We start from the raw sequence: 47,230 nt of genomic DNA on the forward strand, positions 1-47,230 counted from the left end.
ACAAAGCTAATTATGGGCTGAAAGAGTGTCAGGGAAGCACTCGTTCAAGCTTGACAAAGGGAGTCATACCAACTTTTAAATGAGGGGCGCAGGCTCGTAGGGCATAACGGCGAAGCCGCCCTGCGTGTATGCGTCCCAGCGAACGTAGTGAGCGACTTAATTTTTTTGTTATATGCCGTGTTTCTGAAGTCATATCTCACTGCTAAAGAAAGCCTATTCGAATGGATTATTACCATATTTTTTTCGATCATGGATAAAAGGAATAAGCATACATAAAGTAACTAACACTAAAATGCTTATGAATACAAATAGTCCACGCAACAATCCATGTTCGTAGCCAATTAGTCCAGCAAGAGGAATAATTATTAGACTCATTTTGCACAGATGCGATTTATAGATATTAAAAAAACGCTTTAAATTATTCATCTACTTTAGGTATATAACAATTTAATATAGCGCGATTTGCGCGTTTTTCTGCCAACGCATCGCTCGCTTTTATACTTTCACTATTAATACCAAACTAGCTATCATATTGCTATATAAAGGAAAGCAGGCAACCTAGATAAAGTGCGAAAGAGAAAAAACGAGCGATTGGGTCGTTTTCCTGAATATGGGAGCGACGCAGCGTATTTAGATAAATAAATAATTAGCCTCGCTTACTAATACGCTCATGTCGTTGCTCACTCGTTATACCATTTAGATGGAAAGAGCCCACGACCGGCATACGTACGGAGATGCCTTACAGCGACCACTGACAGGCACCACTGAATAAGGAGCGGAGCGGACGGTCAACGATCTGATTTCCTACTTCTCGACAAATAAAAAGTCATTGGTTTTGCGTATATTTTTACCAAACTACATAATTATTTGCGATTTTTTGACATGTTAGGGCGTCCATGACAGCTTAGGTTAACTCAACTATCGATGAAACCCGTGCTTGTTCGGGAAAAGGAATTCCAAATGTATCAGAAACTTGCCTGTATTTTTATCGGCGCATTACTCAGCCTTAGCCATCACGCAACCGCTAAAGTACGCGGCGAAGCCATAGTTACGACTGTAACATCGGAAATATTGAGTGAGTCGCGGGAATTGCTTATTCACTTACCCAATAATTACTCAAGCTACAAAGACACAACTTACCCTGTTTTATATTTGCTAGACGGCCAGCGCAACTTTGCGCATACCGTTGGCACGCTAGACCTTCTCAATCAGTCTGGTATGGCGCAAGAGATGATTGTTGTAGGCATCACAAACACGGTACGTTCGCGAGATTTCACACCCACCTATGATGAAAGCTACAACGAGTGGGGTATATCAGGTGGGGCAGACAACTTTTTAGACTTTCTAGAAAAAGAGCTAAAGCCCTATGTAACGTCGAACTATCGAACCAACAACTACGCAATACTTGCTGGTCACTCGTTAAGCGCTCTGTTCACCGTATATACCCTGCATGAAAGGCCCGATATGTTTCAAGCATATTTCGCTTTTAGCCCAAGCTTGTGGTGGCATGAGGAAGTGATATTTCCAGAAGCAAAAGAGTTTTTTAAGTCAGACAGTGACCTGAATAAATACCTTTATGTGAATATGGGCAGCGAAGGCGGAAAGATGCTTAGCTCATTCGAACATTACTCTGAGCTGCTGAACAGCAGTACACGAAAAGGGTTTACGTTTGACACCGAATTAGATACATCAGAAAGCCACAATACTACTGCGCTTGCAGGTATGAGCCTGGCCCTTCAAAAGCACCTTAATTCGTTGCGCCCTTCAGGCACGGTTATTCAAAAGGGTCTCCCTGCGATAGAGCAATACTATAAAGATCTTTCTGAAAAGTACGCGTTTCACGCGAAACCAGAATACAAAGCGGTAAACCACGCTGGCTATACGGCGCTGAATAAACAAGACTTTGAGTCTGCTATTGCGATTTTTAAGAAGAATGTTGCTAGCTTCCCAAATAAGTCTGATGCATACGACAGCTTGGCAGATGGGTATGAAGCTAAAGGTGATTTAGCCATGGCGCTTAAGATGAGGAAGAGAGCGTTAGCAATGAGCTATGAAGAAAATGTTGAGAATGGTGCTTATAAAACCCGGTTGAATAATTTAGAGAAAAAGATCGGTGAAGGCGTAAAAAAGTGAATCGCTAAAGCACCTAGCATCTTGTGTCAAAGGCTGGTTTACGTATAAAGGGCTGCCAAAATCAGCCCCGCACAGCCTAAACCTCGATAGATTCCGATATTTCCAAAGCATCGTCCACCTCGGTGCCTAAGTACCGGACAGTGCTCTCTAACTTCTTATGGCCAAGCAAGGGTTGCACTACCCGAAGGTTTTTAGTTTTCTTATAAATCAGGTAGGGCTTGGTTCTGCGCATTGAGTGAGTGCTGTAAAGAGAGGTATCTAATCCAAGTTTTTCAATCCACCCGTGGAAAATGCGATTATATTGTCTAGTTGATATGTGTTCAGCACCATGTATACGAGACTTAAAAAGACAGTCAGACGCTTTTAACCCGGCTTTCTTTACCCAAGCCAATATCGATTCTCCAGTGTTCGGTGTTATCTCAAATTGGACCGGACTACCTGTTTTTTTGCTGAACAACATGTGTGCGCCTCAGCACTGAACGTCCGCAAACGACATCTGAGACCTTGAGTTTAACGAGGTCACAACCTCGTAGTTTGCTATCAAGACCAAGATTGAAGAGAGCGAGATCACGCGTCCGACCCTCAAGCTCTAAACGAATTCGGATACCCCATATATGTGATATCTGAAGAGGCTTTTTCTGCCCGATAATGTGATTTTTGTTCCAAGGTGTATGGATTTTAATTGCCATGAGTTGTCTCCTGTTTAATAGGAAACTTGAGTATGGCAGTCAGGTTGACAGGCGCACTTAGACAAACACCGGACATTCAGCAAGAAGGAAATTAACTACCCGTAGCGTAGTTAATTGCAAAAAATATCCCTTTACATCCCAACTTAAAAGCTTAGTACAGGTCGTTACAAGTAGAGCAATGCAGTGCTATAAGCAAAAAATACTGTGACTCAGTCAACTACCGTATCATCATAACCATAATTATCACTCACGTAATCGCTTTCAAAATCAGCTTTGATCGCTAAAGATTGACTGAAAGTCTTTTTCGCCGTCCTCTCATCTCCTTTAGATAGATAGGCAAAGGCTAGACTGTCGTATACCTGCGGCGCATCTGGAAAAAGTGAAACTAAATAATAGAACATGTCAAATGCCTCCCTAAATGAGTCTGCCCTAAGGAGTTCCATTCCAAGTTCATTGATAGTTCGACCAATAAATCGCGAGTAGCCCTCATCGCTGTAAGCCAGTTTAAAATGCTTTGAAAACTTCTCTTTCCCGTTGGTCTTGTAGTATTCGTAAGCAAAATTCTTTTCCAACTGCCTTACTGAATCATACTCCCCGTTTTTGATAAACGAGAGTATTCGACCAGATATGAGTTCAGCTACTAAGTTGTCACTATTTGTGAGAACCACAATTTGATAGTTATTAGCTAAGTCAATTTCCACGGCGGCACTGACTCCAAGTCCACCACCATATGCCCCCCAATGTGAACGATCCATAGCAAATACTTTGCGATTAATTGAATTTGAGTTTTGTAATAGTTTATCGGTATAAAAGAGTGCTTGATAAAATCGATGTACGTCTCTCACAGTTGACTCAATGCCGCCGTCTGGACTTGGATGCTCAACAAGATCCACTTCGCTCAATGTGCTGTCGTATTGATAAGTATATTTTACCGACTGGTGATCATGCGAATTGGAAGGTTCAAATGTGGTGGCTGTCATTTCCGTCGGTAAGAATATTTTATTTTTTAGTAGTTCTTCGAACTGTTTACCCGTAACTTTTTCAAGAATCTTACCCAATACAATATATCCGTAGTTCGAATATTGATTGTCAGTGCCGGGTTTAAATAGAAGGGGGCGGTCAATTAATACACTTAGTTTCTTATCGATAGTATCGAATGCAAGAGGGTTTTCCCTATATTCTGCGACAAAGATATCGTCAAAGCCAGCGCTGTGATTTAGTAGTTGTTCGATTGTTATTTCGTCAGCAAAAGACTGTTTGAAGCCCAAATCAAAGGAAATCAGCTTACTATTTAACCTAAAGCTCCCATTTTCGATTTGTTGTAATACCAACACTTTAGTGAAGTCTTTCATGATCGAACCAAGGTTAAACCGAGTATGCCCTGTGTTCTTTATTTTTTCTTGAATGTTCTGAAAACCATAAGACGATATAAATATTTCTTTATCATCTTGTATTACCAACACATTTCCGGAAAACCACCCCATATCATGATATTGCGTTGCAATGTCGTGCGCGATTGCGGGAAGATTCGTAGACTTTGCGTTTTGGTCATTTACGTCACCATAAGCAATAGAGTAAAAAGAAAAAAATAGGATACAAATTAAAGTTGATTTTTGATTCACTTGGTTGACGCTCCACTGTCAAGTTTATTATTTAACTACGCGTTATCGTAACACCATTCTGTAATGAAGAGTGATTTGATCTACTCTCTTCGAAAAATTTGTGAATGGAAACATTTGCTTAACTGTTGAACTTTGTTCTTGAGATATCCAAAATCTAAACCTTAAACTGGCTCAGGATATTTTAGAAATAAAAAATGATGAATGACCGGTTTACGTACAAAGCTGCCTTTCAAGAGGTGAGGTGCCAACGGCAGCTTCTTGCACTAAATGGAAGTTCATAGACACTATTAGTAAATGTCCGCTGCTTGCCTGAAGCGCACTGTTACGACTGTTATCGTTGACGTCACGCTCAAAGCCGACTCTTCGGCCAGCCATAACAGAAAATTAAGTGTAAAAATAATGACCGGCCCCGAAAGTGCGGTTTCTTCCTCTTCGGTGCTCAGTTGCGATATAAGCTTCATCCAATACTGACTTCACTCAAACTCTTTAGCCCCCGGCGGCGGATAATACAAAGCTGCTTTATTGTCAATTTTCTGACTCGCCACCTGTTCGAACAGGCACTTTCGCTTGGTCAGTCAACGCGGCTTCGCCGCTGACTTTTTCATTTAATGCTTACCCGCCGCTTGTTGGTACCTGGGCAGGCAATCTCATTTTGTCGAAAATCTCGACTTAAGTGGCAAAAGCCACTTTAAAGATGTCCGTTCAAAAATATATGGCGCGTTACGCGTAACTGATACGATGTCTGGTTCTCCTTTCGTCACGATCACAGGCCAAGATGAAATTTAAAGTTTAGACCAGATTTTTACAATGCTGTCAGCGATAAAATCTGCCGGGTTATGCGTAACCTTTTGCGGGCGTTTAACAGGTAAACTACCGCTCTTTTTTATCAACGCAATTGTTTTGAATACGTATGCAATCTCTTGGTTAGCTGAGTAACCGCAGGTAACATTCTGTTAACCTTACAGGCACGTTATTTTATTTAATTGTTAAAGCAGGACCCCGGCATGGCCTACAGACTTTCAGCAGCAACCGCTATAACCGGTTTATTATTTGTTTTGCCCGGTAGTGGTCTGGCGTATTCGACACCGGCAGACAATACCGCGGCTAATGCTGTGTCTTCATCTGCTGAAATACAAACTGATAAGCAGGACAGTCCTACTTCAGTGGCTCCGCCATCATGGTGGACGGGGATGAAAAATACTCAATTGCAACTTATGATTCATGGCCACAATATCGCCGGTAGCCAGGTTTCAGTTGACGATAAAAGTATTCAGATTGTTAACGTTACTTCTTTAGAAAGCGCACATTATGTGTTTGTCGATATAGATTTAAGCCAGGCGCGCCCGGGCGAGTATACCTTCACTTTGACGAAGCAAAACACTGCCCCTCGTCAGTTTTCATACACGCTGAACAAACGCGCCGGTAAAGTAGAGAGAGGCTTTAGTCAGCGAGATAGCATTTATCTTATCGCCCCTGATCGCTTTGCCAATGGCAACCCCGATAACGACAGTATTGAAAACTTAACTGACAAACACCAGCCAGATAGGCCGGGAGGGCGTCACGGGGGCGATATTCAAGGTATCATCAATCATTTAGATTACCTGAATGACATGGGTTTTACACAGATTTGGTCAATGCCACTATTAGAAAATGCCATGGACAATTATTCGTATCATGGCTATGCCATTACCGACCATTACAATATTGATGCACGCTATGGCTCAAATCAGCTGTATCGGCAATTAAGTCGTGAAGCAAACGAACATAACATCGGAATTATTATGGATGTGGTGCTTAACCATATCGGTTCCAATCATCCATGGATGTCTGACCTGCCTTCATCAGACTGGGTACATCACCAAGGTGAGTTTTCGGCCACAACGCATCGTCGCGAAGCACTGCACGATATACATGGAGTCGAGGCCGACAAAAAAGCGTTTAGCAATGGCTGGTTTGTACCTACCATGCCAGATTTGAATCAACAAAATCCTTATTTGGCGACTTATCTTATTCAAAATGCTATCTGGTGGGTGGAGTACGCTCAGCTTAGCGGTATCAGGGTGGATACGTACTCGTATTCAGACAAAGCCTTTCTGACGCGCTGGACCAAAGCATTAACGACACAATATCCCGATTTAAATATTGTAGGCGAAGAATGGACAACAAATCCGGTGATTACCTCGTACTGGCAGGCGGGTTCGAACCGCGCTGATGGCTATCAGTCGTATTTGCCCAGTGTAATGGATTTTCCTCTACAACAAGCTTTGATCAACGCCCTGAAAAATGAAGAAAGTTGGGGCAGTGGTTTAATCGAACTGTATGAAATTCTGGCCAGCGATGCACTGTATGGCGATCCGTATAATCTGGTTACTTTTACTGACAATCACGACATGAGCCGGATTTTTACACAATTGGATGAGAACTATGCATTGTGGGATATGGCCATGACATATTTGCTGACCAGTCGTGGCATTCCACAGGTATTTTACGGAACCGAAATTTTGATGGCTAACCCGGGCACCGAGGATCACGGTATCATTCGTACTGATTTTCCAGGCGGTTGGGAACATCATGATCAAAATGCAGTGACCCAAAAGGGTTTATCTTCTTTACAGAAAAAAGCACAGAATCGTATGCGCTCTCTGTTAAACTTTCGCCGGCAACATCCTGGTGCTGTTTCGGGTGAGTATCTGCACTATGTGCCTGAAGCGGGTATCTATGTTTATTTTCGTTTAAACAAGCAAGGAACGCCGGTAATGATGGGGCTGCTTAACAAAAACACCGCCGTCACAGAGGTAGAGTTGAGTCGATTTGCGCCTCAGCTTAAACAAATAAAACAGTTAACCCGATTAAAAGACAACAAGACCGTTGCTGCAACGGCCGCCACACTATCAGTGCCGGCGCAAAGTGCTTCAGTATGGCTACTGCAATAAAGTAGTAAAACTTAACTAAAACGATAACAAATGTGGTAACTATGCAAACACAACAACCCAGACTTCATTTCTGGCAAATCTGGAATGTCAGCTTTGGCTTTTTAGGTGTTCAATTCGGCTTTGCGCTTCAAAATGCCAATGTCTCGCGTCTTTTATCTGATTTAGGGGCCGACCTTCACTCGCTGTCTTTGTTTTGGCTGGTGGCGCCTATTATGGGTTTATTAATTCAACCCATTGTTGGTGCCGCGTCAGATCGTACCTGGAATGGCTTAGGACGCCGCCGACCGTTTATTTTGGCTGGTGCTGTCGCCGCAGCCATCGGCATGCTGCTTATGCCTAATGCGCCGTTGTTTATTACCTTTATGGCGCCCATGATTTTTGGTGCATTGATGCTGGCGTTAATGGATGCATCTTTTAATGTCTGTTTTCAGCCATTCCGGTCACTGGTTTCTGATATGGTGCCTTCAGAACAGCGTAACGCTGGTTATTCAATTCAATCATTCCTTATCAATATTGGTGCGGTAATTGGCTCAATTTTACCGTTTGTATTGACCAATGTTGTTGGCCTTGAAAACACTGCCCAAATGGGCGAGGTTGCACCTTCGGTAATGTGGGCGTTTTACATCGGGGCCACAGTACTTTTAGGTACGGTGATCTGGACAGTAATAAGAACTAAAGAATATTCACCCGAAGATTATAATCGTTACAAAGGCATTGAAGCCGAAGAAGCTGAACCCAAACAGTCCATGGGCGTGCGTCTGGGTAATTTTTGGAAGCTGGTAGTTAATATGCCTACTACCATGAAGCAACTGGCGGTGGTGCAGTTTTTTTCGTGGTTTTCTTTGTATATTATGTGGGTTTACACCACGCCGGCCATAACTCAGCATATCTGGAATGTTGACAAAAAATGGTTCGATCCGGGCTTTATTGCCACGGTGCCCATGATTCCTGACGCAATAGTAATGGCAAAAGGGGCTGCCGGTGACTGGGTAGGTATTTTGTTTGCCGCTTATTCGGTGTTTGCCGCTATATTCTCAATATTTTTAGCAAAGTTAGCTGACCGGTTTGGTCGTAAGCTTATCTATTCAGTTTCATTACTTGCAGGTGGTGTGGGCTACATCAGTTTCTTGTTGTTTCAGGATCTGAATATGGTGACGGTTAATTTGCTGATCACACAGGTGGAGGTGCCCGTAGGCGCCGTACGTCTGCTGGTTCCCATGATAGGTATCGGTATTGCCTGGGCCGCCATTCTGGCTATGCCATACGCAATGCTGGCAGGAGCATTGCCCGCTCGTCAAACGGGAGTCTATATGGGGATCTTTAACTTTACTGTAGCAGTGCCACAGATTGTAGCCGGCCTGTGTTCAGGCTTTATTCTCGCCAACGTATTTGATAACGAAGCGAAATACATCATTGTGGTGGCCGGTGTGTCCATGCTGCTGGCGGCAATTTCAGTATTTTTTGTCAAAGAACCTGACCCGCGTTAACCGTTTTTTTAAGGATTATTATTATGAACAAATTTTCTATAGGTTTTACCGCGTTAGCCGTCGCGGGTGCATTAAACGGATGTACCGGAACCCACGTGGGCCAGCCCAACACGTCACAGGCATCGCAGGATAACAGCGCGCCAATGCCTATTCACGGGACGCAGCATCCCTTTGCAAAAGAAGCGATTTATTTTGTTGTCACCGATCGCTTTGTTGACGGCGATCCAACTAACAACCATGAAGATCAGGGCGGCGACCATCCCACCTGGAACCTTCGTCTTGAAGGGCCAGAAGACCAGTATGCCAATGTAGGCTATATGGGCGGCGATCTGCAGGGTGTACTAAACAACGCCGAATATATCAAAGACCTGGGTTTTACCGCCATTTGGCTAACGCCTGTGCTCGACAATCCTGATGAAGCTTTTACCGGCGGCGAACCAATCGAATTTGGCGGTGCTTTCAAAGATGGGGGTAAAACCGGCTATCACGGCTACTGGGCGACTAATTTTTATAAAGCCGACGAGCATCTGGTGAGTGAAAATTTAAGCTTTAAGGATTACACCCGCACGCTGCGCAACGAATACGACCTGAAAACAGTGTTTGATATTGTGGCGAATCACGGGTCGCCTAGTTTTTCGATGCCTGAAGACCAACCTGGCTATGGTGAATTATACGACAAAAATGGCAAGCTGGTAGCCGATCATAAAAACCTGCCGCCTGCCGAGCTGGATACCAGCGAGCCATTGCAGGCTTTTTTCCATGACGAACCTGACCTGATGCAATTATCAAATCTGGATGAAACTAACCCGGATGTGCAGGATTATTTGATTAACGCGTATTTGTACTGGATAGAGCAGGGCGCCGATGCGTTTCGTATCGATACCATTCGCCATGTTCCCCACGCCTTCTGGCGAGAAATGTCTGATCGCATTCGTGCCGAGCACCCAGATTTTTTTATGTTTGGTGAAAGCTTTGTTTACGATGCTAATTTTATTGCTCAGCATACTTTGCCCAAAAATGGCGGTGTGAGTGTACTGGATTTCCCGATGCAAGAGGCCATGATTGAGGTTTTCTCAAAGCCTGACAGCGATTATGGTGCGTTGACTGACACCTTACACCTGACTCATGGTCCTTATGCCAACCCTTACGAGCTGACCACTTTTTATGATAATCATGATATGGCGCGAATGGACGCCCCCGACAGTGGTTTTGTAAATGCGCACAACTGGTTATTTACGGCCCGGGGTATTCCGGTTATTTATCAGGGGTCTGAGATTGGGTTTATGCGGGGCACCGCTGAACACCAGGGTAATCGTAATTATCTGGGCCAGGAAAATATCGATAAAGCGCCTGAACATGTTATTTATCAACAACTGAAAGAAATTGCACATGTACGTAAAAACACTCCGGCGTTACAACGGGGCGTACAGGTCAATGTTCAATTAGCAGGCGATACGGCTGCTTTTTACCGGGTGCTTCAAACCGATAATTCAGCTCAGACCGCTTTGGTATTGTTAAATAAAGGCAAGCAGGCTGCCCAGTTTTCTATCGAAAAGTATCTGCAAAGCGGTCAGTGGAAAGAGCAGCTTACGGGCACTCAAAAAACCATTGATGCAGACGGGGCACTGAAAACGCAGGTAGGGGCCAACGACGTGCAGGTTTGGGTGTTAGATCACACCGTCACCCAACCAGAGTTGCTTGAACAGCTAAAAAGCCAAATGGCGCGTCAGTAGTAATAAGATATTATCTGGCGCCGCACGAGCGCCGGATAATCAGCTCAGCTGGCATAAGATAGTCGTGAATGGCCTGTTTATTAATGGCTTTAATAAGGGTATTTACCAGCAGCTCACCCGCCTTGGTGGTGTTTTGGCGCACCGTAGTTAACCCGGGTGAGGTGTAAGCTGAAACAGGAATATTGTCATAGCCAACTACCGCGATATCTTCGGGGACCTTTAAACCTGCATCGCGGATGGCATCTAAAACGCCAATAGCAATAAGATCCGAAGCACAAACAATAGCGTGAGGATGGGTGCCGCTGCTCAAAATGGTTCGCATGGCATTGTGACCCGAGGTTTCGGTCGAAAACGCATCGTATTGCAAGTTCAGGCTGTCTGAAAGCTGATGCGCTTTTAATGCTTCACAGTACCCTTCATAGCGCGCTTTAAACTCAGGCGCCTGCTCACCACATTCGCCAATAAACGCGATATTTGTATATCCCTGATCAATCAGATGTTTGGTGATCAGCATGCCACCCTGGTAATTATCGCATCCTATATTTACGCCCGGTTGGTCTTTATCGGGCGCCCCCCAGCGCACAAAGCGGGTGCCTTGTTCTTCAAGTCGGGCAAGCTTACTTCGATACGAGCGATAATCGCCATAACCTAGCAATATAATGCCATCGGCTTTGTTAGAGTCTTCATATTCAGCATGCCAGTCATCCTCCATATTCTGAAAAGAGACCAACAGGTCAAAGCCAGCGTTAGAGCAGGCACGGGTAATGCTTCCTAACATGGAAAGAAAAAATGGGTTGATCAACGAATCATCGGTAGTAGGGTCTTCAAAAAGCAGCAAGGCGAGTGTATTACTTTTTTGTTTTCGCAAATTGCTGGCGTTCTTATCTACCTTGTAGTTTAGCTCCCGTGCAATTTTTACTATGCGGTCGCGGGTTTGCTGACTGACTAAAGAACTGTTGTTCAGGGCGCGCGAGACAGTAGACTGCGAAACCCCGGCCCGATGTGCGATATCAAAGGAGGTTGCTTTTTCTTTCATAATGAGAACCGAAAACAGCTTATAAGCAAAAGACCAAACCTGCACATCATACCACAAAAGCCATTTGCAAACGGACAATAGTTATGGCGTAGCTATTTGATGCTTTAATTTTAACCACTTACACACAACTGTTTACGAAAAAAGATCGCCGTAACGGTCGCCGATGTTATACTCGGGCTCGTTTTGAATTTCATTATTATTAAAGGGGAATGCGCGAATGGCCGAGACTGAAAATCGTCCGACCAATTTTATCCGGCAAATTATCGATAAAGATTTGGCGGCTGGGTTACACCAGCAGGTGAAAACGCGTTTTCCGCCCGAGCCTAACGGTTATCTGCATATTGGTCACGCAAAGTCTATCTGTCTGAATTTTGGTATTGCCGAAGATTATCAGGGCAGTTGTAATCTGCGCTTTGATGATACTAACCCTGAAAAAGAAGACATCTCTTTTGTGAACAGTATTCAAAAAGATGTTCGCTGGTTAGGGTTTGATTGGCAGGGTGAGCCATGCTATTCCTCTGGTTATTTTGACCAGTTACACAAGTATGCCAACGAGCTGATTGATAAAGGTCTGGCCTATGTCGATTTTTCTACCCATGAACAAATGCGTGAGCTTCGGGGTACGTTAACCGAGCCGGGAAAAAACAGTCCGTATCGCGACACCGATGTAGCAACGAATCAACGCGAATTTGCTAAAATGACCGCCGGTGAATACGCCGAAGGACAGTGCAGTTTGCGCGCAAAAATCGATATGTCATCGCCGTTTATGTGTATGCGCGACCCGGTTATTTACCGTGTCCGTTTTGCCCATCATCATCAAACTGGTGATAAGTGGTGTGTGTACCCGATGTACGATTTTACTCATTGCATTTCTGATGCACTTGAAGGTATTACTCATTCGTTATGTACGCTTGAATTTCAGGACAACCGCCGGTTGTACGACTGGGTAATCAACAATATCTCAATTGACTGCACACCGCGCCAGTATGAATTTTCGCGCCTGAATCTTGAATACACAGTATTGAGCAAGCGCCGTTTGATTCAACTGGTTGATGAGCAGCACGTTTCGGGATGGGATGACCCCAGGATGCCAACAATTGCCGGTCTGCGTCGCCGTGGTTATACCGCCGGTTCTATCCGGGAATTTTGTAAACGCATCGGCGTCACCAAAATGGACAACATGGTCGAAATGGGCATGCTTGAAGCATGTATTCGTGACGATTTGAACGTCAATGCGCCACGGGCCATGGCGGTGTTAGATCCGGTTAAAATTGTGATTGAGAATTACCCTCAGGACAAAACAGAAACATTACAGGCGCCCAATCATCCGAACGATGAAAGCATGGGGGCGCGCGAAATTACTTTTAGTCGCGAAATTCTTATCGAAGCTGAAGACTTTCGTGAAGAGGCTAATAAGAAGTTCAAGCGTTTGGTGACCGGTAAAGAGGTGCGCTTACGTAATGCTTATGTGATCAAAGCCGAGCGTGTTGAAAAAGACGACGAAGGTAATGTAATAACCATTTTTTGCACCTACGACGACCAGACATTAGGTAAAGATCCGGCCGATGGACGTAAAGTTAAAGGCGTAATCCACTGGGTTGATGCTGCCGCGGCAGTTCCGGCTGAATTTCGCTTGTACGATCGTTTGTTCACGGTACCTAATCCGGCCGCTGAAGAAAACTTTGTAGATGTTATCAACGCAGAATCGTTGACCGTAAAGCAAGGTGTAGTAGAGCGAACCTTATCTACCGCCAGTGTTGACTCGGGCGCCTGGCAGTTTGAGCGTACGGGGTATTTTTGTTGTGACAAAGACAGCACCACCGATAAGCTGGTTTTTAACCAGACTGTTGGACTACGTGATACCTGGGCAAAAATTGCGAACAGTTAGTCTGTAAACAAAAATAAAGCTAGAAAAAGGCGACCCATAAGTCGCCTTTTTTATTATCTCCCGTCTTGCGATGCAAAAACTGCCTGTATGTCAGAATTTATCAACCCGAAGCCTGCTCTTAATCTGTGGGTTTGGGCTGACAATCCAGTGACTGTCCATTTACTTTGGCGCTATCGTCACCCATAAGGTAAAGGTACAAGGGCATAATTTGCTGAGGTGTTTTCAGAGTTTGTGGATCTTCAGCCGGAAAAGCACTGGCCCGCATACTGGTGCGCGTACCACCGGGATTAATACAGTTAAAGCGTATGCTTCTGTTCTCAAACTCACTGGCCAACACCTGCATCATCCCTTCTGTTGCAAACTTTGATACCGCGTAGGCACCCCAGAATGCTCGTCCTTTACGACCCACGCTTGATGTCGTGAAAATAACCGACGCCGAAGGTGCAAGCCTGAGGACCGGTACCAATTTCTGGGTCATAAGTGCAGTACCGTGCACATTAATTTGCATGACGTCTTGCCATTCCTGTTCAGAAATATCCACAAAGGCGCTCAACTGCCCCAGTATTGATGCATTGTGAAGTACGCCATCAAGATGCCCAAACTTATCTTCAATAGTATCGGCCATATCGGCATAGTTTTTAGCCGTAGCACCTTGTAAATCTAACGGTATTATTGCTGGTTCAGGATGCTCAGATGACATAATCTCATCATACACCGCTTCTAGTTTGCTCACGGTTCTGCCCAACAAAATAACGGTAGCTCCATGGGCTGCATAGGTTTTCGCAGCCTGGGCGCCAATACCATCACCCGCCCCGGTGACCAGGATTACTTTATCTTCGAGTAAATTATCAGGAGCCTGATAGTTGTTCATTATAGGTCTCATGGTTGAAGGTGTTGTTTGTAGTCAAACACCGGTAAAGGGAGAATATACTCATCATACAAAGCTGACGTAGCATGTAAACGGTGTTAACGGCCTTTCCACACAAAGAATTAAAAAAAGAAAATAAAAAGTTAACAAAGTTTTGCAAAGTTGCTGCAAACTCAATAAGATTGCGGTATAAGAAACTGGTCTTACATGTTTAGAATCTTAATTAATGCTTAGGGTTAGTTGTCCTAAACCGACAGGATAGTCACTTAAACAAAGCGTTAACCAGACAATAAAAACAACGAAATTGAGGGAAAAAAGAATGAGAAAACTACTTATTAGTTCCAGTATTGCTATGGCGCTGGGGTTAGCAGGTTGCGGAGGCGGCGATACTATAGAAGATATCGAAGCTGACACGCCTGAACAAACCCCTTTTTCCCGTATTGTTTTTGACCCTGCAGCCGGTAACCTCAATGTTCCCAACGATATTTTGATGTTACCGGGCGATGACGGATTTTTTGATTATACGATCAATATTCCTGTGGCTAATCCCGATGATTTTGGTGACCCACAAAATGCGCTTAACGTGTTAGACGGCTGGTCGACGCAAGCGCCGTTTGTGATTGATGTAGAAACCCCTCCGGGCGCTTCAATTGACGAGTCTACACTGTCAGCCGGTGTGTTTATTCTCGAGGCAACCCTGGGTCTTGACCAGAGCGACCCGGACTGCGCCGCAATAAGCACCCCTTCAGCGGGCTGTAAGGTGGGTGATACGTTAACGTTTGGCGAAGATTATGTACTCAGACTTGCCGATAACAACACTATTTCTGTTATTCCGCTAAAACCATTAAAACCAGCCAGCGGCTATATGCTGGTGGTTACTGATGCGCTTAAAGATAGCAGCGGTAAGGCGGTCAGAGGCTCGACAACCTGGGATTTGGTTCGACAGGATATCGATACTAAGCCCCTTAGCTCAGCTTCGCAGCTACAACTTCAAGGTCTGGTTAATAGCTATATTACCCCGCTAGAATCAGCCGGTTTTGAACGCGACGAAATCAGTTATGCAGCTGCGTTTACTACACAATCGGTCGACGATTCATTACAAGCTTTGAAAAAAGTTTCAGTAGCCACTTATGCTGCGCGGGTAGGGGGCGGAGACCCCGCAGCCGGCCAATCGTTACCGGCGATTATGGTCGGTGATGCGCCAGCTCCTAACGCCATGCAGGCATTGAATCTGGTGAGTGACAGTGTTCTTTCAGGCGCAGTATTACAAGCTTCTGCAGCCCTTGATGCAGGGACACAAGCTGCAATTGAAGCTACGTTGGAAGCCGGCGGATTCGATTCACTTCAAAGCTGTGACGGCTTACTTACCACCGCGGCAGGCGGTGCGGCTGACCAGTTTGGCCAGCTTAATAGTTTTGCTCAACCTTTGGCCTCGGGTTTATTGGCAGAAGTAGGCCCATTTTGTGCCGCCCAACATTATGCAGGTAATATAACTTTGCCGTATTATTTGGGTGTACCCAGTCAGGATAACCCTACCGCGCCTGTCACCAGTTTCTGGCAAGCGGCATGTGACAGCGGCATAGTATTAGCCAGCGCCGATGATGAAGTACTTGCTAATGCCGAGCAAGGGCCAAACAACGCACTGTGTCAACAGCTTGGTTTAGCCGACCTACGGGTTAATGGCGATAAACTTGATAAGGCTCGCAATATTACCCGTTACAATCCGGTACCAGTTACCACGGCCACACCTAATCTAGAGGTTCAGGTCACGATTCCTGACCCAATGGTGGCGGGTGCGCTGGGCTTTCCTTTGAGTACTCCTGAAGCCGGATGGCCGGTGGTCATACTGTATCATGGTATCACCAGCAAAAAAGAAGATATGCTGGCGATTACAGGTTCATTGGCCCTGGCCGGAATTGCCAGTGTGGCTATTGACCAGCCGCTACACGGTAGCCGCGGATTTGATCTGGACATGGACGGTACAGACGAAATCAATGCGACGACTGTTACGCCTACTCACTATATGAATCTGGCCAGTTTACCCACAGCGCGGGATAACCTACGTCAAAGTGTGGCTGATTTGCTAGGTGTTCGTTTAGGCTTGAATGCGGTAATCGATAATACAACAGATCAAAATGTTAAGTTTAACTTAGGTCAGGTATCGGTAATGGGTGTGTCTTTAGGGGCGATGACCGGGGGTAACTTTGCGGCTGTAGCAAATACGTCTTTAGGGGGCGACCTTGCCGCCCTTGATAGTTTGTTTGCGGTAAATGCAGCGTCGTTAGAGTCGCCTGGAGGCGGTGTAGCTCAATTCTTAATCGAGTCACCTTCTTTTGGTCCGCTTATTAAAGGTTTGTTGTTGTCAGAGTCTTCTGAAGATTTCCAGGGCTTGTTGATGCAGCTTTATGGTTCTACAGATGTTTCACGCGAACAGCTGGTGATGGCAGTGACGCAGTTTGAACAGGCACTAACTCCAGAGCAGGCGGCTCAGGTTGAAGCAACCCTTAACGAGTTCTCTTTCGCCGCGCAGACCGTTCTGGATTCAGGCGATCCGAACAACTATGCCAGCACCTTGGGTGCAAACACACCGGTTCACATGATGACGGTAGTAGGGGATGGCAGTGAAGAAAATAAACCGGACCAGGTTATTCCGGTGGAAACTAAACTTCCGCTGTCAGGACAGAATCCGTTAGCCTCGCTTATTGGTTTACCACAAATCAGCAGCACCGTTACCGGCGAGTCAGTCTCGGGTCAGGTTCGCTTTACCGAAGGCGCTCATGCATCTAGCTTAAGCCCGGATGCCAGTGCCGCGACCACAAAAGAAATGCAAACCCAGGTGGCCACTTATATTGCTACTGAAGCGGGTGTCATTAAAATAACTAATTCAGATGTTATAGCAAACTAATCTGTATTGTATTAACAAGGCCAGCCATAAAGCTGGCCTTTTTTATGTCTGATATTAAGTCGGTTGTCGTCATGAGCGTGCAACGCTGATAAACTTGCGCCAACCTTACAGCGAATAGCACTATTTTTGGATAGAGTCGGGAGATTATTTTGGAGTTTTTGTACGAATACGGACTATTTTTAGCGAAGGCGGTGACCCTGGTCGTTGCCATCGTAATGGTCGTTGCGGCAATAGTGGGCGCTGCGAATAAACAAAAGCCGGGTAAAGGTCAGCTAGAAATTGTTTCTTTATCTGAACAGTTAAAAGATATTACGCATTATGCCCGTTCGGTATTGCTGGACAAAACCAGTATGAAAAAACTGGCAAAACAACAAAAGAAAGAAGCAAAAAATCAGGACAAGCAGGATCAAAATCAACCGCGTTTGTTTGTTATTGATTTTAAAGGTTCGATGGATGCTCACGAAGTTGAAAGACTACGCGAAGAAATTACGGCAGTACTTTGCGTGGCAGAAAATAAAGATGAAGTCTTGGTTCGCCTTGAAAGCGGCGGCGGTGTAGTTCACGGCTATGGCCTGGCAGCATCTCAGCTTCAAAGAATCAAAGAAAAAGGCATAAAGCTCACCGTATCTGTCGACAAGGTCGCGGCCAGCGGCGGATATATGATGGCCTGTGTGGCAGACCATCTTATGGCATCGCGTTTTGCTTATATCGGTTCAATCGGCGTATTAGCGCAAATGCCTAACTTTCATAAAGTATTGAAGAAAAATGATGTAGAGTTTGAGCAACATACCGCCGGAGCTTACAAGCGAACGCTTACGGTATTTGGTGAAAACACCGATGAAGGCCGCGAAAAGTTTCAGGAAGAACTTGAAGAGATACATGTTTTGTTCAAAGACTGGGTACGTGAACAGCGAACTAATCTGGATATTGAAAAAGTGGCAACGGGCGAGTTTTGGCCGGGGATAAAAGCTAAAGACCTGGGTCTGGTTGATGAAATTATGACTTCGGATGACTATATCCTTAGCGCGCATCCACAAAAGCAGATCTACAGCGTCAAATATGCTCATAAAAAGAATATGGCTGAAAAGCTGGGTATGTCGTTTGCCTCTGTCGCACAGCGCTCTTTGATGCGTCTATGGAGCGAGTCCAGAAGCTGGTTTCATTAATATTGAGCTATGTCACAGTCGACTAAAAATGTAATTCTGGATGTAGCTGAAGCCTTGTTTGCCGAACAAGGCTTCAATCAAACCTCTATGCGCACCATTACTCGCAGCGCCGATGTGAACCTTGCTTCCGTGAACTATCACTTTGGCAGTAAAAAAAATCTGATTCAGGCAGTATTCAAACGTTATTTTGATGAATTAATGCCCAAAATTGATGAGGTATTGGAGCATCTGCCTTTGCACACCGGATTTGCGGGTATTCAGGCATTATTTAATGCGTTGATTGTACCTATGGTGAGTTTGCATAGTTTCAGGCCAGGCGGTACAGAACGATTTGTGCAGTTATTGGGGCGCGGATATAACGAAACCCAGGGGCACTTACGTCGGTTTATTATGCATGACTATGGTGACACTGTGCATCGTTTACTGTCTGAGATTCATCGTCGTCTGCCCGATATAGACGACAGTGAGTTATTTTGGCGACTGCATTTTGCTATGGGAAGCTTTGTGTTTTCTATGGCCTCGTCGCAGGCGCTCAAAGAAATTGCCCAGTCTGATTTTAATCAAACCATCGAAGTGGTTGACGTAATTAATCATTTGGTGCCTTTTGTGGCACACGGGATCAGCGGCAAACCATCCGTGTAAAACGTTTATGTTTTGTTTTGATACCGACCTCCCAAGGTCGGTATTTTTGTTTATCGATGATAAACTTCGTCCTATCTATATGAGTGTTAAAGGTGTGTTTTTATGATATCGCGCACAGAATTACATACGGTTTTAGATAACCTTTTAAAACCCGAAGATATAAAAGATTACTGTCCAAACGGTTTGCAGGTCGAAGGCAAAGAACGCATAAAAACGGTAGTAACAGGGGTCACAGCCTCACAACGTTTGATCAATGCCGCTATCGAACAAAACGCTGACGCTATTGTGGTGCATCATGGGTATTTTTGGAAAGGTGAAAACGAAGTCATTACTGGTATGAAAAAGCGTCGCTTGCAAACACTACTGGCTCACGACATAAGTTTGTTTGCGTATCACCTGCCAATTGATGTACACCCTGAATATGGCAACAACGCGCAACTTGCACATTTGCTGGGTATCGAGAATGCGAAGCCTATGCCTGGGGTTAGCCCACGGGGTATCGTGTATCAGGGAGAGTTTTCTGCAGCCTTGAGCCCGCAACAATTAGCCCAGCGTTTTGAAAGTGTGTTAGGAAAAACACCGTTGGTTGAGCAGGTCGGTAGCGGTTCAGTGAAAACCATCGCCTGGTGCAGTGGAGGTGGGCAGGGTTTTATAGACCAGGCAGCCGAAGCCGGAATGGATGCATTTTTCAGTGGTGAGGTGTCTGAAAAAACCATTCACAGTGCTCGCGAACAAAATATTCATTACTTCGCTTGCGGGCATCATGCTACAGAGCGCTGTGGTGTGAAAGCGCTTGGCGACTATCTTCACAGTCAGCTAGGGCTGAACGTACGCTTTATCGATATTGATAATCCTGCGTAAGAGTGCTCAATGAAAGAGACTGACCAGTATTTTGATGGCATCGCTGACAAATTTGCCCGCAATATTTACGGCACCACCAAAGGCCGTTTACGCCATATTTTATTGCTTGACGCCATGCAACCATTTTTGCAGGCGCGGCGGCATCAGATTATAGAGTTGGGCGGAGGCACGGGCATATTAACGAAGGCTTTGGTAGAACAAGACCATCACGTAACCCTGACCGATGCGTCTGAACAGGTTCTTGAGCTTGCCCGCGAGTTGTTGGCTCCTTACCCTGATGTAAACGTCTGGCAGGTGCCATTACAGGATATTGAGCATTTATCTTCTTATTCTATGGTGATTTGTCATGCGGTACTGGAGTGGCTGGCCGAACCGTTTGAAGCACTGACTCACATTAGTGAAAAAATGGCCCCGGGCAGCTTGTTAAGCTTGAGTTTTTTCAACCGGGATGCCGCACTTTTTGGCAACGCAGTGTATGGCAACTTTGCTTATATTGCGAAAGGGCTCAAAGTAAAAAATCAGGTTCGCCTTAATCCGGATAACGCCTTGCGTCCAGCGCAGGTTATTGATTACCTGCAGGCCTTAGGCTTTACAATAGAGGCCAAAGCGGGCATACGCTGCTTTCACGATTATATGAACGATAAACCCCAAAGTGATGATAAGTTTGCAGAACTTTTAGACGCCGAAAGGCAATACGGTAAGCAGGAGCCCTTTTGCTGGCTGGGTAAGTACTTTTATTTAATGCTACGCAAAACCTGAAGCTTTTTACACCACTTACAAACAGTATAAAGTATGGCATAACGCGGGTGCCAGCCACCGGAAAAAACATAAAAGGACAGACACAATGAATAAGGTTAGTTTTATTGGGTTAGGTGTGATGGGCTATCCGATGGCCGGTCACCTTGCTGGTGCAGGATATGCAGTCACCGTATACAACCGCACCGCTGCAAAGGCCCAAAAATGGTGCCAGACCTATACGGGCACGCAGGCTGAAACGCCAGAGCAAGCGGCTGAGCAAGCGCAGATAGTATTTATGTGCGTGGGCGATGATAATGACGTACGCGAAATGGCGGGAAAGGTGCTAAAGGTTATGGCACCAGGCTCTGTGCTGGTTGACCATACCACCGCCTCGGCAGAGGTCGCTCGTGAACTGGCCCAGCAGGCTCAGCAACAAGGTATCGGTTTTTTGGATGCGCCGGTCTCGGGCGGCGAAGCAGGTGCGGTTAATGGTGCGCTGACTATTATGGCTGGCGGAGAGCAAGCAGATTTTGACACTGTATTGCCAGCTCTTAAAGCTTACGGCCGTCAGGCAAAATTACTAGGAAAAGCCGGTTCAGGTCAGCTGGCGAAAATGATGAATCAGATTTGTATTGCCGGAATTATTCAGGGGCTGGCAGAGGCATTGCATTTTGGACAGCGAGCAGGTCTGGACTGTGAACAGGTTATTGAGGTCATCCGCCAGGGGGCCGCGCAATCCTGGCAGATGGAAAATCGAGCCGGCAGTATGCTCAACAATCAATACAATTTCGGATTTGCGGTAGACTGGATGCGAAAAGATCTCGCCATTGCATTAGCGGAAGCGCGTAAAAATGGTTCGACCCTGGCGCTGACTGCGCTGGTCGATCAGTATTACGCCGATGTCCAGAAGTCCGGTGGGGGGCGCTGGGATACCTCCAGTTTATTAACCCGGCTAAAATGATTAAACGTCGCTATTTAAACCGCCGGAGTCTCAACTTCAGTAGCAGATGGGTTTGTTTGTTTTTCATATAGTGCGCCGGTCGCCGCGTACAAGCGTTGATTTTCATTAAAAGTTTGCTCTAGCTTGTTCAAACGACCCCGATTAGCTGACGACAGTATCGAAGAGTCGAGGGAGTCCAGCAAAGAGATTACGGTAAAGCCTCGATAAGCGGGTTGTTCAACGTGCAACATACACTGCAACAGGTTAAGTCCGAAGGCAGCAGTTTCGGGCAACAGTGTGTAAGCCTGATAAAAATAATACATGGCTTTGGTGTATTGTTGCTGTACAAACAGCCTGGAACCATTGTCGTTAAGCTCGGTAGCCTGTTCAGCGGCCAGCCCCATAGTTTGCTCAGTTTGGGTCAGAAGCTGCTGGTGTGTTATCTGCTCAGTAAGGCTAAGGCTGGCCTGATTTCGCTCATGCGCTATGGCAAGCAATTCACGAGCCTTTTCAGGCTGCATTAACCCACCGTAAACTTTTGCTGCGGTAATCAAGGTTCCGGTTGCGGTGCGCTGATACGGTGATTCCCGGTCCTGTGCAACCAATGTTTCGGCTCGTTCAACGTCTTCATCTAAAATTGCGGCGTAGGCCATCAGCACATCGCGTTTTTGCAATTGCTGAGCATCGCTTTGTGTACGTCCGGCTATCCCAATAAGCCGACGGGCCTGAGACAAACTTTCGGTGCGATTTGTTAAAGGTTGTTGTTCTGCAATAGACAGGTAAAACTCAGCAAGTTCAAAGGTGAAGGTGGCAAACCTATCACGCGCATGCTGACTGGCTTCCCGTTTTTTCTGTAGTAGTTCGATGCCTTCTACAACCCGGTCTTGTTTTTGATAGGTCATAGATTTAAGGCGCGCGGCCGATAAACTCAGTTCACTGCCCTGAATATTATCCAGATAGTGTTCGGCCTGAGCATACGCTTTTTGCTCAAAGCTTAAACTGGCCAGCCATTCAAATGCTTTGCCGCGGGCCAGCGGCGAATGGGACATCGTGCTTAATTCGTTTTCACATTCGAACCAGTTTCCCTGCACATAATGGCATTTTACTTTTCCCCATTGCGCCCACAATACTTTATCTGACTCTAGCAAAACTGTGTCGTATAGCGTACGGGCATGCAAGATATTACCTGTTTCGAATAATAACTGTGCTTTAAGCTTGATAACATCATTGCGTAAACGAAGAGGAACTTCTTTTTCCAAGAGTTTTTGCAGCAAGATTAAAGCCTGAGATTTATCGTGGCGATCTATTGCCGCCAGGGCATCGCCTACATAACGCCGGTAAGTAATATAATGTTTGATACCCCGGGAAAGACTATTCATATTGTAGGGCTTTATAAGCAGCAAATCCGGCTGACAATCAATGATTTGGCCGATAGTTTGGGGTAGCCGGTCTGAGGTAATAAAAATAATGCCGGTACTAGGACGAATAAACTGTTCATTGCGTAAAATATTGAGCCACTCGACCCCACTGCGCCCCTCACCTAAATGAAAGTCAAAAATAATGACTTCATAGTTTTGCTTACGAAGTGCTTGTTTAAGCTCGCTGGCGCTACTGAAACTGCTTATGTCAAACAATCCCAAACTTAAGATATGGCTTCGCAAGGTGCCTCTTGCGGTGGCATTATCTTCAACAATGGCTAATCGATACTGCATCTGTAGAAACCTGTATAAAAGGCGAGAGTACGTACTGCACAGCGGTTAAGCATAGCAACCCGAGGTTATTTCGTCATTATTGAAAAAAAATAAATTCATTCACAGATATTGATCATATTAACAACCTCAAGCATCATGTCGTCACACAAAGTTTACAAATAACTAACGTTGGCTTGTTGCTTTACGTTTACGTGAAGGGAAGGTGGCGTTATGTTGTTGCCAAGAGCCAAACTACAGGAATAAAAAGTTATGCACCAGGTACCCTTATTTATCAATGGCCAAATGCAACCCTCTGCAACATCAAATTATATTGATGTTACTGATCCTGCTAACAATCAGGTTATCGCGCAGGTTCCGTGTGCGACTGACAAAGAAATTGAAGACGCGGTTAACAGTGCGCAAAAGGCATTTGAAAGCTGGAAAGATGTTCCCGTAACCCAACGCGCACGGGTGATGATGCGCTATCAAGCCCTATTAAAAGAGCATCAGCGCGATATCGCAGAAATCCTGGCCAAAGAGACCGGCAAAACTTTTGATGATGCCATGGGCGACGTATGGCGTGGTATTGAAGTGGTAGAGCAGGCCATGAACGTACCGGCGATGATGATGGGCGAAACCGTTGAAAATGTAGCCCGTAATATTGATACCTATAGCAACACCCAGCCCTTAGGCGTTTGTTTAGGAATCACCCCATTTAACTTTCCGGCGATGATTCCACTGTGGATGTTTCCGCTAGCGGTTGCGTGTGGTAACACCTTTATTTTAAAACCTTCTGAACAAGATCCGATGACACCCATGCGTCTGGCCGAATTGTTTAAAGAAGCCGGCGCACCTGATGGCGTATTAAACGTAGTACATGGTGGTAAAGAACAAGTCGAACCGTTGCTAACACACCCTGTTATTAAAGCGGTTTCTTTTGTAGGTTCAGTTCCGGTTGGGCAGCATATCTACCGGACTGCGACATCAAATATGAAACGCGCACAATGTTTTGCGGGGGCGAAAAACCATACCGTAATCATGCCAGACGCCAATAAAGAACATGTGTTGAACAATCTTGTTGGAGCCTCGGTTGGCGCCGCGGGACAGCGTTGTATGGCTATATCTGTAGCCGTATTTGTAGGTGAAGCCCAAGAGTGGATCCCTGAACTTGCCGAGCGAATCGCAAAGGTAAAACCAGGTCGCTGGGACGACGAAAATGCAGCTTTCGGACCGCTTATCAGCCCGGCAGCAAAAGAGCGTGTATTGAAGCTTATTCAAAGCGGTAAAGACCAGGGCGCCACCTGTCTGGTCGATGGTAGCGACTTTACGCTGGAAGGCTATGAAGATGGCAACTGGGTTGGCCCTACCGTATTTAGTGATGTTACTGACGAGATGGATATATACCAGCAAGAAATTTTTGGCCCGGTATTATGCACGATGGGCGCTGACTCTTTAGAAGATGCCCTGACGCTGGTGAATAACAATCCGTATGGTAACGGCACGTCTATTTTCACAAATAGCGGTGCAGCGGCCAGAAAATATCAGCGTGAAGTTGAAGTAGGACAAGTGGGGATTAATGTGCCTATTCCTGTACCGCTGCCGTTTTTCTCGTTCACCGGTTGGAAAAACTCGTTCTATGGTGATTTGCATGCCTATGGCAAACAAGGCATTCGCTTTTATACAGAAACCAAAACCATTACATCACGCTGGTTGGAAAATGACATTCCAGGCGGCCCGAATATGACAATTTCAATGTCTTAACAGGAGGGCATCATGGATTTTTCATTAACAGATGACCAACAGGCCTTCGCCGATACTGCTGCTCAGTTTTCGCGGCAGGTATTGCAGCCTAACGCAGCCCGTTGGGATAAAGAGCATCATTTTCCGGTAGACGAAATTCGCCAGGCGGGTGAGCTGGGGTTTTGTGGATTATATACCCCTGAAGATCAGGGTGGTTTGGGTCTGTCGCGTTTAGACTCATCGATTATTTTTGAGCAATTGGCGATGGGATGCACAACCACCACGGCAATGCTCACTATCCATAATATGGCCACGTGGATGATTGCCAGCTGGGGAACCCAGAGCGTTAAAGACCAGTGGTGTCCTGAGCTGGTAACAGGTGAAAAGCTGGCCTCTTATTGCCTGACCGAACCTGGCGCAGGCTCTGATGCCGCATCGCTTAAAAGCACCGCCGTAAAGACCGACGATGGTTATCGGCTGAACGGATCTAAAGTGTTTATTTCAGGGGCGGGCAGTACCGATGTTCTGGTGGTAATGGCACGAACCGGCGATGCGGGTCCTGGGGGCATTTCTGCTTTTGCAATACCCGCTGACTGTGACGGTATTATTTACGGTAAGCCTGAAGAGAAAATGGGCTGGAATGCACAGCCCACGCGCATGATCACGTTTGAAGATGTAGAGCTGGATGCCCAGTGGCTACTGGGTAAAGAGGGTGACGGTTTTAAAATGGCCATGCAGGGGCTGGACGGTGGCCGCATCAATATTGCCACTTGCTCAATTGGTACCGCACAACAGGCCCTTAATACTGCACGTGATTATATGCAGGAACGTGAACAGTTTAATAAACCATTGGCGGCGTTTCAGGCGTTGCAATTTAAACTGGCTGATATGGCAACCGAGCTGGTTGCGGCACGGCAAATGGTACGTCTGGCGGCATTTAAGCTTGATAATAAAGATGCAGATAAAACCACCTATTGCGCCATGGCCAAACGTTTTGCTACCGATGTGGGTTTTAAAGTGTGCAATGATGCACTGCAGTTACACGGTGGCTATGGCTATATTAAAGAGTACCCGTTAGAGCGTCATGTCAGAGATGTTCGTGTGCATCAGATTCTTGAAGGCACGAATGAAATAATGCGGGTTATTATCGGCCGTCGTTTATTGGCCGATGAGCGTGAAGTATTATAATCACGGCAAAGGAGACGCAACATGAGTGATGCAGTTGATTCTGCCCCTATTACAGTACGCGAAATTTCGTTAGCCGGTGGCAAAGTTGCCGGCCAACTCACCCTGAATAAGCCGAAATCGTTAAATGCGCTAGATTTAGACATGGCTGAAGCCATGCTCGATGCATTACAAAAATTTGAAAAGCGCAACGACGTCGCTTTTGTCTTCATTGATGCAAAAGGCGATAAAGCCTTTTGTGCAGGGGGCGACATTGTCACTATGTATCGGTCAATGCAAGCCGCTCCCGGTGAAGTCCCTGACTTTATAAAGCGCTTTTTTGCTCTTGAGTATCGGCTTGACTACACCATTCATACCTATAGCAAGCCTGTGGTTGTCTGGGGGCACGGAATTGTAATGGGTGGCGGTATGGGCTTATTAAACGGGGCTTCGCATCGTGTGGTTACAGCATCGTCGCGGCTGGCGATGCCAGAAATTACTATAGGTTTGTATCCGGATGTCGGGGGCAGTTATTTTCTGCCGCGTTTACCCGGACACACAGGCCTGTTTTTAGGTCTTACCGGCGCCAGTATTAATGCCACTGATGCCTGCTTTCTTACACTGGCTGATCATTATTGCGATGCAGATCAAAAGCAACAGGTCCTTGAGCAGTTTAGCCAGGCGGACTTCACAAGCAAAAATGCTCATCAGCAAGTCTCGCAGGTATTGGCGACACACGAAACGCCTGCCGACCAGCGTGTTGAACCTCAGGTAGAACCACGTTTATCTGTAATTAATAAAGCCTGTGAGGGTGAGGATATTGCTGCTATCGCGCATAATATTCTACAGTTAGACAGCACCGATGATAAGTGGCTAAATAAGGCGCAAAAAGCACTTAAAGGCGGCTCGGCTATTACCGCTAACCTGGTTTACGAACAGGTTAAACGCGGAAAAGATATGACATTGGCTGAATGCTTTAAAATGGAAATGACCATGTCGTGTCACTGCGGTGAGTATGGTGAACTGCAAGAAGGTGTGCGCGCTTTACTTATTGATAAGGACAATCAACCAAACTGGAAGTTCTCGAATATTGCTGATGTACCACAAGAGGTAGTAGAGCACTTTTTCAGTCCACTTTGGAACGAGCAACAGCACCCGTTGGCCGACTTAGGAGCAAAATAATGAAAAAAATCGCATTTATTGGTTTAGGTAATATGGGCGGTCCTATGGCCGCAAATTTATTAGCAAAGGGTATGGATGTCACCGTTTTTGATCTGGTGCCAGAAGCCGTTCAACAAGCCTGCGATAAAGGTGCAAAGTCGGCCTCCAGCGCTGCCGAGGCGGTTAAGGATGCACAGGTAGTGGTTACTATGTTGCCGGCCGCTCAGCATGTAAAAAGTCTGTATTTAGGTGATGATGGTATTATCGCAAAGGCGGGTGCGCAGACATTATTTATAGACTCCAGTACTATTGATGCACAAAGTGCCCGGGATGTGGGTGAAGCCGTTGAAAAAGCAGGTCATATGTTTGTGGATGCACCGGTTTCAGGCGGAACCGCTGGCGCGACTGCCGGTACCTTGACATTTATCATGGGTGGGTCAGAGCAGGCCGTGGAGAAGGCGCGCCCGGTACTTGATTGCATGGGCAAGAATATTTTCCATGCTGGTCCGTTGGGCGCTGGGCAGGTGGCCAAAATATGTAATAACATGCTGCTGGCAGTATTAATGGCGGGTACCAGCGAAGCACTGCAGCTAGCCATAGCCAACGGGCTTGACCCTAAAGTGGTTAGCGACATTATGTTGCAAAGTTCAGGCTGCAACTGGACGCTGCAAAAATATAATCCGTGTCCTGATGTCATGGAAAACGTCCCCAGCTCCAACGATTATCAGGGTGGCTTTATGGTCAAACTGATGAATAAGGACTTAAGTTTGGCCATGGATGCTGCCAGCGCCAGTAGTTCAGCTACGCCTATGGCTAGTCTGGCCCAGTCGCTTTATCGGTTACATCAGAGCAACGGAAATCAGGATAAAGATTTTTCAAGTATTTTTAAAATGTTTGAACAACAATAATCACGCCTGACTATTATAAGCCTCTGCCTGTCATCCACTACTATGGGCAGGGGCTTTTCAGTTTTTACCCACTTTCAAACATCTGCTACTATCGCCCTTTTATGCAATAAAACAGTCTAATTTTATGTGGCAATGTCCATTATGTCAGCATGCGCTTGATACCCGTAGTTCTTCTTGGCGATGTGTAAATAATCATAGTTTTGATCAGGCTAAAAGTGGCTACGTTAATCTGCTACCTGTGCAAAACAAGCGTTCAAAACAGCCGGGCGATGACAAGCCTATGCTGATAGCACGTCGTAACTTTCATCAGGCGCGGGGGTATGAACCCCTGATGCAGAATTTACACAAGCTGATTAAATCGCATTTAAATGGGTATAAAACCGCTTATACCATTTACGAAGCGGGTTGCGGCGAAGGTGCTTATCTGGCTTTTGTTACCCAGGCACTCTGCCAGGACGGTTACGATATTAAAGCCTTTGGTAGTGATATTGCAAAAGCTGGCGTAGAAATGGCAGCTAAAAAATACAAAAATGCACAATTTGTGGTGGGCAGCAATTTTGATTTGCCGGTGGCGGCACACACGCTTGATGTAGTGATGCAAATTTTCGCGCCTGGCAATCATATAGAATACGCCAGAGTATTAACTAAGCAGGGGATGCTGGTGACGGTTGATCCGGGGCCAAACCATTTATGCGAGCTTAAAGCGTTGGTTTATACAAAGCCGGAGCTTCATAACGCGCCGCAGCTGCTGCCCGACCCATGGCGTTTGGATGAAGAACAACGTGTACATTTCAATGTTGATCTAAGCGCAGATACCCTTAAACAGGGGTTATTAAATATGACTCCCTATACCTGGAAACTAACTAAAGAAAAATATGAGGATATAATGCAGCACCTTGATACCGTGACCGCTGATTTTATCATTCGAGTATGGCGGCCTCAGTAATGAGTAAATTAGTAAAACCGCAAACCCGGCTTATTTTTTTAGACCGTGATGGCGTGATTAATTACGATCGAGGCTACGTAGGGCAGGTGTCTGAATTCGAATTCATTGAGCCTGTATTTGCTGTCATGCAGCAGTTTGTTAACGAAGGTTTTTTACCTGTTGTCGTGACGAACCAGTCTGGGATAGGCCGCGGCTATTACAGCGAAAATGCGTTTCATGCGGTATCGCAATATATGCAGCAAATTTTTAAACATCACCAGTTGCCCTATGTGCCGGTATATTATTGCCCACATCATCCTACTGCGGCTAAGTCAGAGTATCTTCAGGTCTGCAACTGTAGAAAACCCGCACCGGGCATGTTGCTACAGGCCGCCCAGGATTTGCATGCTGATTTATCTCATAGTGTGTTGCTAGGTGACAGCTGGCGCGATATGGAAGCAGGAGCAGCAGCGGGGCTTCCTGCCCAGTGCTTTATCAATAACCAGAAACCTCCGCAGCCTGTTTTACACAAGAGCCGGATATTTCATGCAGAATCAGTGCAAGCAGTACCTGCACTGATCCCTGCAATTATTGAGGCGACGAAAAACGCGTCAGATGTTTAATTGCAGTGCTAAGCAAGTCAACATTCAGCACCTCGTTACTGCGCTGGCCGGTAGTCATGTTAGTAATCTCATAACTGCCGTTGCTCAGTACTTCAATTTGCTGGTTATTATGTATAACAACCACTTTGTCACCGGTTGTACTGACCAGCCATCCGCGTGAAGGGCTGAGCAGGTTGCGGCCTGTAGAGTAAAAGTTCACCGGCGCATTACAGCCTAAAGCATTCAACACAGTTGGGGCTAAATCTTCGGTACTGGCAATACTGGCGTCTAGGTCCAGGTTGGTGAACAATGTGCCACGGGCAGCGCCTGTGGAATTGTTGAAGCCCGTCGCCACAATAACCTTATTGTGTTCGATAAGTTTACTATCAACATATTGCTCTATTTTCGCGCCGGGTAAAAAAGCCAAATGTAAGCCTCTGTGCTCATTACTTATGGGCTGTCTGAAACCCTTGAGTAACACATTAGGCAGCTGGGAGTCGGTATGAATCGATACCGCCATCCCCTGAGCCACTGGAAGCGCCAGTAAAACCGGATTTTCGCCGGTTAAGGTTCCTTCATAAATCTCAGGCACACCAAATAGTGTTGTCATAATCAACCCCTCTAACGAGGAGGCCGTTGAATAATAATCAGAGTGAGTCTTAAGGCCAAGATTTGGCAGTTTTGTCAGCGGTTGCTGATCGGTCTGAACAACAAGGACAACATTTTCTTGCGCTTTAACTGAGCAATAAACAGGCTTTACCGGATACGTAATTTTGTGAATTTCAGGGTCAAACTGCAGCTCTTTGCGTTCCTGATAGCGTGCTAAATCAAGCAGACCATAGCGCGACATTGTCGTTTTAGCGGTAGCCGGATACGATAAAGGAAACATGTTATCTTGCTTTATAACCGGCTGATATAACTTGGCGTCTGCCCATACATGCACTGCGTGACTGGCCACAAAACAAACAATAAAAAAACTTGAAACCGGTACGCCTATACGTCTTTTTTGTAAACGTTCAATACGCTTCCAGATAGCATTGGCAAGAATCAGCTGAAACCCGAACCAGACAATAAACAAAAGCGCCAGAAAACCCCATTCTTGCAATGAAAAATGACTAATCTGTGTTTGCGCTTCACTTCTAAGCAGCGGCGCCGAGCTAAAGCCGATATGAAAACCGGTTCGATTAAACAGCAAGGCATCAAAGGCAAGCAATGCCAGCCCCAACGCCGCGATAATTGAAGCCGCCGTCTTAATGATTCGCGGGCTTACTGCCAGATAGCACAGTGGCAAAACAAAAATTACAAATCCGAAAAAAGTCATAAAACTGATATGACCAAACCAGTTCGCAAGCAAAAAGCCAGTGCCTATGACCGTATCGGGTAGCGGTGAGGAAAAAATGAAAACTGAGGCAATGGTAATAGCGATTACAATATTGACCAATGCGAACCAATGTCCCCAGTTAACCAGCTTGGTGACTCTTTGCCGGCGCGGCGATTCAGCTAAAATCATGAGCAGTCAATATTATTGATTAATGCTTTTAACCAGCACGCCAGCAAATTTTTCTGCCATGGCCGCGCGGTCAGCGGGTTTTACTTGAGTATTAAAGATATGAGTAATGGCATTGCCTAAAACCATTAGTGACAAATCCCGGTCTGCGTCGTGTTCTTCCAGGGTGCTGAGAACCTGGTTCATAATTTTCTCGAAGTCCGCGGTTTGGTAACGGCTTTGTTGCGGCATAACTGCGCCTCTTTTGCTGAAATCTTTAATAAAAAGAATGTTAAGATAGATACATGGATTATAATCGTTGTTTGAGTGATAACAATCATTCATTCATAATTCCACACTTTCCTTTTCTTATTTTCATACAATTTTTAAACAGGATGCCCTTTTTACTATGAGCGCACTGATACATCACTTTGTTGTCCATCGCCTGATTGTGAACAAAGAGGACAAGCTACAGGCCGTCCCTCGCGATGCCTGCCTGCCGGTAACCCCTGAAATTGAACATCTGGCACACCAGATCAACCACAGTTTTAATTCAAAGCCAGGCAAGGGCGTAGGGCATTTTGTTCAAAGTGACAACAACAGTGACGCTGATCAAACGCAGGTTAGTGGGTTTGCGTCACAGCTTAGTGAGTTCATCGCCAGACAAAACGAAGGAGGCGACGATTTAGAGCGCAATTTTCATCAGTTGTCAGTGGCCGCCACCGACCGTTTGATTAAGTCGCTCACCGATACAGGTTCTGTTGAAACGGGTTTTCTGATTTTTTGCCAGTACGAATTTTTAGCCACCCAATATTTGATGGTGGCGTTATTAAATACCCGGGCCCACGTAGAGGTGAGTCAGGAGCTGAATCTGACCTCGCGCGAGCACCTTGATTTAGCCAAAATGCAGCTGGCGGTACGGATTGATTTAACCCAGTTACAAGTACAGCCAGAGCAGCAGCGGTATATCAGCTTTATAAAAGGGCGCATGGGACGCAAGGTCTCTGACTTTTTCATGGACTTTATTGGCTGCGAAGAACTGGTAGATGTGAAACAGCAAAACAAACATCTCATTTCCTCGGTAGACGCGTACCTGGCTTCTGAAAACCTTGACCGTGAAGAACAAGAACAACATCGCGACGAAGTAAAAAGCTATTTCAAAGAAAAGATAGACAGTGGCGAGACATTGTCGGTGAGTGAATTATCGTCACGACTGTCCAAGGATGAAACTGGCAGTCATTCGTTTGAGCATTTCACCCAGGGTCTTGCAACCCCCCTTGAAAAGGACATTCAGCCTGATCCTGCTGCTTTGCGTCAATTGGCGAAATTCACCGGCGCTGGGGCAGGCGTGAGTGTAAGCTTTGAACGAAAATTATTGGGCGATCGAGTTATTTACGATCCTGCCAGCGATACGCTGACTATTAAAGGAATTCCACCCAATCTTAGAGATCAGTTAAGCCGGCAGTCTGGCGGTGAACACAACGGTTCTGGCGAGTGAGTATTGCCATGAATTCACGTATACTGCGCATTAATTTATTAAGGCTGTAAGGACATTATGCAACTTTTTGTAAACGACTTGACCGTAATGGACTTTTCTTACTTGTGTCCGCGTCGGGGCATGGTAGGTGAAAGCTGGATTGTCGATGTGGTTCTGGACGGTAACCTAAACGACGAAAGCATGATTCAGGACTTCGGTAAGGTTAAGAAGAATCTTAAAAAATTAATCGACGAATATGTAGATCACAAACTGTTGGTGCCTCTTGAGTATTCAGGAAGCAAAGTGACTCACCGCACTTGCGATGAGCAGGTTGAGGTGCGGTTTACCGGCAAAGACAGCAAAATAATCCAGCTGTTTTGCCCTGCAGAAGCATACGCCTTTGTTTATTCTGATGAAGTAACAATGAGCTCGGTCGGCAGTTATTTACGCGAAGTTATCGCCACTCATCTGCCCGATAATGTTGCTAATATAGAACTTAAACTGCGGCCCGAACAAATTTTAACCCCATTTTATCATTATACGCATGGGTTAAAGAAGCACGATGGTAATTGCCAGCGTATCGCCCACGGACATCGGTCTAAAATTGGGATTGTCATTGATGGGCAGGATTGTTTGGAGTCGCAACAGTATTGGGCCCAGCGTTGGGAAGATATTTACATTATCAGTACCGAAGATTTGATTGATTACAACGATCTTCAGGCCGGGGGTCAGGTAGAAAATCCCGGTGAATACTATTGCTGTGCTTACGAGTCATCGCAGGGCTATTTTGAGCTACTGATACCGCGAAGCGGATGCGAGGTTATCGACACCGACTCAACCGTTGAATGTTTGGCACAGTACGTATACAACGAACAGAAAAAACGCAGTGGCGATTGCACGCTTCAGGTTATGGCATATGAAGGCGTTGGAAAAGGCGCGATAGTAGGAGACTAATATGTACCGATTAAGCGGTATATTGCTGGGTGTTGTCAGTTTAGCACTAAGCTGTAGTGTCAGTGCCAGCAACAGTATAGAGTCGCACTCAGATAGTAATCAACTGGTACTCAATGGTAAGCTTACCCAGGGAAGTCTGGTGCGGGCGCAGTTGCCGGTGGGCAGTAACGTACAGCTTAACGGAAAAACGATACAAACTAATTCTCAGGGTAAATTTGTGTTTGGTTTTGACCGTAGTGCTGACCTTCAGCACACCTTAACCTGGCAATTACCCAATGGGGACGAGAACCGTCGCAAGCTAACGCTTAGCGAGCGTGATTATGTGACCCAGCGTATTGACGGACTGGATCAAAAAATGGTGACGCCCCCCGCAGCAGTATTAAAGCGAATTCGTAGCGACAGCGCTAATGTTGCAAAAGCTCGGGCGCAATCGTCAGATACCGATGCCGTATTTACCCGTTTTATATGGCCCGCCGAAGGCCCGATCACCGGCGTTTATGGTAGTCAGCGAATTTTAAATGGCAAACCCAGCCGCCCGCATTATGGCGTTGATGTGGGCGCGCCTACCGGTACGCCGGTAGTAGCTCCGGCGTCAGGTACCGTCACACTGGCTGATGATTTGTATTACTCAGGCAATACGATGATTTTAGATCATGGCATGGGCGTTTTTAGTACGTTTTTGCATCTTGATTCAATGTCGGTGAGCTCGGGCGATACATTAAAGCAAGGCGATAAGTTGGGTGAAATTGGCGCAACGGGCCGAGCTACCGGTGCTCATCTTGACTGGCGAATTAATTTACACAAACAGCGTTTAGATCCGGCCCTATTGGTACCGGCCCGCCAATAGCCGGTACTGATCACAATAGCGTGCAGTTTTGCACGCTATTACTTAACGATTAATACCTAACCAGCGTTGCAGCTTCTCGCGATCTTCTATCGTAAAGTAGCAGGCTTGCTGCAACGATGGTTGTACCGGCAATGTAAGGTTTAAAATTCTCCCGTCTCTTATCACTGTCAGCGCGAGCGTGGTTTCAGTACTGGTATTAAGCAATCTTTGCAATAAGTTTTCGTTTACTACAAAGTTATCGACCGCCAATATTATGTCGTTGATTTGCAGCCCGGCCTTGCTGGCCGCCGTGTTACTGTTAACCTGAGCTACTGCGACACCCATCGGTGCGGTTTTTACCGTAGCCCCTAACATATGCTGATTACCGCCATGGCCTACGTCAGTTCCGCCTTTATCTGCTGAGTTCAGCTTAGCGCGGTAATGTAAAGTAACGCCGATATCTGCAAGCCATGCTGACAGGTTGACATCCTCGGTCCCATAGACCACCTGATTTAAATAATCAGTGACATCTATATTGAGCTTATCGTGACATATTGTTGCAATAACATCATCGGGTGTGCCTCTTTCGTCTTTGCCGTAATCATTCCACATGTGTTTCATCACGGTATCCAGACTATATCGATTCTGGCTTTCACGACGAATAAGCAAGTCCAGGCCCAGAGCAATAATACCGCCCTTGGTATAGTAACTTACAATATGATTTACCGAATTAGCATCCTGCTTGTAAAAACGAGTCCAGGCATCAAAAGAAGAAGCAGCCGCACTTTGTAAATGCCGACCGCTGCCATGTAATAAGCGGGTCAGATTCTGACCGACAATCCCAAGGTATTTCTCGGGTGTGATAAGTTCGGTTCGGGCCAGCGTGACATCATCGTAGAAGCTGGTAAAACCTTCGTATATCCACAATTGTTCGGTGAAAACTTCGCTGGACAGGTCGGGCTGAACAAGCACTTCAGGCCGGATACGTTTAACATTCCAGGTATGAAACAACTCGTGACTGCACAGACTCAGAAAGGTGATGTAACCGTCCGGGCGTACCTTATGTTCGCCAGGCAAGGGCAGGTCAAAACGAGGATACAGCAGGGCGGTAGAATTTCTGTGTTCAAGGCCGCCAAAACCGGTATCACTAAGCAAGGTCATAAATAAATAGCGTTGAATAGGATAAGGCTTTTCAAATAAAGACAGGTGATGCTGGCAAACCGGTTTTAAATCGTTACAAATACGTTCAATATCTACCGGAGCATCGCCACTAAACAGCACGTCAAACTCAATATTGTCGACCTTGAAGGTTTGTACCTGCGCCTGCCCTATAAATATGGGATGGTCGATGAATTCAGCATAGTTCTGGCACTGGTATTGGTTATCGAGGCACACCATACTGGTGTGCACATTCCAGTCAGTCTTCGCGGGTGGGGAGATGGCCAGTGTATGCGGTTGATGCTCTAAGCCGTGTATTTTTAAAAATACCGACGTACCGTTACAAAATGCATATTGATCATTGATAAAAGCCGAGCGCACCGATAGGTCGAAGGCAAAGACGGTATACGTTACAGTGATACTCTGATTTTGAGCACAATACTGCCAGGTTTGTTTGTCTGTTTTATCAAGAACAACGGCCTCTCCTGAGTCATTGAAAGCCTCAATTTTAATAATGTGGCGTGCAAAGTCGCGAATCATATAGCTACCAGGAATCCACGCCGGTAAGCTTAAGGTGGTTACCTTGCTTTGACTTGCAGGAATACTCACACTGACAGCGAAAGTATGTTCGCTTATCGAGTCGACGGCTAATGTATAATGCGGATATACCGAAGGTTCAGACATAACTTATCCATAACGCTAATAATAGTCCTATGATGCCCAAGCCGGCGGGCTTTGTCAGTATTAGAAATCTGTCGGCAGACTCAGGTGGTCTGCGTTTAACGCCCAATATTTTAGCGCGACAGGCAGGCATAGCAAAAAAAGAAATGACTAAACGCATACAGCTGAGTATTAGGGTGCTCATTAAGTTAATGATATTGCGGAATAATATTTTAGTGTACGTACGAATGTAAAAGTAAGAGTTTACACTCGACTAATATATTATTTGTTAATTAAAAGTTAATTATGCGCTATAAAGGAAATAAAAAAAGATGCTAATATCAATGCTTGAGTATCGGTACTGTAAAGTTATAAACAAAACACTTCTGTACCAGTGGAATTTGCCCATCGACAAATTTATGCCAGGAAATGATCATGCGCCAGATTGAACATCTTTTATCTCGCTATGGCGAAAGCCATCAAAATCGAGCTAACGTGCTCATTCACACCATCGCGGTGCCCAGCATTTATTTTGTGACCTTGGGGTTAGTATGGTCAATCCCTGTTCCGCAATGGTTAAGTATTTACGATGTTACATGGGCCCATATTTTATCGGTGCCGGTACTGATGTATTATTTTTCACTATCGGGGCCTATAGGCGCCGCAATGACCCTACTCACCATAGCTTGCTTTGGAGGTATAGCGTTGTTACAAGCTTTAGGCATCAGCGTGTGGTTATTTTGTCTGGCGTTGTTTGTCGCAATGTGGATTTTGCAGTTTGTCGGCCATAAAATTGAAGGTAAAAAACCCTCATTTTTAGAAGATCTTCGTTTTTTGTTAGTGGGCCCGGCGTGGTGGTGGGTACACTGGCTAAAACGGCTGAATATCGCTTATTAGTTGATGAGTTTTACAATAAGCTGCGACCAGAAGCCCCAGAGTTAAGACTAAACTCCCGTGCGAAGCTGATATCATGCGTATAATTGCATAAAAATAAAATAAAACGGTAAGTTTTGTGAGCCGCTGGCAACGACTTTTTGAAAGTAACGAAAGACTTTTCTGGACCCTACACACGATGGGGTGGGCCGGATTTGCTTTAGTGTATTACATAGGGTCGTTTTTGCATGATGTTCGCTCTATTTGGGTATTTATCATTTTATTGAATGCCTACGCGGGCTGGTTACTTACGGTGCCTCTGCGCTACGTTTTTCAGTGGGCCCGAAAACTTTCGCCGTTAAAAATGCTTGGTGCAGTTATATTTGCCTGCTATGTTGTGGCGTTAGTGTGGGCAGTAGTTAAAAACATTAATTACTGGGAAATATACAAACACGGATATCGGCCTGATACGTGGTTTATGTATTTCACCAATACGATCAACTCACTCATTATGGTGGGCTGTTGGAGCGGTCTGTACTTTGGCATCAAAAACTTTCAAATGCTGCAAAAAGAAAAACAAAATGCGTTAAAGGCCAGCACAATGGCGCATCAGGCGCATATTAAAATGCTGCGTTATCAGCTCAATCCGCATTTTTTATTTAATACCCTTAACGCAATATCTACGTTAATCTTATTGAAAGAAAACGATACTGCAGAGGCCATGGTCTCACGGTTGAGTAATTTTCTTCGCTACTCGCTTGATAATGATCCCATAAAAAAAGTGGCTTTAGAACAAGAAATCAAAGCCTTACGTCTTTATCTTGAAATTGAAAAGGTGCGGTTTGATGACCGACTGGAGGTCCAGTGGGACATCGATCCGATTTGCGAAACAGCGTTGGTTCCCAGCATGATTTTACAACCTCTTGTTGAAAACGCTATCAAACATGCCATATCTAAACTTGAAGAAGGCGGGCGTCTGGCAATAACCGCGCGCTGCTTTGGTAACGATTTATTAATGGACGTCGCGGACAACGGACCGGGAGCTGATATCAAAGACGGTCAGCTGGCCCGCGAAAACGGCGTTGGTCTGGTAAACATCAGGGAGCGTTTGCAGTCGCTTTATCATCGAAACTTTGCTTTTTGCATAGAGCATAACCAGCCAACCGGTGTCAGGGTGAGACTACGCATTCCCTACGAAGTAAAAGACGTAATACATGACTGAGTTTACAATTAAAACGATTATAGTGGACGATGAGCCCCTTGCGCGACGCGGTTTACGCGCGCGCCTTGAACGTCATGCCGACGTAAATGTTATTGCTGAATGTCAAAATGGACTAGACGCGGTTAGTGCTATCTCACAGCATCGGCCCGACCTGGTTTTTTTAGATATTCAGATGCCGGGGCTAAATGGCTTTCAGGTAATTCATAGGCTGCGTGAGCTGAATCAGCCTATTCCGTTAATTGTTTTTGTTACCGCGTACGATAGCTACGCGATTAAAGCATTCGATGTACATGCTCTGGATTATCTGCTAAAGCCTGCCGATGACGAACGTCTGACCGGGGCGTTGGACAAGGTTCGAGATTATCTGACAAACCAGTATCAGGATGCACAGTCTCGTAAACTTGCGGGTTTGGTTGCCGATTTAACCGGCGATGACTGTGAAGAGATTTTACGAAAACTGGCAAATGGCGAAGCGATTGAAACAAATCCTTATCCAGAGGTGCTGGCGATTAAAGATGGCTCTGAGGTAACGCGGGTGGCGGTGCAGGACATACAATGGGTCGACGCGGCGGGCGATTATATGTGTGTCCATGCGATAGATGGGATGCATATAATGCGCAAAACCATGAAAGAGCTTGAGCAGGAGCTTAATCCCCAATGGTTTGTACGTGTGCACCGTTCAGCGATTGCAAATATTCGGTTTGTGAAAAAACTGGTGAGTCATATTAGTGGTGAATACCACCTTATTCTTCAAAACGATACTGAATTAAAAGTGAGCCGCAGCCATCGCGACAAAGTAAAAGCCGCAATGAAACTGTAACTAATCGATATAACGCTGGTTCATTAAATGTAAGGCAGTCTTGCGCGCGTCCTTGCCCAGTGTTTTTTGTTTCTGCCAGGTTTTTTCAAGCGGTACGGTAACCAGTGTATCGTTTTGAATGCCAATCATTATGTCGCTGATATCTGTGTTGACCAGTTCTATTGCAAAGGTGCCGCTCTTGACCGCTAAAATTCGGTCCTGACTTACCGGTGAACCGCCACGCTGAACATGACCTAATGTCACCGGTTTAGCTTCAAGGCCAGTGGCTTCAGTGACATTTTGACACAGGCCTATTACGCCCTCGGGCCATAAATTTTCGGCCAGTACAATCACATAGCTAACCGGCCCCCGGGATTGTTGACGCTGCATAATTTGCTGCTTGATTTGCTGTAAGCTGGTTTGAGCACATTCAAATAACTCGGGTACCAATACAAAGTCAGATGCGGAAGCCAATGCTGCGCTCATCCCCAAAAAACCTGCATGACGCCCCATTACCTCTACGACAAATACCCGGTCAAAAGCATCGGCGGTGTCGCGTACCTTATCAATAGAGTTCACTGCAGTTTCGATTGCGGTGTAGTAGCCAATGGTGGCATCGGTTTGATCAATATCATTATCGATTGTACCCGGTATACCGATAATTTGGCCGTCCCAGTGTGCTTTTAACGCATGCGCACCCTTAAAAGAGCCGTCGCCCCCCATAACAATTAAGGTGTCGATACCCGCAGATTTTAAATTATTAGCTGCCTGTTGCCTGACCTGTGGCTGACAAAAAGACTCGCAACGTGCGCTGTGTAAAATAGTACCGCCTTGCTGAATTAAATTATGCATCCGCTGAGCAGTTAAACAAATACGATCATCATTAAGCACGCCATTAAAACCACGTAAATACCCAGAAATTTTATGACCAGCACGTTCGGCATTTAATACCATCGCTCTGATACAGGCATTCATGCCTGGCGCATCACCACCGGAGGTGAGAACTGCTATGTGTTTTTTCATATTCTGTAACCTTTATTAACCTGACTTTTAGGTCTTGTGCTATATGCTTAGCTTAACAACAAATTTGTTTTACACTGTTTTTTGGCTTTACGTGTTTAGCTGGAATTAGTTTGTATTTAGCTAAGAAATAGTGACTCAATGGTTTTACCGCAACAGGACTCAAAATGAAAAAATGGTTTATTGCGTTCAGTCTTCTGTTAATTTCTGGCTGCTCGTCAAAAATGGCTTATGACAATATTGATTGGCTTGTTTACTGGTACTTAGATGACTATATAGAGCTAACCGATGAACAGGAAGATATGTTCGACGACAAGCTATCGCAGTGGATAGTCTGGCACCGCGAAGAACAGCTTGAACGGTACATTGCGCAATTGCAGGCATTAAAGCAGCAGGTGGCGAATAACGAGCTAAATAAACCCCTCATTGCTTCACATCTAAACCGTGCAAAACAACATGTTGCGACGGTACGGCAAAAATTAGCCCCTGATTTGGCACAATTGGCTTCGCAGCTTAATGATGAACAGGTGATATACTTATTTGCGACATTAGAAAAAGAAAATCGGGAAAAAGAAAAAGAAATTGCTGAGGCTATGGAAGAGTCTGACAAAGAGCGCTTTGAGCGGCTTACAGAAGAAATGGAAGAAAATTTTGAGGAGGGCCTGGGAAATCTGACTGATGAGCAAGAACAAAAGCTGCAAAGTTATGCGCCTTTGTTTCACCGTTCAGACAGAAACTGGTTACAGTATCGCAATGATATGCAAAGTGATGCGCGCCGGTTATTTGCAACCCGTAAGAATAACCCCGATTTTATTCAACAGTTGACTGATTTAATAAACAATCCGGACCGCTACCGTTCCGATGCTTTTTTGAAGCAGCGAGAAAACAACCGGCAAGCATACCTTAATCTGGCTACCGAAATGGTACAAATGATGACACCCCACCAGCGTAAGCATGTTATTGACGAATTAGACGATCTGATTGAAGATATTCAGTCTATGCGAAAAGAATAGTGTGAAGTCGGTAGTGTGAAAAAGACAGTGCAATTATAGATAGGTAAACAGTCGAAAGGTTGAGTTTGCCTAGGTCTTAACCTTAATTTCAGCCACTGTCACCTTGCACCCACTTATAGTTGGACAACCACAACCGGTATTTATAAATAGTGGCAGCGCTGCTTTTAAATCAGGGATATCGTTCAGCAAATCAGTCTGCTAAGCTATAAATCATTGTATTGATAAATAATACCTCGGGAGAGTCTGTAGTCTCACGGCAAAACGCTGGTGATGTGATTTACAACCCCCCTACTTTGTAGTAGCAAAGGTCTTAACCGTAATAACCGGTGAGGAAAACATCATGCACAAGCACGAGCAGCTCGATTACGTAGAATGGCCAGCCGCAAATTTAGCCGCGACAAAAGCGTTTTTTGAAACGGTTTTCCACTGGCATTTCACCGACTATGGGCCAGACTACACCGCGTTTTCTACACCCATTTTAAGTGGCGGGTTTTATCGCGCTGAGCAATCGAGCCAAACCTCCACCGGCGGCGCGCTATTGGTATTTTATAGTCAGCAAATTGAACAGACCCAAGTTAAAATTGAAAAAAATGGCGGTATCATCAACCGGCCTGTGTTTGAGTTTCCGGGAGGGTGTCGATTTCATTTTCTGGAGCCCAGCGGTAACGAATTTGCGGTATGGTCTGAACAGCTTTGTGTTTCAGAAGTAATCTGAGTTTTTTAAGTTGAATATTTAAGGGTTTGATTATTAATTTTTTTACCAATACCTTAGGCTTTGTAGCAGGGCGGACAAACCGCGCTTTGTTCAAAAAGGCCCTGTTAATAAGTTATGTTGTTGGTATAACTGCCTGCACAACAACAGCACCCGATGGACCGGTTAATACTGTTACCGGTATCTGGCTGGTAGAAGCTATTGATGAGCAGCCTGTCATCTCAGACACACCGGTTACACTCACTTTTAAAGAAAATGGGCGTGTCAGTGGTTTTGCGGGCTGTAATCAATACAGCGGTGTAGGCAGTATGAATGACGAAAGAGCGACTTTTTCTGCCCCTGTCAGTACCCGGCGAATGTGTATAGAAGAGCTTGCCCAACAAGAGCAACGTTTATTCAAAGCCCTTACCCAAGCGCGCTATTACAACTACAACGATAACAAAAACATCGTTGTGTATAACAACGAGGACCAGGCGGTATTAAAGCTAAGCCGTGCAAAAGATTCAGTAGCCACGGACCAGAGCGGCAATGTGCAATACTTATGTGAGGGGGCCGGAGTAGTGAGCATGCGTCAGGTCAATGCCGAGGTCATTGAGTTGACCATCGCCGACAAGCAACCCTTATTAACACGCACCCGTAGTGCCTCAGGTGTTCGCTATGCGGGTAAAGAGATTATTTTTCATCACCAACAGAATGAAGCCCTTCTGGACTATGATAATCAACGTTTTGGATGCCAGCAGCGTTAATCTGGCGGCGGTTTAAGAACCCTTTTTAGTTTTGCTTGGGGGTGAGGGGCTTATTAGGTTATTAATATCTTCGCGCATCGCTTCAAACTTCTGTTCAAACTGTGAGTGTAACGGCATATCGGTAATAAGTTTGCAAAGTCGTTGGCAATCAACCACGAGTTCTTGTTCTGGCTTTTGCTGTTTTTCAGCCACTTTTAAAATACATTGCAATAAGTTAAGGGCTACGCCTGTATTAACCGGCGCATGTTCCTGTGCCCGGCTAAAAGCGGTTCGCGCGTCTTCAAATTTATTTTGTTGGTACAACTTAATCCCCTCGCGATTAAATTGTGAATATTCGTTTTGATGGTGCGCAGCTTTTTGTTTTGCCTGCCTGATCGCAAACAAACTGCTTTCGTCCAGAGCACTTTGATTATCCTCCAAAAGCTTGGTTAACGGTAAAGCTTCTTCGTACTCACCTAACTCCAGCATTACCTTAAGCGAATCGGTGGCATAACACAGAGGATATTGGGCATAGTTTTGCGCAATAGTCTGCTGGGAGTTGAATAAAGCGTGCTTAGCATCCAACTTTTTGTTATCTAATGTAGCAATGCGCGCCATAACGACTTGCGTAAAAATATCGTGATTGAAGTTGTTATCAAGACGCGCTATTAAATCGTCATCCCTGCCTCGCTGAAGATGTAGCAATGCGTCTTGCTGATAGCGATTTTTCTGCTGCTTGCTGTCTGTGAATTCAGCGACATCCAAAATACTTCGAATGTAGCTACACCAGTGGTTAATATTCTGGTGGACCGTTCTTTTAGTTAAGTCCCAAATTGCTTGGCAGGCAGTATTCGCCATAGGGTAGTTGTGATTCTGGCGGGCCAGCGCACACGCGCTATAAAAGCGCAAAGTCGAGTAGGGAGAAAGTTTTATCGCCTGGTTGATGGCCGCAATAGCCGCATCGCCCTCATCAATAGCTTGGCGGGCGTGAGCAATAATGTCGTAAGCTTCGGCACTAAACCTATTCTTACTTAAAACCTGCTCACTGGTTTCTATTGCAAGGTTGGCATCCCCTAAGTTCAGATAAGTACGAGCCAAGGCCGTTTTAACCCATTGGGCACTGGGTTGTTCTTTGTAGGGCATCAACAAATCCAGAGCAGCCTGATTGTTCTCAGTTTGCCAATATAGCTGGATCAACAACTGTTCAGCGCTATGTAAATACTGGCTGTCATGACTGATAATTTGTTGGCAGGCGTTGATAGCCTGTGCAGAATCTCCATCAAAAATGGCTTTATATATGGGCAATAGTGCCTGACGCTTACGCCATGCGCGGGCAATACGGGTTTTAAGCTGAATCTGCGAAAATGGTTTAATCAGATAATCGTCAGGGCGACGTTCAATAGAGCCTAATACCACAGGCCGTGCACTATCCGCGCTAATAAGTATGACGATACTGCTGGCTGAAATTAGCTGCGCTACGCGTAATTCCTCCGCTAATTCAAATCCATTTTTTCGCTCGGAGCCCAGGTGAAGGTCGGCAATAACGATATCAAACTTTTGTTTACGACATTCAGGAAGGGCCTGTTCAGCAGAGGACTTAATAGTGACCTCCTGACACCCCATTGAATTAAGTAACCCTTTTAATAACATTAAAAAAGGGCGTTGATCTTCAATTATCAACACACGTTTGTCGGTGTACTGCATAAGATAAGGATGTCTGAGTAGCAAAACTATATACCTTAGTATAACCGGGCCAGCGATTCGATGACGCTTTTAGCAGGTATATATTAAAGAACGGGGCGTATGAACCGATATAAGCTTATTGGTTTTATAACGGGGGACAATGGTGACTGAAGTCAGTGCTACGCAGAATACGGTTCAACCTGCTAACCACGAATGGCAAGGTAATTTAGCGCGTGCTACCCAGTCAAATGCACTGTTTTCGTTGTATTTGGCCATTCAAATGCAGCCGGGAAATGTTACGAGTCGCTTTAAAGACAACGATGCCAGTGAAAGTTATACAATAAGTACCACGGAGCGATTAAACCAGCTCAATCATTATCGGCGGGCTTCGTTAGCACCGGAGCCACATAACCGTGCCACCATAGATATCAATAGCCAACTTGTTGCGCGCCAAGACACTGCCGGGTTAAGTTTGTGGCAGGCTATGCACCCAGACCCCTTAGCGCTAAAAAATGATGCCACTTATTTAGACCCCGAAATCGTCGCCAATTGCAGTCTGGCAACTCAGATATACTTAAAGCAAAGTAAGGCAGCGCCAACACAAGAGTGTGATGCGTTATTACTGAGTGATATTATTGAAGGGTCAGGTAGTTTGCTTCACGCCTGATTTGAGTTAAATGCGCGATTTTGCTATATTGCGCGCGCATTTTTGCACTGGTTTTACGTTCCAACTAGCAAAGGTAACTCACTCTATGTCTAACTATATCGTTTGTGCGATGTACAAATTTGTTGCGCTTGAAGATTTTGAAAAAATGCGCACACCGCTTACTGCCAAAATGGAACAACAAGGTATCAAAGGCACCCTGTTGTTAGCCCATGAAGGCATTAATGGTACTGTCTCAGGTACCCGCGAAGGTATTGATAACCTCGTTGCCTGGCTAAATCAGGACGAACGCATTAATCCATTATCGTGCAAAGAATCACTGCACGAGGAACCACCTTTTTATCGCACGAAAGTTAAACTCAAAAAAGAAATTGTTACTATGGGTGTGGAAGGTATAGACCCACGCCGAACCGCAGGTACGTATGTAAAACCTAAAGACTGGAATGACCTTATTAGCGATCCTGAGGTTTTCGTGGTGGATACCCGAAACGATTATGAGATTGATATCGGTACATTTGAGCATGCGGTCGACCCAAAAACAAAAACATTCCGTGAATTTCCTGAGTTTGTAAAAGAAAACCTCGATCCCCAAAAGCATAAAAAAGTGGCCATGTTTTGTACCGGCGGCATTCGCTGCGAAAAGTCTACTGCGTATTTGAGAGAGCAGGGTTTTGACGATGTTTTTCATTTAGAAGGTGGAATTTTACAGTATTTAGAAGATGTGCCTAAAGAAGAGTCGTTATGGAAGGGTGACTGTTTTGTCTTTGACAACCGCGTAGCGGTAAACCACGATTTACAGAAAAGTCAGTATGATGCCTGCTATGCCTGCCGATTACCTATCACCGAGCAAGATAAACAAAGCGATAAGTATGAAGCAGGTGTCAGTTGCCCACATTGTTTTGGGACACACACTGCTGAACAAATTGAGCGTTTTAAAGAACGTGAAAAACAGGTCCAACTTGCCCGCGCTCGCGACGAAGAACATGTTGGGACCGAAGCCCGCCATGTAATGGAAAAGCGTCGACGGGAAAAAGCCGAAGCACAACGCCGAAGAGCGCTAGACGCTAATGACAATCAAGCATAGACAGCACGTATTCGGAGCGTTACACTTTGGTTATCAAGTTAGATAATAGGGATAATGTGTGAGCGCCCAACTTTCAGAAGAAAAGGTTGCTGAGATAAAAAGCGACTTTAGTTTTTTCGACCGTGATGGTAATGGTCAAATCGATTTGCTTGAATTTATCGAGCTTCTTACTGTGATTTCGCCAAAAACGAAGGCGAGCCATGTTGAAGAAGGCTTTAAACTGATTGATAGCAATAACGACGGCTATATCGACTTCGAAGAATTTTTAGAATGGTGGCAAGAGGGCTGGTGGGAGTATTAAGCTTCACTAAGCACGTTGCAATTGAATCAAAACGCCCGGCAATATTGTCGGGTTTTTTTATTTCGGTCAGGTTTTAATTTTTAACAGAAACACTTCTATAGACGGGCAGAACATCTCTAGTTAGACACTCACATCTCTAATTAGACACCCATAAATACTATTGAGACACCCACCCAATTTTCATCAAGATCGTAGAGTGCCTATTAAGGATTATAACAAGGTTATAGAAGATAATCGGACACCCACTCAGTAGACCATCGCCGTTTAATACGTATTGCTACTGGAATAACTCGATAGTTGAATATTTGCGGCATCGAAAGGCCAGGATTAATCTTCCGAGAAAATAGTAAGATTATGATTTGGTCAGATATTGGGACTGGTACTAGGGCCCAGAGAAGGTCTCGAGCGGTAGCTAAATATATCGTTGCATTTCAAATGAAAGCGTCGTTATAACTTAATAGTTATCAATATTTTTTATTTGCTCACGGCCTAGCTTTTGAGTTGACTCATTTAGACTAACACGCGAGGTGAAGCTGGTTTCGATGTTGTTAACTAGCCAGATCCAGCCTTTATTTGAGAGACCCGCACTTTCTGGTATGGGTAGAGAGCTTGTTATTCGTCCACGTTTTCGGGGCTGAAATTGTCGACCGGTTTGTTCGACTAACTCGATATAATCTTTAAGCAGAAAAGGCAGGCCGGTAAGCCTGTTATTTTGGGCAGAGCCGATAAAAGGACTAAGCT

The 47,230-nt window shown here is 45.4% G+C and carries 37 protein-coding genes and 3 pseudogenes; 29 read left to right on the forward strand and 11 right to left on the reverse strand.

Annotated features, from left to right (window positions below):
* The first annotated feature begins 960 nt into the window (after positions 1-960).
* On the forward strand, positions 961-2,133 hold the full coding sequence (locus tag JK130_RS15275) for an alpha/beta hydrolase-fold protein (RefSeq protein ID WP_218355200.1): 1,173 nt from the start codon (positions 961-963) through the stop codon (positions 2,131-2,133).
* A gap of 76 nt (positions 2,134-2,209) precedes the next feature.
* Here the strand turns inward: JK130_RS15275 and JK130_RS15280 are convergent.
* A pseudogene (locus JK130_RS15280) lies at positions 2,210-2,822 on the reverse strand (tyrosine-type recombinase/integrase).
* Between the two features lie 209 nt (positions 2,823-3,031).
* Positions 3,032-4,444: a serine hydrolase gene (locus tag JK130_RS15285; RefSeq protein ID WP_218355201.1), complete on the reverse strand. Its 1,413-nt coding sequence runs from the start codon at positions 4,442-4,444 to the stop codon at positions 3,032-3,034.
* 1,004 nt (positions 4,445-5,448) lie between these two features.
* On the opposite strand from JK130_RS15285, the gene JK130_RS15290 reads away from it, so the two are divergent.
* From JK130_RS15290 to JK130_RS15300, 3 genes are read left to right on the forward strand one after another with little or no spacing between them, the layout of a single operon-like run.
* Complete coding sequence (locus JK130_RS15290) at positions 5,449-7,377, forward strand: glycoside hydrolase family 13 protein (protein ID WP_218355202.1); 1,929 nt, start codon at positions 5,449-5,451, stop codon at positions 7,375-7,377.
* Between the two features lie 41 nt (positions 7,378-7,418).
* Entirely contained in the window at positions 7,419-8,864 is a 1,446-nt protein-coding gene (locus tag JK130_RS15295) for an MFS transporter (protein WP_218355203.1), read from the forward strand.
* Between the two features lie 23 nt (positions 8,865-8,887).
* A complete protein-coding gene (locus JK130_RS15300) occupies positions 8,888-10,597 on the forward strand; it encodes an alpha-amylase family glycosyl hydrolase (protein WP_218355204.1) in 1,710 nt (569 codons plus the stop codon).
* A 10-nt stretch (positions 10,598-10,607) separates the two neighbouring features.
* Here JK130_RS15300 and JK130_RS15305 read toward each other — a convergent pair whose 3' ends face one another.
* Complete coding sequence (locus tag JK130_RS15305) at positions 10,608-11,633, reverse strand: LacI family DNA-binding transcriptional regulator (RefSeq protein WP_218355205.1); 1,026 nt, start codon at positions 11,631-11,633, stop codon at positions 10,608-10,610.
* A 217-nt stretch (positions 11,634-11,850) separates the two neighbouring features.
* Between JK130_RS15305 and glnS the strand changes: the two genes are divergently transcribed.
* On the forward strand, positions 11,851-13,521 hold the full coding sequence (gene glnS, locus JK130_RS15310; protein ID WP_218355206.1) for a glutamine--tRNA ligase: 1,671 nt from the start codon (positions 11,851-11,853) through the stop codon (positions 13,519-13,521).
* 118 nt (positions 13,522-13,639) lie between these two features.
* Here the strand turns inward: glnS and JK130_RS15315 are convergent, their stop codons facing one another.
* Entirely contained in the window at positions 13,640-14,392 is a 753-nt protein-coding gene (locus JK130_RS15315; RefSeq protein ID WP_218355207.1) for a YciK family oxidoreductase, read from the reverse strand.
* A gap of 316 nt (positions 14,393-14,708) precedes the next feature.
* On the opposite strand from JK130_RS15315, the gene JK130_RS15320 reads away from it, so the two are divergent.
* The 6 genes and pseudogenes from JK130_RS15320 to JK130_RS15345 form a co-directional block, all read left to right on the forward strand.
* Positions 14,709-17,294 (forward strand): VolA/Pla-1 family phospholipase, encoded by a 2,586-nt coding sequence (locus JK130_RS15320; RefSeq protein WP_218355208.1) that lies wholly within the window; start codon positions 14,709-14,711, stop codon positions 17,292-17,294.
* A 149-nt stretch (positions 17,295-17,443) separates the two neighbouring features.
* Positions 17,444-18,460 carry a protease SohB gene (sohB, locus tag JK130_RS15325; RefSeq protein ID WP_218355209.1) on the forward strand — a complete coding sequence of 339 codons (1,017 nt, stop codon included), beginning with the start codon at positions 17,444-17,446 and terminating at the stop codon, positions 18,458-18,460.
* A 9-nt stretch (positions 18,461-18,469) separates the two neighbouring features.
* Positions 18,470-19,102, forward strand: coding sequence for a TetR/AcrR family transcriptional regulator (locus tag JK130_RS15330; RefSeq protein WP_218355210.1), 633 nt, complete (start codon positions 18,470-18,472; stop codon positions 19,100-19,102).
* A gap of 102 nt (positions 19,103-19,204) precedes the next feature.
* Complete coding sequence (locus JK130_RS15335) at positions 19,205-19,963, forward strand: Nif3-like dinuclear metal center hexameric protein (RefSeq protein ID WP_218355211.1); 759 nt, start codon at positions 19,205-19,207, stop codon at positions 19,961-19,963.
* Positions 19,964-19,972: 9 nt separating this feature from the next.
* On the forward strand, positions 19,973-20,722 hold the full coding sequence (locus JK130_RS15340) for a methyltransferase (RefSeq protein WP_218355212.1): 750 nt from the start codon (positions 19,973-19,975) through the stop codon (positions 20,720-20,722).
* A gap of 31 nt (positions 20,723-20,753) precedes the next feature.
* Positions 20,754-21,662 (forward strand): annotated as a pseudogene (locus JK130_RS15345) (NAD(P)-dependent oxidoreductase); the annotation flags it as partial.
* A 14-nt stretch (positions 21,663-21,676) separates the two neighbouring features.
* Here JK130_RS15345 and JK130_RS15350 read toward each other — a convergent pair.
* A complete protein-coding gene (locus JK130_RS15350) occupies positions 21,677-23,353 on the reverse strand; it encodes a response regulator (protein WP_218355214.1) in 1,677 nt (558 codons plus the stop codon).
* Positions 23,354-23,602: 249 nt separating this feature from the next.
* On the opposite strand from JK130_RS15350, the gene JK130_RS15355 reads away from it, so the two are divergent.
* The 6 genes from JK130_RS15355 to JK130_RS15380 all read left to right on the forward strand — a co-directional run bounded on the left by JK130_RS15355 (position 23,603) and on the right by JK130_RS15380 (position 29,853).
* Entirely contained in the window at positions 23,603-25,093 is a 1,491-nt protein-coding gene (locus JK130_RS15355) for a CoA-acylating methylmalonate-semialdehyde dehydrogenase (protein ID WP_218355215.1), read from the forward strand.
* Between the two features lie 12 nt (positions 25,094-25,105).
* Entirely contained in the window at positions 25,106-26,260 is a 1,155-nt protein-coding gene (locus JK130_RS15360) for an acyl-CoA dehydrogenase family protein (protein ID WP_218355216.1), read from the forward strand.
* Positions 26,261-26,281: 21 nt separating this feature from the next.
* Positions 26,282-27,418 carry an enoyl-CoA hydratase/isomerase family protein gene (locus JK130_RS15365; RefSeq protein ID WP_218355217.1) on the forward strand — a complete coding sequence of 379 codons (1,137 nt, stop codon included), beginning with the start codon at positions 26,282-26,284 and terminating at the stop codon, positions 27,416-27,418.
* Complete coding sequence (gene mmsB / locus JK130_RS15370; RefSeq protein ID WP_218355218.1) at positions 27,418-28,305, forward strand: 3-hydroxyisobutyrate dehydrogenase; 888 nt, start codon at positions 27,418-27,420, stop codon at positions 28,303-28,305. Before JK130_RS15365 ends, mmsB begins: the two co-directional genes overlap by 1 nt.
* 124 nt (positions 28,306-28,429) lie before the next feature.
* The gene (locus JK130_RS15375) at positions 28,430-29,251 is read left to right on the forward strand and encodes a putative RNA methyltransferase (RefSeq protein ID WP_218355219.1); all 822 of its coding nucleotides are present in this window, start codon (positions 28,430-28,432) and stop codon (positions 29,249-29,251) included.
* Entirely contained in the window at positions 29,251-29,853 is a 603-nt protein-coding gene (locus tag JK130_RS15380) for a D-glycero-alpha-D-manno-heptose-1,7-bisphosphate 7-phosphatase (protein WP_218355220.1), read from the forward strand. The genes JK130_RS15375 and JK130_RS15380 overlap by 1 nt, the downstream gene beginning before the upstream one ends.
* On the opposite strand, the gene JK130_RS15385 is transcribed toward JK130_RS15380, so the two are convergent.
* Both JK130_RS15385 and JK130_RS15390 read right to left on the reverse strand, forming a co-directional pair.
* Complete coding sequence (locus tag JK130_RS15385; protein WP_218355221.1) at positions 29,819-31,342, reverse strand: DUF3413 domain-containing protein; 1,524 nt, start codon at positions 31,340-31,342, stop codon at positions 29,819-29,821. The genes JK130_RS15380 and JK130_RS15385 overlap by 35 nt on opposite strands.
* A gap of 12 nt (positions 31,343-31,354) precedes the next feature.
* The gene (locus JK130_RS15390; protein ID WP_218355222.1) at positions 31,355-31,570 is read right to left on the reverse strand and encodes a YejL family protein; all 216 of its coding nucleotides are present in this window, start codon (positions 31,568-31,570) and stop codon (positions 31,355-31,357) included.
* A gap of 157 nt (positions 31,571-31,727) precedes the next feature.
* On the opposite strand from JK130_RS15390, the gene yejK reads away from it, so the two are divergent.
* Genes yejK through JK130_RS15405 form a run of 3 tightly spaced genes read left to right on the forward strand, consistent with a single transcriptional unit; the run spans position 31,728 to position 34,596 of the window.
* Entirely contained in the window at positions 31,728-32,816 is a 1,089-nt protein-coding gene (yejK, locus tag JK130_RS15395; protein ID WP_218355223.1) for a nucleoid-associated protein YejK, read from the forward strand.
* Positions 32,817-32,873: 57 nt separating this feature from the next.
* Positions 32,874-33,749, forward strand: coding sequence for a 6-carboxytetrahydropterin synthase (locus tag JK130_RS15400; RefSeq protein ID WP_218355224.1), 876 nt, complete (start codon positions 32,874-32,876; stop codon positions 33,747-33,749).
* 1 nt (position 33,750) lies between these two features.
* Entirely contained in the window at positions 33,751-34,596 is an 846-nt protein-coding gene (locus JK130_RS15405) for a M23 family metallopeptidase (protein WP_218355225.1), read from the forward strand.
* Between the two features lie 42 nt (positions 34,597-34,638).
* Here the strand turns inward: JK130_RS15405 and JK130_RS15410 are convergent, their stop codons facing one another.
* Positions 34,639-36,417 carry a M61 family metallopeptidase gene (locus JK130_RS15410; RefSeq protein WP_218355226.1) on the reverse strand — a complete coding sequence of 593 codons (1,779 nt, stop codon included), beginning with the start codon at positions 36,415-36,417 and terminating at the stop codon, positions 34,639-34,641.
* A gap of 411 nt (positions 36,418-36,828) precedes the next feature.
* On the opposite strand from JK130_RS15410, the gene JK130_RS15415 reads away from it, so the two are divergent.
* The 3 genes from JK130_RS15415 (at position 36,829) to JK130_RS15425 (ending at position 39,308) form a co-directional block, all read left to right on the forward strand.
* Positions 36,829-37,290, forward strand: coding sequence for an Mpo1 family 2-hydroxy fatty acid dioxygenase (locus tag JK130_RS15415; RefSeq protein WP_218355227.1), 462 nt, complete (start codon positions 36,829-36,831; stop codon positions 37,288-37,290).
* 115 nt (positions 37,291-37,405) lie between these two features.
* Positions 37,406-38,488 (forward strand): sensor histidine kinase, encoded by a 1,083-nt coding sequence (locus JK130_RS15420; protein WP_218355228.1) that lies wholly within the window; start codon positions 37,406-37,408, stop codon positions 38,486-38,488.
* Positions 38,481-39,308, forward strand: coding sequence for a LytR/AlgR family response regulator transcription factor (locus tag JK130_RS15425; protein ID WP_218355229.1), 828 nt, complete (start codon positions 38,481-38,483; stop codon positions 39,306-39,308). Before JK130_RS15420 ends, JK130_RS15425 begins: the two co-directional genes overlap by 8 nt.
* Here the strand turns inward: JK130_RS15425 and JK130_RS15430 are convergent, their stop codons facing one another.
* The gene (locus JK130_RS15430; protein WP_218355230.1) at positions 39,309-40,310 is read right to left on the reverse strand and encodes an ATP-dependent 6-phosphofructokinase; all 1,002 of its coding nucleotides are present in this window, start codon (positions 40,308-40,310) and stop codon (positions 39,309-39,311) included.
* 164 nt (positions 40,311-40,474) lie between these two features.
* Here JK130_RS15430 and JK130_RS15435 point away from each other — a divergent pair, with 164 nt between their 5' ends.
* The 3 genes from JK130_RS15435 (at position 40,475) to JK130_RS15445 (ending at position 42,778) form a co-directional block, all read left to right on the forward strand.
* A complete protein-coding gene (locus tag JK130_RS15435) occupies positions 40,475-41,320 on the forward strand; it encodes a DUF6279 family lipoprotein (RefSeq protein WP_218355231.1) in 846 nt (281 codons plus the stop codon).
* 340 nt (positions 41,321-41,660) lie between these two features.
* The gene (locus JK130_RS15440) at positions 41,661-42,035 is read left to right on the forward strand and encodes a VOC family protein (RefSeq protein WP_218355232.1); all 375 of its coding nucleotides are present in this window, start codon (positions 41,661-41,663) and stop codon (positions 42,033-42,035) included.
* Between the two features lie 26 nt (positions 42,036-42,061).
* Positions 42,062-42,778, forward strand: coding sequence for an META domain-containing protein (locus tag JK130_RS15445; RefSeq protein WP_218355233.1), 717 nt, complete (start codon positions 42,062-42,064; stop codon positions 42,776-42,778).
* Positions 42,779-42,790: 12 nt separating this feature from the next.
* Here JK130_RS15445 and JK130_RS15450 read toward each other — a convergent pair whose 3' ends face one another.
* Positions 42,791-44,485 (reverse strand): response regulator, encoded by a 1,695-nt coding sequence (locus JK130_RS15450; protein ID WP_246587831.1) that lies wholly within the window; start codon positions 44,483-44,485, stop codon positions 42,791-42,793.
* Between the two features lie 115 nt (positions 44,486-44,600).
* Here JK130_RS15450 and JK130_RS15455 point away from each other — a divergent pair, with 115 nt between their 5' ends.
* The 3 genes from JK130_RS15455 (at position 44,601) to JK130_RS15465 (ending at position 46,489) form a co-directional block, all read left to right on the forward strand.
* The gene (locus JK130_RS15455) at positions 44,601-45,107 is read left to right on the forward strand and encodes a VC2046/SO_2500 family protein (protein ID WP_218355234.1); all 507 of its coding nucleotides are present in this window, start codon (positions 44,601-44,603) and stop codon (positions 45,105-45,107) included.
* An 85-nt stretch (positions 45,108-45,192) separates the two neighbouring features.
* Entirely contained in the window at positions 45,193-46,188 is a 996-nt protein-coding gene (gene trhO, locus JK130_RS15460) for an oxygen-dependent tRNA uridine(34) hydroxylase TrhO (RefSeq protein ID WP_218355235.1), read from the forward strand.
* 58 nt (positions 46,189-46,246) lie between these two features.
* Positions 46,247-46,489 carry an EF-hand domain-containing protein gene (locus JK130_RS15465; protein WP_218355236.1) on the forward strand — a complete coding sequence of 81 codons (243 nt, stop codon included), beginning with the start codon at positions 46,247-46,249 and terminating at the stop codon, positions 46,487-46,489.
* Between the two features lie 454 nt (positions 46,490-46,943).
* Here JK130_RS15465 and JK130_RS15470 read toward each other — a convergent pair.
* Positions 46,944-47,230 (reverse strand): annotated as a pseudogene (locus JK130_RS15470) (hypothetical protein); the annotation flags it as partial.

It is taken from the genome of Alteromonas lipotrueiana, assembly GCF_019249245.1.
GTDB classification, from domain to species: domain Bacteria; phylum Pseudomonadota; class Gammaproteobacteria; order Enterobacterales; family Alteromonadaceae; genus Alteromonas; species Alteromonas lipotrueiana.

Coding starts and splice junctions, on each gene's coding strand:
- JK130_RS15350 (WP_218355214.1), bottom strand. CDS start 23,353: ATGCAGTATCGATTAGCCATTGTTGAAGATAATGCCACCGCAAGAGGC.
- JK130_RS15330 (WP_218355210.1), top strand. CDS start 18,470: ATGTCACAGTCGACTAAAAATGTAATTCTGGATGTAGCTGAAGCCTTG.
- JK130_RS15430 (WP_218355230.1), bottom strand. CDS start 40,310: ATGAAAAAACACATAGCAGTTCTCACCTCCGGTGGTGATGCGCCAGGC.
- JK130_RS15405 (WP_218355225.1), top strand. CDS start 33,751: ATGTACCGATTAAGCGGTATATTGCTGGGTGTTGTCAGTTTAGCACTA.
- JK130_RS15300 (WP_218355204.1), top strand. CDS start 8,888: ATGAACAAATTTTCTATAGGTTTTACCGCGTTAGCCGTCGCGGGTGCA.
- JK130_RS15315 (WP_218355207.1), bottom strand. CDS start 14,392: ATGAACAACTATCAGGCTCCTGATAATTTACTCGAAGATAAAGTAATC.
- trhO (WP_218355235.1), top strand. CDS start 45,193: ATGTCTAACTATATCGTTTGTGCGATGTACAAATTTGTTGCGCTTGAA.
- JK130_RS15275 (WP_218355200.1), top strand. CDS start 961: ATGTATCAGAAACTTGCCTGTATTTTTATCGGCGCATTACTCAGCCTT.
- JK130_RS15415 (WP_218355227.1), top strand. CDS start 36,829: ATGCGCCAGATTGAACATCTTTTATCTCGCTATGGCGAAAGCCATCAA.
- JK130_RS15385 (WP_218355221.1), bottom strand. CDS start 31,342: ATGATTTTAGCTGAATCGCCGCGCCGGCAAAGAGTCACCAAGCTGGTT.
- JK130_RS15305 (WP_218355205.1), bottom strand. CDS start 11,633: ATGAAAGAAAAAGCAACCTCCTTTGATATCGCACATCGGGCCGGGGTT.
- JK130_RS15375 (WP_218355219.1), top strand. CDS start 28,430: ATGTGGCAATGTCCATTATGTCAGCATGCGCTTGATACCCGTAGTTCT.
- JK130_RS15400 (WP_218355224.1), top strand. CDS start 32,874: ATGCAACTTTTTGTAAACGACTTGACCGTAATGGACTTTTCTTACTTG.
- JK130_RS15290 (WP_218355202.1), top strand. CDS start 5,449: ATGGCCTACAGACTTTCAGCAGCAACCGCTATAACCGGTTTATTATTT.
- JK130_RS15355 (WP_218355215.1), top strand. CDS start 23,603: ATGCACCAGGTACCCTTATTTATCAATGGCCAAATGCAACCCTCTGCA.
- mmsB (WP_218355218.1), top strand. CDS start 27,418: ATGAAAAAAATCGCATTTATTGGTTTAGGTAATATGGGCGGTCCTATG.
- JK130_RS15425 (WP_218355229.1), top strand. CDS start 38,481: ATGACTGAGTTTACAATTAAAACGATTATAGTGGACGATGAGCCCCTT.
- JK130_RS15295 (WP_218355203.1), top strand. CDS start 7,419: ATGCAAACACAACAACCCAGACTTCATTTCTGGCAAATCTGGAATGTC.
- JK130_RS15320 (WP_218355208.1), top strand. CDS start 14,709: ATGAGAAAACTACTTATTAGTTCCAGTATTGCTATGGCGCTGGGGTTA.
- JK130_RS15455 (WP_218355234.1), top strand. CDS start 44,601: ATGGTGACTGAAGTCAGTGCTACGCAGAATACGGTTCAACCTGCTAAC.
- JK130_RS15410 (WP_218355226.1), bottom strand. CDS start 36,417: ATGTCTGAACCTTCGGTATATCCGCATTATACATTAGCCGTCGACTCG.
- JK130_RS15440 (WP_218355232.1), top strand. CDS start 41,661: ATGCACAAGCACGAGCAGCTCGATTACGTAGAATGGCCAGCCGCAAAT.
- JK130_RS15380 (WP_218355220.1), top strand. CDS start 29,251: ATGAGTAAATTAGTAAAACCGCAAACCCGGCTTATTTTTTTAGACCGT.
- JK130_RS15435 (WP_218355231.1), top strand. CDS start 40,475: ATGAAAAAATGGTTTATTGCGTTCAGTCTTCTGTTAATTTCTGGCTGC.
- JK130_RS15360 (WP_218355216.1), top strand. CDS start 25,106: ATGGATTTTTCATTAACAGATGACCAACAGGCCTTCGCCGATACTGCT.
- yejK (WP_218355223.1), top strand. CDS start 31,728: ATGAGCGCACTGATACATCACTTTGTTGTCCATCGCCTGATTGTGAAC.
- glnS (WP_218355206.1), top strand. CDS start 11,851: ATGGCCGAGACTGAAAATCGTCCGACCAATTTTATCCGGCAAATTATC.
- JK130_RS15335 (WP_218355211.1), top strand. CDS start 19,205: ATGATATCGCGCACAGAATTACATACGGTTTTAGATAACCTTTTAAAA.
- JK130_RS15365 (WP_218355217.1), top strand. CDS start 26,282: ATGAGTGATGCAGTTGATTCTGCCCCTATTACAGTACGCGAAATTTCG.
- JK130_RS15340 (WP_218355212.1), top strand. CDS start 19,973: ATGAAAGAGACTGACCAGTATTTTGATGGCATCGCTGACAAATTTGCC.
- JK130_RS15390 (WP_218355222.1), bottom strand. CDS start 31,570: ATGCCGCAACAAAGCCGTTACCAAACCGCGGACTTCGAGAAAATTATG.